This window comes from Pseudomonas sp. F01002 (assembly GCF_004402115.1).
GTDB classification, from domain to species: Bacteria; Pseudomonadota; Gammaproteobacteria; order Pseudomonadales; family Pseudomonadaceae; genus Aquipseudomonas; species Aquipseudomonas frigoris.
This window is the reverse complement of record NZ_SOPU01000018.1, coordinates 515,388-556,412: the sequence shown is the minus strand read 5'-3', so window position 1 is coordinate 556,412 and position 41,025 is coordinate 515,388. Positions and strand designations below refer to the sequence as shown.

The following is a 41,025-nucleotide window of genomic DNA, read 5'->3' as shown; positions in this document are numbered from 1 at the left end:
CATGTGGCAGCGGCGGAACCATTCAGGGTCCGCCGTTCTCTCATGGCAGGATGCAGAAGACTGACTAGGCTTCTGCATAGCCATTCAATCAGAGGGAAATGCCATGGGAATTATCGGAACCATCTTTATCGGCTTGATCGTCGGCCTGCTGGCGCGGTTCCTGAAACCGGGCGATGACAGCATGGGCTGGATCATGACCATCCTGCTCGGTATCGGCGGTTCGCTGGCGGCCACTTACGGCGGCCAGGCTCTGGGCATCTACCACGCGGGCGAAGGCGCTGGCTTCATCGGTGCGCTGGTCGGCGCGGTGGTGTTGCTGGTGATCTTCGGCTTGATCAGAAAGAACTGACTCAAAGCGACAAAGCCCCCTCTGCGCCGCACGCAGAGAGGGCTAGAATGCTCGGCGTTGCACCGTCCTCTCCTTTGCCGAGCACCTCCATGCGCCGTCTTTTACTGACTTTCCTTTTATTGGGCTCGGGCCTCGCCCATGCCGGCGAGCTGCCGGAAACCGACTGGCTCGAACTGATGCCCAAGTCGGACCAGAAAGCCCTCGAGGCCATGCCCGAAATCGACCACAACTCCCCCGAAGCCAATGGCACCTTTACCCAAAAGGGTGGCATGAGGCAGAGCAAGGGCTTGCCGGCGGTGATGTATTCGACCAAAACCGTGCCGTCGATGAACGACAAGAACATCCGCATCGGTGGTTATCCGGTGCCGCTGGAATCCGACGCCCAGGGCCGCAGCACGCTGTTCTTCCTCGTGCCGTATCCGGGCGCCTGCATCCACGTGCCGCCACCACCACCTAATCAATTGGTGTTGGTGCGTTATCCGAAAGGTTTGAAGCTGAATGACATCTATACACCGCTGTGGGTGACCGGCACGCTGAAGGTCGAGAAGGTCAACAACGACCTGGCTGACGCAGCGTATGCGCTGGACGCGGCGAAGGTGCGGGTGGTGAAGGAATCAGACTTGTAGAGATTCAAATGTGGGAGCGGGCTTGCTCGCGAAGGCGGCGTGTCAGGCAACATTGATGTCGACTGACACATCGCATTCGCGAGCAAGCCCGCTCCCACATTGGTTTTGTGGTGCTAGAGGGATTTGCTGCCGATGCTGACGCCGAGGGTATGACTGGCACCCGGCGCCAGCGTCACCACATCATCCATCACATTCGCCGTTTCAATGCACAGCATGCGCTGCCAGCCATCATCGGCCATGTCACTAAACGCCGCAGCGCGATCAATCCACGGATTCCAGATCACCGCCGAGCGTGAGCCGCTGCTGGTCAGCTCGATGCGCCGTTCCCAGGCCGGATCGACAATGCTCAGCTTCGCCGGGGTATTGAGATAGATACGATCGGTCTCGCCGACAAAACGCAGATCGCCGGTCTGAGTGACGGTTTTCCAGTCGTCCAGGGTTTCGATGTAACTCAAGCCATCCAGCCCTTCGACATGCACTTCGCGTACATCGCTGACCGCGAAATAGCTGTGCAGTGCCTGGCTGATGGTGACTTTGTCAGCGCCCTGGTTATGGCTGGTCAGGCTGATGTGCAGTTGTTCATCCAGACGAATGCTCAGCTTCAAGTCCACTTGATGCGGCCAGCCTGGCAAGCCGCCTTCAGGGTAAGGCAGAACAAACTCCACCTTCAGGCTTTCGCCCTCGGTTTCAATGCCGCCCAGTTCCCAGTCCATCGCCCTTACCAGCCCGTGGGCGGTCGGCGCTTCGTTGCTGACGCGCATGGCCTGAACGCTCTGCGGGTTGCGCGGCAGATTGCCGAACCAGGGCCAGCACACCGGAACCCCGGCGCGGATGCTCTTGCCAGTCTTGAACACTGCCTCGTCGTTGAGCCAGATCAGCGGCGGTTGCCCGGCCACCTGATAACTGAGGATGTGCGCGCCCTGCTGGGCAACCAGCAGTTCGGCCTGACCGTGGCGGATGCGCCAGCAGTTCAGTTCATCCAGTTTCACGGCTTCAACGTTGGGCGTGCTCATGGGGCAACTCTCGATCAGGGACAATGACTGCAATGGACCGCAGAAAGGTCGCAGTGTTTAACGAGCTCTAGGCGGAACCGAACGGGTGCGACCGCTGCCGTCGATGGCGACGAACACAAACACGGCTTCAGTCACTTTACGCCACTCGCTGGACAGCGGATCGTCGCTCCAGACTTCGACCATCATTCGGATCGAACTGCGGCCGATTTCCAGCGCCTGGGTATAGAAGGAGAGCTGAGCGCCCACCGCTACCGGAACCAGAAATGCCATACGGTCGATCGCCACCGTCGCCACGCGGCCACCCGCGACCTTGCTGGCCATTGCGGTGCCGGCCAAATCCATCTGCGACACCAGCCAACCGCCGAAAATATCGCCAAAGCCGTTGGTTTCGCGGGGAAGCGCGGTAATTTGCAGGGCAAGGTCGCCTTGCGGGATTGGATCTTCTTGTTCGAGCTCTATCATGCCGGGGGTGCCTCTGACCCGTGACTCTTCATAAGTACTTCAGGTGAATAGCCGTCTCAAGGAAAAACGATTCAGCCCCGAACATACTACGTTCGTCACGTTTTTCGTAAGGCGCCTAAAGGGAAACTCTGCGAAATCGGCTGACAGGTGCCAACGACGTTTTCGCACAGCAACCCCTTACAAGCAGGTGCAGGATTGCGAGTATATCGATCGGTAGACTCCGAGACGACCGTCCGGTTCTCATTTCGACCGTCAAATACGCACCTCTATGTGCTTTTTCGAACAATTTGCTATCGTGCCGGACCTGCCCAAGCCTCCGCCAGCGTTGTTGGGGTTGCAGATCCGACTATAAGAGAAGCCTTGCCATGACCACAGCGCCTTCGAGCATCGCGCAGCCAACCCAGTCCGCACGTCCGCTGACTCGCAACGACTACAAGACGTTATCGCTGTCTGCCTTGGGCGGCGCGCTGGAGTTTTACGATTTCATCATCTTCGTGTTCTTCGCCACGGTGGTCGGCAAACTGTTCTTCCCGGCCGACATGCCCGAGTGGCTGCGCTTGATGCAGACCTTCGGGATCTTTGCCGCCGGCTATCTGGCGCGGCCACTGGGCGGCATTGTCATGGCGCACTTCGGCGACCTGCTGGGACGCAAGAAGATGTTCACCCTGAGCATTTTCATGATGGCGGTGCCAACCCTGATCATGGGTTTGCTGCCGACCTATGCGCAGATCGGTATGTGGGCGCCGATCCTGTTGCTGCTGATGCGGGTGATTCAAGGCGCTGCGATTGGCGGTGAAGTGCCGGGCGCGTGGGTATTCGTTTCCGAACACGTGCCGCAGCGGCACATCGGCTACGCCTGCGGCACCCTGACCTGCGGCCTGACGGCCGGTATCCTGCTGGGCTCTCTGGTCGCCACCGCGATCAACAGCATTTACACCCCGGTCGAAGTTTCGGATTACGCCTGGCGGATTCCGTTCCTGCTGGGTGGCGTGTTCGGCCTGTTCTCGGTTTACCTGCGCCGCTGGCTGCACGAGACCCCGGTATTCGCCGAGCTGCAACTGCGCAAGGCCCTGGCTGAAGAAGTGCCGCTGCGCGCCGTGTTGCGCGACCATCGCGGGGCGATCCTGATTTCCATGCTGCTGACCTGGCTACTGTCCGCTGGCATCATCGTCGTCATCCTGATGACCCCGACCGTGCTACAGACCGTCTACCACTTCTCGCCCACCACCGCATTGCAGGCCAACAGCCTGGCGATCGTGTTTCTGAGCCTGGGCTGCGTCGCCTCCGGTGCACTGGCTGACCGCTTCGGCGCCGGTCGTGTCTTCGTGTTCGGCAGTGCTGCGTTGCTGATCAGTTCGTGGACCTTCTACCACAGCCTGTTCAACCACCCGGACTGGCTGTTCCCGATGTACGCCGTGACCGGCTTGCTGGTCGGCACCATCGGTGCAGTGCCGTATGTGATGGTCAAAGCCTTCCCGGCGGTGGTGCGTTTTAGCGGGCTGTCGTTCTCCTACAACCTGGCCTACGCCATCTTCGGCGGCCTGACCCCGATGGTCGTTACGCTGCTGCTGAAGGAAAGCCCGCTGGGGCCTGCCTATTACGTGGCGATCATTTGCGGTGTCGGGATTCTGGTGGGTGCGTACCTCTGGAAGAAAGGTCGCTAAGCTCCCTTTGCATTGACTGCATTGACTGCATTGACTGCATTGACTGCACTGACGCCTTCGCGAGCAAGCCCGCTCCCACAGTTGACCGCGTTCTCACTGAGAAACTCGGTTAAATGTGGGAGCGGGCTTGCTCGCGAAGAACGATGACGCGATCTCCCTGCAAAAGATCGAATGCTGGCCTTTCATCTAATTGTCATATTTCAGCCATAGAGTGTTCACACGGCCTGCTGATACTTGGCCCCGACTTAACACACCTATCTGCTAGGAGTAAGGCATGAAACTGAAGCGTTTGATGGCGGCAATGACTTTTGTCGCTGCTGGCGTTGCGACTGCCAACGCGGTTGCCGCTGTTGACCCTGCTATCCCGAGCTACACCAAAACCACTGGTGTGTCGGGCAACCTGTCCAGCGTCGGCTCCGATACCCTGGCCAACCTCATGACCCTGTGGGCTGAGAACTATAAAAAAGAATACCCGAACGTAAATATCCAGATTCAGGCCGCTGGCTCCGCCACTGCGCCACCTGCGCTGACTGAAGGCACCGCCAACCTGGGCCCGATGAGCCGCAAGATGAAGGACACCGAACTGGCTGCCTTCGAGCAGAAGTACGGCTACAAGCCAACCGCTATCCCGGTTGCAGTAGACGCCCTGGCGATCTTTGTACACAAAGACAACCCGATCCAGCACCTGACCATGGAACAGGTTGACGCAGTTTTCTCGTCCACTCGTCTGTGCGGCGCTAAAACCGAAGTCAAAACCTGGGGCGACCTGGGTGTGACCGGCGACCTGGCCAACAAGCCAGTTCAACTGTTCGGTCGTAACTCGGTATCCGGCACTTATGGCTACTTCAAAGAAGAAGCCCTGTGCAAAGGCGACTACAAGCCAAACGTCAACGAACAACCAGGCTCGGCTTCGGTCGTGCAGTCGATCAGCTCCTCGCTGAACGGCATCGGTTACTCGGGCATCGGCTACAAAACCGCTAGCGTGAAGACTGTGGCCCTGGCCAAAAAAGGCACCACTGAATTCATCGAAGACACCGAAGAAAACGCCCTGAACGGCAAGTACCCGCTGTCGCGTTTCCTCTACGTTTACGTCAACAAAGCCCCGAACAAGCCTCTGGCCCCGCTGGAAGCCGAGTTCGTGAAACTGGTTCTGTCCAAACAGGGCCAGGAAGTTGTAGTGAAAGACGGCTACATCCCACTGCCAGCCAAGGTTGCTGCAAAAGCACTGGCTGACCTGGGTCTGGCGGAAGGCGGCGCTGAAGTCGCAAAAAAGTAAAACCCTGAACCCGGGGTAATCCCCGGGTTCAATGTGGGAGCGGGCTTGCTCGCGAAAGCGGTGGATCATTCGACATTGACGTTGAAAGTGACGGCCCCTTCGCGAGCAAGCCCGCTCCCACATACCCCCAAATTTCCGGTCCGCTGCCAGTTCCCACAGGCGGCGGATTTGTTGTGTCACTGCATTGTCATCTTTCTGTCATACAGGATCGCTAGGGTGTGCGAATGAATGATCTGGCCAATTCCACCATGACGACTAATCCCCCCAAGCGAATTGACTTCAATACGCCTGAGCTGCAACGCAAGCGCCGCATCCGCGCGCTCAAAGATCGCCTGACCCGCTGGTACGTCCTCGTTGGCGGCCTCGCCGTTCTCGGCGCGATCACGCTGATCTTTTTCTTCCTCGCTTATGTTGTCGCGCCCCTGTTTCAGGGCGCCGACCTGACCGCCAAGGACGCCATCACGCCCGCCTGGATGCAAGACGCCGGCAAGCCGTTGATGATCTCCCTGGAAGAGCAGAACCAGGTCGCCATGCGGGTTTCCGACAAGGGCCAGGCGTTGTTTTTCGATATCGACAGTGGCGCTGAACTCAAGCGCGTCGATCTGCCGATTCCGGCTGGCACCACAGTGACCTCCATCGGCGAAGACCAACCAGGCCACCCATTGGTGGCGGTGGGCTTGTCCAACGGCCAGGTGCTGGTGTTCCGTCACACTTATAAAGTCAGCTACCCGGACGGCAAGAAAACCATCTCGCCGGCCATCGAATACCCGTATGGCGAAACGCCGATTGCGCTGAACGAGGCGGGCGGAGCCCTGGAGCACGTCAGCCTCAACGCGACCGATACGACGCTGATGCTGGTCGGTTCCACCGGTTCGCAACTCAATGTTTTGTCGCTGACCAGCGAAGAAAACATGATGACCGGCGAAGTCACCAACGAGCAGAAGCGCATCGATCTGCCGCAGATGACCGAGCCGGTGAAGAACATCTTCGTCGACCCGCGTCAGCAGTGGCTGTACGTGATTAACGGTCGTGCCCAGGCCGACGTGTTCAGCCTGCGCGACAAGAGCCTCAACGGTCGCTACAAACTGCTGGATGATGGCGAAGCGCAGATCACTGCCAGTACTCAACTGGTGGGCGGCATTTCGTTGATTCTCGGCGATTCCAAGGGTGGTCTGGCCCAGTGGTTCATGGCCCGCGACCACGATGGCGAGCTGCGTCTGAAGCAGATTCGTAACTTCCAGATGGGCACTGCGCCGATCGTTGAAATCACCGCTGAAGAACGTCGCAAAGGCTTTATCGCCCTCGACGCCTCCGGCAAGCTCGGCGTGTTCCACAGCACCGCTCACCGCACTTTGTTGGTGGATCAGGTGGTCGATGGCCAAGGCATTTTCGGTCTGTCGCCACGGGCCAACCGTGTGATCGTGGAAGCGGGTGGCAAGATTCAACCGCTGCTGCTCGACAACCCGCACCCAGAGGTTTCCTGGAGCGCGTTGTGGAGCAAGGTCTGGTACGAGAACTACGACGAGCCTAAATACGTCTGGCAATCAACCGCCGCCAACACCGACTTCGAACCCAAGCTGAGCTTGTCTCCGCTGACCTTCGGTACCTTGAAAGCCGCGTTCTACGCCATGCTGCTGGCCGCACCTCTGGCCGTCGCCGCCGCCATCTACACCGCGTACTTCATGGCCCCGGGCATGCGTCGCAAGGTCAAACCGGTGATCGAGCTGATGGAAGCGATGCCGACGGTGATCCTCGGTTTCTTCGCCGGCCTGTTCCTCGCACCGTATGTGGAAGGGCATTTGCCGGGCATCTTCAGCCTGCTGATGCTCTTGCCGATCGGCATTCTGGTGGCCGGTTTCGTCTTCAGCCGCCTGCCTGAGTCCATCCGCCTGAAAGTGCCGGAAGGCTGGGAAAGCGCGATTCTGATTCCGGTCATTCTGTTCGTAGGCTGGCTCTCGCTGTACATGAGCCCGTACATGGAAACCTGGTTCTTCGGCGGCGACATGCGCATGTGGATCTCCCACGACCTGGGCATCACCTACGACCAGCGCAACGCTCTGGTGGTCGGTCTGGCCATGGGCTTCGCGGTCATCCCGAACATTTATTCCATCGCCGAAGACGCCGTGTTCAGCGTGCCGCGCGGTTTGACCCTCGGTTCCCTGGCCCTCGGTGCCACGCCATGGCAGACCATGACTCGCGTGGTGATCCTCACCGCCAGCCCGGGCATCTTCTCGGCGCTGATGATCGGCATGGGCCGTGCGGTCGGTGAAACCATGATCGTGCTGATGGCCACCGGTAACACCCCGGTCATGGAAATGAACCTGTTCGAAGGCCTGCGCACCCTGGCCGCCAACGTTGCGGTGGAAATGCCCGAATCGGAAGTCGGCGGCAGCCACTACCGCGTGCTGTTCCTCTCGGCGCTGGTGCTGCTGTTGTTCACCTTCGTCATGAACACCCTCGCGGAACTGATTCGTCAGCGTCTGCGCAAGAAATACTCGTCGCTTTAAGAAAGGTAGAAGTCTGTGAAACAGAACTCCCTGAAAGGATGGTTCAAGAGCGGCGCCCCCGGCGTCTGGATCAGCGGTGGCGCGGTGTCCATCGCGGTCATCATGACCATTGGCCTGCTGGCAGTGATTGCCGTGCGCGGTCTGGGCCATTTCTGGCCGGCCGACCTGGTGCACGCCAGTTACGACGTGCCGGGCCAGGCCAACCACCTCGTCATCGGCGAAGTGGTGCAGAAAGAAGAAGTGCCGCGCGAGCGCCTGAAAAGCGCTGGCCTGCCGGTGCCCGATCAGGGCCCGGAGTTCATGACCCGCGAGCTGATCAAGGTCGGCAACCGTGATCTGAACGGCAACGACTTCACCTGGATCGTCGGCGAGTGGCTGACTAACCAGAAGACCCCGCCTGAGTTGATGGCCATTGAGCGTCGCGAGTGGGGCAACTTCTACGGTTACCTGGTCAACGTCAAACAGGACGGCAAGGTCATCGCTGAAGGCGAGGCTGCGTGGCCTGAGTTGCAGGCCCGTGTCGAGCGCGTCAACAAACTCGCGGCACAGCTCAAGAGCCTGGAAAAATCCGACATCGGCGCGATCAACGCAGGTCTTGAACGCGTCCGTCTGCACGGCCGCAAACTGGAACTGGCTGGCCAACTCGATGCCACCGCACAAGCGGACATGGAATCCGAGCGCGCCGAGCTCAACGCTCGTTATCAAGACATCGAAGTCCGCCTGAACGACCTGCACGCCCAGTTCAATCGCGACAGCCTGACGGCCCGCGATGCGAACGGCAAAGAGATCGAAATCGGCATCGGTAAAGTGGTTCACGCTTATCAGCCGAACGCGATGGGCACCTTCACCAAGATCGGTTTCTACTTCAGCAAGATGTGGGAATTCCTCAGCGACGACCCGCGTGAAGCGAACACCGAAGGCGGGATTTTCCCGGCGATTTTCGGCACCGTGATGATGACCCTGATCATGGCGATGATCGTGACGCCGTTCGGCGTGCTGGCGGCGGTTTACCTGCGTGAATATGCCAAGCAGAACGTGCTGACCCGGATTATCCGCATCGCGGTGAACAACCTGGCCGGTGTTCCGGCCATTGTTTACGGCGTGTTTGGCCTGGGCTTCTTCGTCTATGTATTGGGCGGTTCGGTTGACCGGTTGTTCTTCCCTGAAGCATTGCCGGCGCCGACCTTCGGTACGCCGGGTCTGCTCTGGGCGTCCCTGACCCTGGCGCTGCTGGCGGTGCCGGTGGTAATCGTGGCCACCGAAGAAGGCCTGGCGCGGATTCCTCGCACCGTGCGCGAAGGCTCGTTGGCCCTCGGCGCAACCAAGGCTGAAACCTTGTGGAAGATCGTGCTGCCGATGGCCAGTCCGGCAATGATGACCGGCATGATCCTCGCCGTGGCTCGCGCCGCGGGTGAAGTGGCGCCGCTGATGCTGGTGGGTGTGGTGAAACTGGCGCCGTCGCTGCCGGTGGACGGCAACTACCCATACCTTCACCTGGATCAGAAGATCATGCACTTGGGCTTCCACATCTATGACGTCGGCTTCCAGAGCCCGAACGTCGAGGCCGCGCGGCCGCTGGTGTACGCCACGGCGCTGCTGCTGGTGCTGGTGATCGCCACGCTCAACCTGTCGGCCGTCTATATCCGTAACCACCTGCGCGAAAAATACAAAGCGCTGGATAGTTGATTTCCATGTGGGAGCGGGCTTGCTCGCGAAAGCGGTGGGTCAGGCAACATTGATGCTGAATGTGCTGACCTCTTCGCGAGCAAGCCCGCTCCCACACTAGACCGCGTCCAACCGAACATTTATTGGGCATGCCGCGAAGCGGTGTTCCGAACCGAATTTGTTAGCACAGGGAGCCTCCCATGCAGCACGAAGCACATACCCACGGCATCAACATGTCTGCCCTGGGCCGCGACAAACAGAGCTTGAGCCTTGAGCAGGAAACCGTGGCCATCGAAGTGCCGGGCCTGAGCCTGTTCTACGGCGACAAACAAGCGCTGTTCGACGTCAGCATGAACATCCCGAAACAGCGCGTGACGGCCTTCATCGGCCCGTCCGGCTGCGGCAAGTCCACGCTGCTGCGTACGTTCAACCGCATGAACGACCTGGTGGATGGCTGCCGTGTAGAAGGCGAGATCAACCTCTACGGCAACAACATCTACCGTAAGGGCGAAGATGTGGCCGAGTTGCGTCGTCGCGTGGGCATGGTGTTCCAGAAGCCCAACCCGTTCCCGAAAACCATTTATGAAAACGTGGTTTACGGCCTGCGCATCCAGGGCATCAACAAGAAGCGCATCCTCGACGAAGCCGTCGAGTGGGCTTTGAAGGGCGCGGCACTGTGGGACGAAGTCAAAGACCGTCTGCACGAGTCGGCACTAGGCCTGTCCGGTGGTCAGCAACAACGTCTGGTGATCGCTCGCACCATCGCTGTGGAACCGGAAGTGCTGCTGCTCGACGAACCGTGCTCGGCACTCGACCCGATCTCCACGCTGAAAGTCGAAGAGCTGATCTACGAGCTGAAATCGAAGTTCACCATCGTCATCGTGACCCACAACATGCAACAGGCCGCGCGGGTTTCCGACTACACGGCGTTCATGTACATGGGCAAACTGGTGGAATTCGGCGACACCGATACCCTGTTCACCAATCCGGCGAAGAAGCAGACCGAAGACTACATCACGGGTCGCTACGGCTAGGAAGCTGTTGTTGCTCACTGAACTGACGCTGCGGTCCACCGCACCTTACCGGACGCTCCAAGGACGCCAACATGATTAGTAAAGAAGGCCTTACCCATCACATCTCTGCGCAGTTCAACGCTGAGCTCGAGGAAGTGCGCAGCCACCTCCTGGCCATGGGCGGGCTGGTGGAAAAGCAGGTCAACGACGCGGTCACCGCGCTGATCGAGGCCGACACCGGCCTGGCCCAGCAGGTTCGCGAGATCGACGACCAGATCAACCAGATGGAACGCAACATCGACGAAGAATGCCTGCGCATTCTGGCCCGCCGTCAGCCGGCAGCGTCGGACTTGCGTTTGATCATCAGCATCTCCAAGTCGGTCATCGACCTGGAGCGTATCGGTGACGAAGCGACCAAGATCGCCCGTCGCGCCATCCAGTTGTGCGAAGAAGGTGAAGCCCCGCGGGGTTACGTCGAGGTTCGCCACATCGGCGACCAGGTCCGCAACATGGTTCGCGATGCGCTGGACGCCTTTGCCCGCTTCGACGCCGACCTGGCGTTGTCGGTGGCCCAGTACGACAAGATCATCGACCGTGAATACAAGACCGCCCTACGTGAACTTGCCACCTACATGATGGAAGACCCGCGCTCTATCTCGCGGGTCTTGAGCATCATTTGGGTGCTGCGTTCTCTGGAACGGATCGGCGACCACGCGCGCAATATCTCGGAGCTGGTGATTTACCTGGTGCGCGGCACCGACGTGCGGCATCTGGGCCTCAAGCGCATGAAAGAAGAAGTTGAAGGCACAAGTGGCGAAACCGCTAATGTTCCGGGCAAAGCTGACGATAAGTAAGATTGCCTGAGAAAAGCGCCCGGCCTTTTGGCCGGGCGTTTTTGTTTGTGGTCGATGAATTCGAAAGCAGCACCCGCGAACGAAAAGTCCCGGCGTGACTGAAGGTTTTTGGCAATGTGCCATCAGCAAAGCGGTATGCTTGCCGGGATTTTTTAAAGGGGTGATGGATGAGTAAGGTCAGTGTGTTGGTCGTGGACGATGCGTCGTTCATTCGTGACCTGGTGAAGAAGTGCTTGCGCAATTACTTCCCGGGGATCCGGATCGAAGACGCGGTCAACGGCAAAAAGGCTCAGGCCTTGCTGGCACGGGAAGCGTTCGACCTGGTCCTGTGCGATTGGGAAATGCCGGAAATGTCCGGCCTGGAGCTGCTGACCTGGTGCCGTGAGCAGGACAACCTCAAGACCATGCCGTTCGTGATGGTGACCAGCCGTGGCGATAAAGAGAACGTGGTCCAGGCGATCCAGGCCGGGGTTTCCGGCTACGTCAGCAAGCCGTTCACCAACGAGCAACTGCTGACCAAGGTCAAGCAGGCCCTGAACAAGGTGGGCAAGCTCGACACCTTGATGAACAGCGCACCGACCAAAATGAACTCGGCATTCGGCAACGATTCCCTGAGCGCATTGACCGGCGGCAAGGCTGCTTTGGTCGCGCCCGCAGCGGCGCCGGTCAACCCGTTCGCCAAACCTGTTGCCGCCGCGCCAGCCCCGGCGGCTGCTCCGTCTCGCGGTCTGCTCAACAGCCCGCCGATCAAGCCTCCAGCGTCCTCCGCAGCGCCAACGGGCGGACGTGGCCAGGGCCAACTGCGCCTGCCGAACGGTATTCAGCAATGTGTGATCAAGGCCTTGAGTCTCAAGGAAGCACTGCTGGTGGTGAAACGCACCGACACCCTGCCGCAAGTGCTCGACAGCGCCGTGCTCGACCTGGAGCAGGGCGATAACGCCGAAACCGCCCGCCTGAACGGCTACCTGCACGCCATCGTCGCCCACGAGCCAAAGCCCGACAGCGACTGGCTGCAACTGACCTTCCGCTTTGTCGACCAGGATGCGCAGAAGCTCGACTACATCTCGCGGTTGATAGCACGTGGTACGGCGCAGAAGCATTTCGTACCCGGCGCTTAAGATCGGCATCGTCTGTTAGGCCGCCATCGCGAGCAAGCTCGCTCCCACATTGGAATGCGTTCCCTTGTGGGAGCTTGCTCGCGAAGGGGCCATCAGATTCACCGCACATCCGCTGAACGGCCCATTTTGAAACATCTGCCGACTACCCGGGTCCATTGCAGCTGCTAGGCTCCTACCCAGGCCTTACTCGACAGAACCTTGCCCATGCTCGCGCGCCTGCTGTTTTTCTGCGGTCTTTTCATGGCCTCCACCTCGGCGATGGCCATGACGATCTACAAGTCCACCGACGCCAATGGCGTGGTCTCCTACAGCGACCGCCCCACGACGGGCTCCAAGGTGTTCGTTTTTCGTGATCGCATGGTCGAGAATCTTGAGCGCCAGGTGTACCTCGTCATCACGAAGAAGAAGGGCGTGGACAGCGTTTACGTGCGCAACGACCTGTATGCGCCGGTAGAAATCGAGTTGAGCTTCGGCGGGCTGAAGAACGTCAGTGGTGCGCCGAGCCGACCGATTCGCCGGGTGATGCCGGCGCGCAGCAGTATTCGTCTGGCGCTGCTCACGGCCACGCAGTCCGAAAGGCCGCTCGCGTATACCCCAAAATTTGAATACTCCCTGGGCGACCCCTCAGGGGCCGCCCAGGCCTATCGGTACCCGCTGCCGTGGCGCGGCGGACCGTTTCGGCTGAGTCAGGGCGCCAACGGTCAATACAGCCACTTCGGTCCCAAGAACCGTTACGCCATGGACATCGCCATGCCCGAAGGCACGCCGATCATCGCGGCGCGTGGCGGTGTGGTGGTGAAAACCGAGAATGCCCAGACCGGGCGCGGCACCGATCCGTCGGGTAATTTCGTGCGGGTGCTGCACGATGACGGGACGATGGGCGTGTACCTGCACCTCAAGCAAGGTTCGGTGAGCGTTCGCGAGGGGCAACGGGTGTCGGTGGGGAGTCCGCTGGCCTTGTCGGGCAATACCGGCAACAGCAGCGGGCCGCACCTGCATTTCGTGGTGCAGCGCAATACCGGGTTGGGGCTGGTGTCGATCCCGTACCAGTTCAATCAACCGGTAGGCAGCCTGCCGAACTTTGCGCTCGGCAAACAGTGAGGTGTTGCCTGTTCTGACGCCTTCGCGAGCAAGCCCGCACACACATTGGATCTGCGTCGAGCCATTTATATGTGATCGACACAAAACTAATGTGGGAGCGGGCTTGCTCGCGAAGGGATCGACGCGGTTTAGGCCAGGGGCGACTTAATCGAGCATCAACACCTTGGCCAGAATGATCTTCGGCCCCTTCATCTTCTTGATGATGATCCGCAAGCCTTCGACTTCCAGCACTTCTTCCTCTTCCGGCACCCGTTTCAGTGTTTCGTAGACCAGCCCGGCGAGGGTTTCGGCTTCGATGTGGTCCAGATCGATGCCCAGCAGGCGCTCGACCTTAAACAATGGCGTGTCGCCGCGCACCAGCAGCTTGCCCGGCTGGTACGCGAGGATCCCGCGCTCAGCCTTGCGGTGTTCGTCCTGAATATCGCCGACCAGTACTTCCAGCACGTCTTCCATGGTCAGGTAGCCGATGATGTTGCCATCGGCTTCTTCGACCAGGGCGAAGTGCGAGCCGCCTTTGCGAAACTGTTCCAGCAGTTGCGACAGCGGCATGTGACGGGATACGCGCTCCAGCGGCCGAGTCAGTTCGGCGAGGTTGAACGACTCGGGAATGTGGTCCAGGGCTGCCAGTTCCAGCAGCAAATCCTTGATGTGCAGCAGGCCGACGAACTCCTGATGATCGCTGTCGTACACCGGATAGCGGCTGAACTTGTGGCGACGGAACATCGCCAGGATTTCCTTCAGCGGCGCGTTGAACTCCAGGGTCACCAGGTCTTCCCGGGAATTGGCCCAGTCGACCACTTCCAGCTCGCCCATTTCCACCGCCGAGGCCAAAACGCGCATGCCTTGGTCGCTCGGGTCCTGGCCACGGCTGGAGTGCAGGATCAGTTTCAGTTCTTCACGGCTGTAATGGTGCTCGTGATGAGGGCCGGGTTCACCCTGGCCGGCGATCCGCAGGATCGTGTTGGCGCTGGCGTTGAGCAGGTAAATGGCCGGGTACATCGCCCAGTAGAACAGGTACAGCGGCACGGCGGTCCAGAGCGACAGCAGCTCGGGTTTGCGGATGGCCCAGGATTTCGGGGCCAGCTCACCGACCACGATGTGCAGGTACGAGATGACGAAGAACGCGGCGAAGAACGATACGCCTTTGACCACTTCGGCCGACTGCACGCCGACGGCTTCAAGGATCGGTTCGAGGATGTGCGCGAACGCCGGCTCACCGACCCAGCCAAGGCCGAGGGAGGCGAGGGTGATACCCAATTGGCACGCCGAGAGGTACGCATCGAGCTGACTGTGAACGGTGCGCAGGATGTGTCCGCGCCAGCCGTTTTTTTCAGCGATGGCTTCGACCCGGGTCGAGCGCAATTTGACCATGGCAAATTCCGCCGCAACGAAAAAGCCGTTGAGCAAAACCAGGATCAGAGCAAAAAGAATCATGCCGAAATCGGCGAAGAGTGTCGCGAGGGTCAAGCCAGGGGAAGGGTCCATGATGGAGTTTTGCGGGTTCCGTGTATTCGAAAGGAAAGAAAAAAGTGCGCCTGAAGGGCAGGCACAAGTCAGCCAATGTAGCGGCTGACCAAGTGATTGACTAGGGGGCGTTCTCAATTAGTTTCCCCACCGCGCCGGGTCTGCTGTTGTGCAGGGCAAGGCGCGAGAAGCGTAGTTTGGTCATTCCAAATAAGCTTCGAGCAACGCAGCCCTGCGCAACAGCAGGCCCGGCCCTTCGGGTTGTGCCTTAAAGCGGGCCAGGCTGCGTTGCAGGCCTTGGAAAGGGAACAACCATTCCCAGCGGCCTGCGCCTTGCCCGCTTTAAGGCGACAACGCGGTGGGGAAACTAATTGAGAACGCCCCCTAGCGCGTGCCGGCCGGTATCAGTCGGCGGCGCTGATGACCCGGGATTTGGTGACCTGGGCCGGCGCAAAATGGCAGGTAAAGGTGCTGCCATGGCCCGGCACACTGCTGATTTCCATCCGCGCGCGGTGGCGCAGCAGCACGTGTTTGACGATCGCCAGGCCGAGCCCCGTGCCGCCGGTGTTGGAGTTGCGGCTGGAATCGACGCGATAGAAGCGTTCGGTCAGGCGCGGCAGGTGTTTGCTGTCGATGCCGATGCCGGAATCCTGCACGCTCAAGTGTGCGCCTTGCTCATCACCCCACCAGCGAATGCGGATGTTGCCTTCGGCCGGGGTGTATTTCACCGCGTTGAACACCAGATTGGAAAACGCGCTGCGCAACTCGGCTTCGCTGCCCTTGAGCAGAATCGTCGGGTCGGCTTCCAGGGTGATCTTCTGATTGCGCTGAGCAGACAACTGCTGAGCGTCGCTCTTGATCGATTGCAGCAAGCCGTCAATGGCCACCGGCTGGTTGTCAGACGGGTAATCGGTGGCTTCCAGTTTGGCCAACAGCAGCAAGTCGTTGAGCAGCGTCTGCATGCGTCCGCCTTGCTGCTGCATCTGCTGCAAGGCACGGGACCAGCGCGGGTTCACGTCCTCGACGTTGTCGAGCAGGGTTTCCAGATAGCCGCAGATCACCGTCAGCGGCGTGCGCAGTTCATGGGAGACGTTGGCGATGAAGTCTTTGCGCATCTGTTCCAGTTGATGGATGCGCGTTACGTCGCGCACCAGCATCAAGTGTTCGTTGTTGCCGTAGCGGGTGATGTACAGCTGAATGCGCAGGCGATCATTGATCGGTGACGGAATTTCCAGCGGCTCGGCGTAGCTGTCCTGCTCGAAGTATTCCTTGAAGCGCGGATGGCGGACGAGGTTGGTGACCGGTTGGCCGCTGTCTTGCGGGGTCTTGAGGCCGAGCAGGGTTTCGGCAGCGCGGTTCCACCATTCGAGGTTACCGTCGCTGTCGAGCATGATCACCGCGTCTTTCAGCGCGGCAGTCGATTCCTGGACCCGGTCGATCACCGCTTGCAGGCGCCCGCGCACTCGTTGGTCGCGGCGTTGCAGGTGGTAGATGCTGTCGAACACTTCGCCCCACAGGCCATAGCCATCGGGCGGTGCCTCATCGGATTTGTGCAGACGCAGCCATTCGTGCAGTCGCAGCAGTTGCTTGAGGGTCCAGGCCAGGTAAAGGCCCAGGCCCGCGGCGAGGCTCCAGCCGTAGTAGCCGGTAATCAGGCCGATCACCAGGCAACCGGTCACCAGCAAAAGCATGTGGCGGATCAGGGTGCCATGCCAGTTTTGGTTCAATTGAACGCGCGTCCTTGTCAGCTTGTCGGGCGGGAAAGGTCCGGATCAGGCCTTGGTGGAAAAGCGGTAGCCGGTGCCGCGCACGGTTTGTACCAGATTTTCGTACGCATCACCGAGGGCTTTGCGCAGGCGACGGATGTGCACGTCGACGGTGCGCTCTTCAACATAGACGTTGCCGCCCCAGACCTGATCCAGCAACTGGCCGCGGGTGTAGGCACGTTCCTGGTGGGTCATGAAGAATTGCAGGAGGCGGTATTCGGTCGGGCCCATCTCGGCGGGTTTGCCGTCGATGGTCACGCGGTGGCTGATCGGGTCCAGCAGCAGGCCGCCGACTTCGATCGGCGTTTCGCCATCGGTAGGGCCGGCACGGCGCAGCACGGCCTTCAGGCGCGCCACCAGCTCGCGTGGGGAAAAAGGCTTGGTGATGTAGTCATCGGCGCCGACTTCCAGGCCCTGGATCTTGTTGTCCTCTTCGCCCTTGGCGGTGAGCATGATGATCGGGATGTCCCCGGTCAGCTCATCGCGCTTGAGGCGTCGTGCCAGCTCGATGCCGGACGTGCCGGGCAGCATCCAGTCGAGCAGGATCAGGTCCGGCTTGCGGTCGACGATGATGGCGTGGGCCTGTTGCGAGTTCTCAGCCTCTATGCAGTCATAGCCGGCCATTTCCAACGCAACGGCGATCATTTCGCGAATGGGCGCTTCGTCGTCGACGATCAGAATGCTCCTGCCAACCATGCCTTTAATCCTCTTGTCATTTAACTGTCTTGCGCCGCATTAGATAACGGAATTATTGCAGTCGTGTGACAGTATTTTAGTCGCCCTGCGATTGTTGTGATCCTGAACTAAGCTCTAATTTCGAATCCTGACAACCACAAAAGGAAGGTTTCCATGAAGCAATACTCGCAATCCTTCAAAGCTTTGATGCTGACTGCGGTCATGGCGTTGCCATCGATGGCCTTCGCGGCTGAGCCAGCAATGATGAAAGACGGGATGATGGTCGATCATAAGGGTATGACGGTGTACACGTTCGACAAGGATGCTGGCGGCAAGTCAATGTGCAACGGTGAGTGTGCCAAGAACTGGCCGCCGATGATGGCTCCGGCGGGTGCCAAGGCCGAAGGCAAATGGAGCGTCATCAAGCGTGATGACGGCATGATGCAATACGCTTACGACGGCAAGCCGCTGTACACCTTTATGAAGGACGAAAAGCCTGGAGAAATGAAGGGTGACGGCATGAAGGACGTCTGGCACGTCATGCACGAGTCGCAGAAGTAATCGATCAAAGCCTATAGCCGCTGCCGAAACATGTGTTCGGCAGCGGTTGGGGTGTGATCAGCGAGTTGCGTAATCCAACACAATCCCGACAAAAATCGCCAACCCGGCCCAGTGGTTGTGCAGAAACGCCTGGAAGCAGCGCATCCGGTCCTTGCCGCGGGTGTACCAGAACTCCCACGCAAAACAACCCGCCGCCGCCAACAATCCCAAGTGGAACCAGCCACCGAGCTCGAATTTTGATCCGGCCAGCAGCAAGCAACCCAACGCCAACCCTTGCAGGGTCAGAATGATCACCCGGTCCGCATCGCCAAACAGAATCGCTGTAGATTTCACGCCGATCTTCAAGTCGTCGTCGCGGTCGGTCATGGCGTAATAGGTGTCGTAGCCCACCGTCCACAGAAGGTTCGCGATCCACAGCAACCACGCCGCCGGCGGCAGTTCACCGGTTTCGGCGGTGAACGCCATCGGCATCCCCCAAGAGAACGCCGCGCCCAGCACCACTTGCGGGTAATAGGTGTAGCGCTTCATGAACGGGTAAGTGAAGGCCAGCGCCAAACCACCGAACGACAGCCAGACCGTTGCCGCATTAGTGCAGAGCACCAGCAGAAAACTCACGCCCATCAGCAGCGCGAAGAACACCAGTGCTTCTTTGGAACTGATCTTGCCGCTCACCAGTGGCCGTTGTTCGGTGCGTTTCACGTGGCCATCGACCTTGCGGTCCGCCCAGTCGTTAATTACGCAGCCGCCGGCGCGGGTCAGTACCACACCGAGGACGAAAATCATGACGTTGGCCAATGACGGTGAACCTTTGCCGGCAATCCACAGCGCCCACAGCGTCGGCCACAGCAGCAGATAAATGCCGATCGGTTTGTCCATACGGGTCAGCTGAATGAAATCCCAGGCCCGTGGATTCAAGCGATTCAGGGACTTGAGCAGGCTCTGGTACATCAGCAATTCTCCGGATGGGCGCGGGTAGCGTTCCACAGGGTCGGCAAGAAAATTTCGGCCACCAGCACGCTCAAGGCGCCGCGGTCGAAACGCGAACGGCGGCCCCACAGCTCAGGTGCCCGGGACTCCATCGGCAGCCACTCCTGAGGATAGTGACAAACCTCGATAGCGCGCCGTTGAAATGCCTGATCGCAAAACAGCAATTCGCCCAGGGAGCGGCTGCCCAATTCGTCCATGTGCAGACCGTCGCCCTGCAACGCACTACGCGCCGCCACGCTGCGGGCAAACACCCAGGCTTCGCCGTGGCCGCGCAGATACACCTCGCGAACCCAACCCTCGCTGCCTTCGGCCAGATCCAGCGCGGCACATTCGTCGACGCGCAAGGGCTGCCAACCTTCGAAGAGAGGCGTGACGCTGAAGCCGTCATTCGACAAACGGATCAGCCGTCGGGTCAAAGAGCCTTCGTCGAACAACCAGTCGAGGGTAGACGTGTCGGGGAGGGGCGTCAGTTGGCTTCGAGGGAGCCAAAGCGGGGGCACGGCGGGGGATTTTGAGTGCGGCACAGTGAGTCATTATTGGCAGCAAATGAGGCGGCGAGCTTACCATGTCAGTCTGCGATTTTGATTGATCCGACCGGCCATTGCGTCGAACAGGCTTGCATCTGCCGGGCCCGATCAGTACAAAACGCGCTGAGCCGGACGGTAGCGCTCCAACCATCGACCATTCGCGCCGGTAAAAGACTGAACCCTGAGGAAGTACCTGAATGAAAAAGTGGCAATGTGTGGTCTGCGGCCTGATCTATAACGAAGCCGACGGCTGGCCGGATGACGGCATTGCGCCGGGCACCCGCTGGGAAGACGTACCGGCAGACTGGCTGTGCCCGGACTGCGGTGTGGGCAAGTTGGATTTTGAAATGATCGAAATCGCCGCTTAAATAACTGAGGAGTAAGGAATGAACGCACCTGTCGTGATCGTCGGCACCGGGCTGGCTGGCTACAACCTGGCCCGGGAGTTTCGCAAACTCGATGGCGAAACCCCGCTGCTGCTGATTACTGCAGATGACGGACGCTCCTACTCCAAGCCGATGCTCTCCACCGGCTTTGGCAAAAACAAAGACGCCGACGGCCTGAGCATGGCCGAGCCAGGCACCATGGCCGAGCAATTGAAGGCCGAAGTGCGTACGCACACGCGCATCAGCGGCATCGACCCTGGTCATAAGCGCTTGTGGATCGGTGAGGAAGCGGTGTTTTACCGTGACTTGATCCTGGCGTGGGGTGCGGAAACCGTGCGAGTGCCGATCGAAGGCGACGCAGCGGACGCCGTTTTCCCGATCAACGATCTGGAAGACTACGCGCGCTTTCGCGCAGCGGCGGCCGGCAAACGTCGGGTGTTGTTGCTCGGCGCCGGCCTGATTGGTTGCGAGTTCGCCAACGACCTGATCCTTGGCGGCTACGAGGTGCAACTGGTTGCACCGTGCGAGCAGGTCATGCCGACCCTGTTGCACCCGGCGGCGGCCGCTGCGGTCCAGGCCGGGCTGGAAAGCCTGGGCGCACGCTTCCACCTCGGGCCGGTGCTCAATCGCTTGCAGCGCGTTACTGACGGACTGGAAGCGCATCTGTCCGATGGCCAGGTGATCCCTTGCGATGTGGTGGTGTCGGCCATTGGTCTGCGTCCGCGCATCGACCTGGCGGCGGCGGCCGGTGTGCAGGTCAATCGCGGTGTGGTGGTCGATCGCCACCTGAAAACCTCCCACGCCAATATCTATGCCTTGGGCGACTGCGCCGAAGTCGATGGGCTGAATCTGTTGTACGTCATGCCCCTCATGAGCTGTGCGAGAGCGCTGGCCCAGACCCTCGCCGGAAACCCGACGCCGGTAAGTTATGGCCCGATGCCCATCACCGTAAAAACGCCAGTCTGCCCATTGGTGGTTTCACCGCCGCCACGGGGTTTGGAGGGCGTCTGGACGGTCGAAGGGCAGGGCGCGGACATCAAGGTATTGTGCCGCGATGCCAGCGGCAAACTGTTGGGTTATGCCCTGACAGGCGCGGCGGTGATGGAAAAACTGGCCCTGAACAAAGAGCTTCCGGCATTGCTGGCGTAAATACCGGTCGTTCTGTCGGAATCACCCCTCTTTTGCCCCTACAAAGGTCGCGCCGAGACTGGCGCGGCTCTTCGCTGCGTGCCATCCTCACTCCCGTCTGCCGCAGAGTAGAGCACCTGCGGCGCTTTGGGCGCTGTTCCAACGAGAACAGCACGGACATAACAACAAAAAACCGTCAAAGGGGCTTCACTAATGCGTAAACCAGAACTCGCCGCTGCAATTGCTGAAAAAGCAGACCTCACCAAAGAGCAGGCCAACCGCGTTCTCAACGCCGTTCTCGAAGAAATCACCGGCGCTCTGCACCGCAAGGACAGCGTCACGCTGGTGGGCTTCGGTACCTTCCTGCAACGCCACCGCGGTGCCCGCACCGGCAAAAACCCGCAAACCGGTGAGCCCGTCAAAATCAAGGCCAGCAACACTGTTGCGTTCAAGCCAGGCAAGTCATTGAAAGACAGCGTTAATCCATAATTGCGGCGAACTCCCTGAATAACGGGGAGAACCGTATTGAAAAATGGGCATGCCGATTGAATCGGGTGCCCATTTTTTGTGGGCGTTGGTTTGTTCTATATACACAGTATTTTTGGACTGATTAATACACTCTGGATACAAAGTGATTGGTTTGAGTTGCCGGAGGCTTGTCGTTCAATATCAGTGATATATAAGGTGCCATCATTGCGATGGCACTTTTTTAGTTCCCTGTTGTCATCGTTGTCTTGTTCAAAGATGACCGGAAGATTTCGGAATACTCCTACATTTATCATTTCTTATTTTTGCCATGATTCAAGCCTGGCTCAAGGGGCGAATCGGCACTCATTCCTCGAAGGATTGACGCACGGCTCTAGCTCAATGGTTTCGTGGCGGTTGGCCGATGGCATGAACATTAAACTCACATCAGGGTATCCCTTGCTACTTATAGGGAGATCTCCTACGAGCAATAGAGACACTTCGTCTTGTTGTTTAATCAGATGCTTGCTAGTGGCCATCATCGTGAGTACGATGCGCGCACTTGAAAGAGCACGAACTCAATTGGATGAGACTCATCGCAGCTCTTTGATTCTGTCCCCGCGTCATTGGAACTCCAATGGGCGTATGACTGTAATCCTAATTAAAGGCCATGGATGTCCTACTCAAGCAAACTTTCCGCTCATTACCTCGAACTCGCAAAAGCCTCTGTTTCCAAAGAGAATTTCGCGGGCGAGGACGTTCGCTTTTCGAGCGAATATGAGGCATTGGAAAGCGAGTTGGGCAAAGCCCAATCCATGCACGAAAGCGGTCAGATCGACTGGCTGAAAATCCGCGAAAACAGTGAAAACCTGCTGCGCACCCAGTCCAAGGACTTGCGGGTTGGCGCCTGGCTGACCTGGGCCCTGTACCAGCGCGAATCTTTTCAAGGGCTGCTGGCCGGCCTCGGACTTCTGCACCATCTGTGCGAGAACCACTGGGCTGAGGTTCATCCCAATAAGGCCCGCACCCGCTCCGCTGCCATCAGTTGGTTGGTACCGCGTCTTGAGCAGGTGCTGACCGAAAACGTCGCGATCAAAGAGCAGTTGCCGATGTTCCGGCGGCTGGTCGAACACCTTGAAGGTCTCGATGCTGCTTGCACCGAGCATTTGGGGGATGACGCTCCGCTGCTGCTGCCGATTTCCCGCCGCCTGAAGAACATGGTCCAGCGTGCCGCCGACAATCAGCCGGAACCTGGCGTCGTCGGCGCGGCGGTGGCTCAGGTCAAACAAGCCGCCACGCAACTGTTCACCCCCGGCGCACCGATCGATAACGAAAAAGAAGCCCACAAGGCGCTGCGTGCCCAGCAGGAAAGCGCGCGGCCGTTGTGTGCCTGGTGGCTCAAGCAGAAAGCCACCGACCTGCGCGCCTTGCGCCTTAATCGCACACTGTTGTGGTTGCCCATCGACGCGGTGCCCGAGCGCAACGCCGAGCAGATCACCGTTCTGCGCGGTTTGCCAGCCGACAAGCTCAAGGCTTACCAGGACCGTTACGACCAGGCCAAATATGCCGATCTGCTGGTGGAACTGGAGGCGAGCCTGGCGAAGGCGCCGTTCTGGTTCGATGGCCAGCGAATGGTTTGGGAGTGCCTCCAGGGACTCAACGCCGAGATGGCTATGCGCGAAGTGGAAATCCACTTCGCGCTTTTGATTCAGCGCCTGCCCGGCATCATCGAATTGCGATTTCATGACGGCGCCCCGTTTGCCGATCCTGCCACTCGCGCCTGGGTCAGCGCCCATGTCATGCCGCATCTGCAAAGCGCCAGTGCGCCGCGCAAGGTCGAAGTCGCCGACACCCAGCCTGCCTGGGAACTGGCCCTGGAAGAAGTCTTGCCGATCCTGCGCAAGGACGGCCTCAAGGCCGCGGTGCAGATCCTCAAGCAAGGCCTGCAAAGCGCCCAGGGCGGGCGCGCCCGGTTCTTCTGGCAGTTCGCCCTCGCGCGGCTGTGCTTCATGGCCAAGAAATACGAACTGGCCAGGACCCAACTCGAAACCCTAGACCAAACATTACAGGACTCAGGCCTGAACGCCTGGGAGCCCGATCTTGCGCTGGAAGTGCTGCATTTACTGCATAGCTGCTGCGAGTTGTTGCCGCAGAACCATGCCGTACGTGAACGCAAGGAAGAGATTTATCGCAGGCTGTGCCACCTCGATCTCGAAGTGGTACTCGAATAGGCCCCAGGGCCACAACCGCAAGGAGAATAGCCATGGCCAAAGAAGGCTCGGTAGCCCCCAAGGAACGCATCAACGTCACTTTCAAACCTGCCACCGGTGGTGCTCAGGAAGAGATTGAACTGCCGTTGAAACTACTGGCAATCGGTGACTACACCCACCGCAAGGACGAACGTAAAGTCGAAGATCGCAAGCCGATCAGCATCGACAAGATGACCTTCGACGAAGTGCTGGCCAAGCAAGAGCTGACCCTGACGTTGAACGTGCCGAACCGCCTTCAGGAAGAGGGCAGCACTGAAGAGCTGGGCGTGCAACTGCGCGTCAACTCGATGAAGGACTTCAACCCGGCCAGCCTGGTCGAGCAAGTGCCTGAGCTGAAAAAACTGATGGAACTGCGCGACGCGCTGGTGGCCCTCAAAGGCCCGCTGGGTAACGCGCCTGCGTTCCGCAAAGCCATCGAAGGCGTTCTCGCCGACGACGAATCCCGCGGTCGCGTACTGGGTGAGCTGGGCTTGAACGCCGCAGCCCAGGACGCCTGAGTCTCCATCAGCCAAGGAAGCCAACACCATGAGCACTAGCGCAGCACAGCAAAAGAGCAAAGAGAACGGCGAATACAGCATTCTCGACAGCATCATCGCCGAAACCCGCCTGACGCCGGACGACGAAGCCTACGACATCGCCAAACGCGGTGTGTCGGCCTTCATCGAAGAGCTGCTCAAGCCGCAGAACAACGGTGAGCCAGTCAAGAAGGCCATGGTTGACCGCATGATCGCCGAGATCGATGCCAAGCTCAGCCGCCAGATGGACGAGATCCTGCACCACCCGTCTTTCCAGTCCCTGGAATCGTCGTGGCGTGGTCTGCAGTTGCTGGTCGACCGCACCAACTTCCGCGAAAACATCAAGATCGAAATCCTCAACGTCTCCAAAGACGATCTGCTGGACGATTTCGAAGATTCGCCGGAAGTGATGCAGTCGGGCCTGTACAAGCACATCTACACCGCTGAATACGGTCAGTTCGGTGGTCAGCCGGTCGGCGCGATCATCGCCAACTACTTCATGTCCCCAAGCTCGCCGGACGTGAAACTGATGCAGTACGTGTCCAGCGTTGCCTGCATGTCGCACGCACCGTTCATTGCTGCCGCCGGCCCGAAATTCTTCGGCCTGGAAAGCTTCACCGGTCTGCCGGACCTGAAGGATCTGAAAGATCACTTCGAAGGCCCGCAATTCGCCAAATGGCAGAGCTTCCGCCAGTCGGAAGACTCCCGTTACGTTGGCCTGACCGTGCCGCGTTTCCTGCTGCGTAACCCGTACGACCCGGAAGAAAACCCGGTCAAATCGTTCGTGTACAAAGAAACCGTCGCCAACAGCCACGAGCACTACCTGTGGGGCAACACCGCCTACGCGTTCGGCACCAAGCTGACCGACAGCTTCGCCAAATTCCGCTGGTGCCCGAACATCATCGGCCCGCAGAGCGGTGGCGCGGTTGAAGACCTGCCGTTGCACCACTTCGAAAGCATGGGCGAAATCGAAACCAAGATTCCTACCGAGGTTCTGGTTAGCGACCGTCGTGAATACGAACTGGCCGAGGAAGGCTTCATCTCCCTGACCATGCGTAAAGGCTCCGACAACGCGGCGTTCTTCTCCGCCAGCTCGGTGCAGAAGCCGAAGTTTTTCGGCATCAGCGCAGAAGGCAAGGCAGCAGAGCTGAACTACAAGCTCGGCACCCAACTGCCGTACATGATGATCGTCAACCGCCTGGCTCACTACTTGAAAGTGCTGCAGCGCGAGCAACTCGGTTCGTGGAAAGAACGTACCGACCTCGAACTGGAACTCAACAAGTGGATCCGCCAGTACGTGGCCGACCAGGAAAACCCAAGCGCCGAAGTGCGTGGCCGTCGTCCACTGCGCGCTGCCCAGATCATCGTCAGCGATGTTGAAGGCGAGCCTGGCTGGTACCGCGTCAGCCTGAACGTGCGCCCGCACTTCAAGTACATGGGTGCCGATTTCACCCTGTCGCTGGTTGGCAAGCTGGACAAAGAGTAAGCGGAGCTAACTCATGACTGGATACGGCAGCCTTTTCGAACGCCTGGGTGGCGACGCGGACAAACGCGTCGGCTGGAGCCGCGAGGTCTCCGCCATGGCGTCCGTTGCTGCCCATCTGGCCAAGATGCTCAGCACCCGTGCGGGCAGCGTGCAAACGCTGTCCGACTACGGGCTACCCGATCTCAATGACATGCGTCTGAGCCTGCACGACTCCCTGAGTCAGGCCCGTCTGGCCATCGAAAATTTCATCGAAGCCTACGAGCCACGCCTGAGCAATGTGTGTGTCATTTCCCTGCCGCGTGACCACGATCAGCTTCGCCTGTCCTTCAGCATCGAAGGCTTGCTGGAAGTTGATGGTTTCAAGCGTCAGGTCAGTTTCGCCGCGCGCCTGGATGGCAGCGGTCAAGTCAAGGTCAACTAAGGAGATTCGTATGTCCGGCAAACCCGCAGCCCGCGTATCCGACCCTACCGCTTGCCCGCTCCCCGGTCACGGCACCAACCCGATTACTGCCGGTTCCGGCGACGTGTTTTTCGACGGCCTCGCGGCCGCCCGCCAAGGCGATGCCTCGGCGTGTGGTGGTGCGATGTCGGGCGGGTTGGCGACGACGGTTTTGATTAACGGGAAACCGGCTGCGACGGTGGATTCCGTCGGGACTCATGGCAACAAGGTTACCGCCGGGTCCGGGACGGTGATTATCGGGAATTCGCATTCGCCGGTGCCATTTGTGGCGCCGGTACCTCTGAACATTTTTGGGTTCGACGTTCGAGTTCAATTGATGGATCAAGCATCTGGAACGCCGCTTAAGAATGTCTCGTACATCGCGACGCTTGAAGATGGCACAGAGGTTCACGGTAAGACCGATGCGGCTGGATTTTCGAAAGCACTAGGCAAAAAAGCTCAATCACAAAACGTCCAGTTCTCGGTTAAACCGAACTGGCTGCTAAAAGGGGAGTGAGATGCCGCAAGCCGTTCAGGTGGCAACTGTTGCCACCACACCTGCCGCCGATGTTTCACCTATTCAGGTTTACTTGGCTGCGGATAACGACTTTCTCATTCCTTTGGTTTTCCCCCAATTCCAAATCCATGTATTGGATGACTATAAAGACACTTGGTTTGGTCAAAAAATCAAAATCGAGTTTCCAAAAGCTCCCTTGCTTGGTCATGCAGGTGTTTTGCTAATTAATGGCAAGACGGGTGAATCCAAATACTATGAGTACGGTCGATATAAAGGACCCGGTCCGGCTGGGCGAGTACAAAAAGGTAGTATCCCCAACGTAAAAATTGTGGCCGGGCATATTACTGAATCATCATTGAAAAAAACACTTAGGCAGATCTCCATAGGTCACGGCCAATCAGGAAATATTAAAGGTGTCGTGCTGAGAGGAGCCGTTTATGCGAACGCTCTAGTATGGCTAGACGGAAAGTTCGCTGAAAACAGTGACAAGACTCGGAAAGCGTACGATCTAGGAAATCATAATTGCGTAACTTTCGCCGCGGAGTTGGCGGAGAGCGTGGGGTTTTCTGCTCCTTTTCGTTCTCGAACAGTGGCGCCAACTCTATACATGACACAGTTTCAATTGTCTGAAATTGACCTCGAATACAGTTTCGCTGATGACAAATTGGAAATAGACGAATGAAGACTTTGAAGAGACTGGCCATTTCACTCGCTATTATTTTTTTTCTGCTCGTAGTGGCGGTGTTTGCTCTGCTGGAGCGCGATGACGGAAAGGGGCCTGTATTGAAAGATCATCCAAATGCTTTTTGGAGCGGGGCGGAAGACGGTGGCTCTTTCTTCGAGATTACAAAATCGAGTCCACCAAACTACTACGTTGAAATACGCCATGAAAGCGGAGATATCTGGTCCAAAGGCTGGGTGACTCATGTGATGAAGGATGGAGGAGAGCTTTCTAACGAAGATTTCATGGGTTACGACGGAGGTGATGAAGTTTACTTGCAAGACGAAACTGCATTGAAGTTGAACCCGGTGTTGGTGAAGTAACATGACAGCATGTGCTTTCCTTAACCTAACGAAAAATGGGACTGTCCCTGATATTTTTAGAGCTGGCAAAGTTTCTCTATGCACAGGGCTTGCGTTGATGGGTAGCGCAAAAACAGTCAGAGCAATGATCATCATCGCAAACGCTTTGATCGCACCGTTTGCATTGTTCGAAATTTATGCGGTTATCCGGTTTGGGTTTGCGGAGCCTTATAGTTATTTGCTTTTCGTTCCGTTGGGAATTATCTCGTTCTTGCTGTTGCAGTTCGCTATTGGCTATGGAGTGGTTAAAGGGTGGATGGCCTGCAGAATGCCCGGTAACTATTATTTGCTCGTGCTTTGGATAATCAGTTTGCTGGTGTTGTTCGTGCTTCCGAAGTTTTTTTCAGATGGGCCGATGTCGTGATTAGTTATGAAACTAACCCCATTCCAAAGATTGCGCTTGAGCTGCTGCATTCGAAAGATTTGGTTGTGTCGAAAATTCTTAAAATGATCAACTATTTTTATTTTTTGACCTTCGCGGTTTTTCTGCTGATATCGTGCACTGATCCGAAAACTAAATGGTCAATAGCAGGGGTTGATGTCTACGGAAGCTTATTTGTTTTTTGTATGGTTCTTTATATTCCGATGATGGCGTTTTCTTTTTATTATTTTGTAAGGGCATTAACGAGGCTCTGGAAATGTAAAAGCTCGCGCGATGGTTTTTTATTTTTGGCTTCCTCTGTTGTAGGCGTTATTGCTCTTTACAGTTTTAATCACTGGGTGTTCAGTGAAATTTACTAACGATCCGTCGCAGAGCATTCAAAAAAATGAATGCTGTCCTAATCCAAATTTTTTCAGGGCAGCGCTCTGGTCTCCGCTCTTGGTGATGTTGGCTTTGACCCTGTTCGAGCAGGGCAACGGATACGCGGCGGTTCTGGACCTGCAACAAATGCTGTTGATCTACGTTCTCTCATTCGGAATCCCGGCCTACATCGCCTTTGCCCTGTGGGCGACGCGAGCACTGAACGGAAAAACCGAACAGCAGATTTTGAAAAGCGTGTGGCGCGCACCACTGACCTTCATCCCTTTTTACGCTGTCCCGTGGGTGATTTATGGGTTGGCCCATGTGCTTTTGGGGAGCCTCGCTGGGTTCTCGATGATGGTGGGTTGGCTGGCTTTTTTACCGTACCTGCTCATTGCGGGCTACGTGGTTTCCGGTCTGACAGTCGCGCTCTACAGGACAGTTTTTTCATGAGATTCAATACCAGGCAGGTAACCCGTGTCCTTTAACCACTACTACCAAAGCGAACTCACCGCACTTCGCCAGTTAGGTCGTCGATTCGCCGAGCGTAGCCCGGCGTTGGCGCCTTTTCTCGGTCAGGCCGGGCGGGATCCGGACGTGGAGCGGTTGCTGGAAGGCTTTGCATTCCTGACCGGTCGCCTGCGTCAGAAGCTCGACGACGAGCTTCCGGAACTCAGCCATTCCCTGATGCACCTGCTCTGGCCCAACTACATGCGGCCGCTGCCGGCGTTCAGTATTTTGCAGTTCGACCCGTTGAAGCGTTCGGGTCCTGCGTTGATGGTCGAGCGCGATACGCCGGTGGAAAGCGTACCGATCGATGACGTGCGTTGCCGTTTCCGCACCTGCTACCCGACGGAAGTCTTGCCGCTGGATCTGGCCGCGCTGAATTACTCGGTGAAGGGCGACGGTTCGCTGTTGAGCCTGCGTCTGGAGATGAGTGCCGACGGCCATCTCGGTGAGCTGGAGCTGAGCCGTCTGCGTCTGCACTTTGCCGGCGAGCGTTACATCAGCCAGATGCTCTACCTGAGTCTGTTGCGCAACCTGGAAGGCATCGAGCTGATCCCGCTGGATGGCGCCGGCAAGCCCATCAACGGCGTCAACGGCACGCCGATGGCCTTCAAGATGCCCGGCGACCGGGTGCAGCCAGTGGGTTTTGCCGAAGAAGAGGCGTTGATCCCGTATCCGCTGAATACCTTCCGCGGCTATCGCTACCTGCAGGAATACTTCGCCTTCCAGGACAAATTCCTGTTCGTCGATATCAACGGACTGGACCTGCTCAAGGCCCTGCCGGAAGACACGCTCAAGCAGATGCGCGGCCTGGAATTGCGCTTCGATATTCGCAAGAGCGGCATCCAGCGCCTGCGCCCGACGCTGGACAACGTGAAGCTCTATTGCACGCCGATCGTCAACCTGTTCAAGCACGATGCGCTGCCGATCCGCCTCGACGGCAAGCAGGACGAATACCTGCTGCTGCCAGCCGAATACGACCTGGAGAACTGCGGTGTGTTTTCGGTGGAAACCGTAACCGGCTGGAAACCCGGCGGCCTCGGTTATCAGGAGTACGTGCCGTTCGAATCGTTTGAGCACGACCCGAGTTTCGACGTGCCTAACAGCCGTCCGCACTACAGCATTCGCCAGCGTTCGTCCTCGTTGCACGACGGCCTCGACACTTACCTGAGCTTCGGCATCCGTCACACCGAAGCCCATGAAACCCTGTCGATCGAGCTGATGTGCACCAACCAGAACCTGCCGCGCAAGCTCAAGCTCGGCGACATCTGCATGGCTTGCGAAGAGACGCCGGAGTTCCTCAGTTTCCGCAATATCACCCCGGCCACGCCCAGTTATGCGCCGCCGCTGAACCGTGACTTCCTCTGGAAGCTGATCAGCAACATGTCGCTTAACTATCTGTCGCTGGCCGACGTCAACGCGTTGAAGGTGATTCTCGAAACCTACGACCTGCCGCGCTACTACGACCAACACGCTGAAAAAGTCAGCAAGCGTCTGCTGGGCGGGCTCAAGTCGATCAAACACCAACACGTCGACCGCTTGCACCGAGGGTTGCCGGTACGCGGGTTGCGCACTGAGCTGACCATCGACCCGGAAGGGTATATCGGCGAGGGCGACCTGTTCGTTTTCGCTTCGGTTCTTAACGAGTTTTTCGCGCTCTACGCCAGTCTCAATTCGTACCACGAGCTGCGGGTAAAAAGCACACAGGGAGAGGTGTACCAATGGACACCACGTATGGGTCTGCAACCCCTGCTTTAAGCGGGCTGACCCGGGTAATACGCGAGTACTCGCTGTTTCAGGCCGTGCTGCTGGTGGTTGACCGGCTGCGCGAGGCGCACCCGTACCTGAGCGAAGACGATCTGTATGACCAGCTGGAATTTCAGGCCAACCCGAGCCTGGGTTTCCCCGGCAGTGACGTCGATCGCGTGGAGTTTTTCGAAGAGCACGGGCAGATGCGCGCGCGTCTGCGTTTCAACCTGATCGGCCTGGTCGGTTCTGGTTCGCCACTGCCGGCGTTCTACGGCGAACAGGCCCTGGGCGATAGCGAAGACGGCAACCCGACCCGCAATTTCCTCGACCTGTTTCACCATCGCCTGCAACGGCTGATGCTGCCGATCTGGAAAAAGTACCGCTACCGCGCAAGCTTCCAGAGCGGCGCCCTCGACCCGTTTTCGTCGCAGCTGTTTGCGTTGATCGGCCTCGGCGGCGAAGAGATCCGCAGGGCCCAGGAACTGAACTGGAAACGCCTGCTGCCGTATCTCGGCTTGCTCAGCTTGCGGGCGCACTCGGCGGCGCTGATCGAAGCGGTGCTGCGTTACTACTTCAAACACGCCGAACTGACCATCGAGCAGTGCATCGAGCGCCGCGTCGAAATCCTCGACGAGCAGCGCAATCGCTTGGGCCGCGCCAACAGCCTGCTCGGCGAAGACCTGGTTCTGGGCGAACACGTGCGCGACCGCAGCGGCAAATTCCGCATCCACATCCGCGAGCTCGACTGGCAACGCTTCCACGAGTTCCTGCCGATCGGTTTCGGCTACCAGCCGCTCTGCGCGCTGGTGCGGTTCACCCTGCGTGACCCGCTCGATTACGACATTCGCCTGGTGCTGCGCCAGGAAGAAATCCGCGAACTGCGCATCGGTGAGCAGAACGCCTGTCGCCTGGGATGGACCAGTTGGCTCGGCCGCGAAAAAGCGGACGGCGTGGTGACCCTGGGCAGCAAAACTCATTAAGGACAGATGACCAATGATCAACGTAGACCTGCAACAACTTATCCAGGCGCTGGACGCCGAAACCCGTCGTGACCTGGAAAGTTCGGCCGAACGCTGCGTCGCCCGTGGCGGCAGCAAGATCCTCGTCGAAGACTTGCTGCTGGGCTTGCTGGAGCGCCCGCAAGGCTTGCTCGCACGCGCGCTGCAAGACGCCGAAGTCGATGCCGGCGAGCTGAGCGCAGCCTTGCAATCGCGGGTCGAGCACAGCGCTTCGCGCAACCCGGTGTTCGCCCCGGAACTGGTGCAGTGGCTGCAAGACGCGTTGCTGGTGGCCAACCTTGAACTGGGCCAAAGCCAGGTCGAACAAGCCGCGTTGATCCTCGCGCTGTTGCGCAACCCGATGCGCTACGCCGGCAGCCGCTACCAGTCATTGCTGGCCAAGCTGAACATCGAGCGCCTGAAAGAATTCGCCCTGTCGCAGAAGGAACAACCGGCCACGGGCAAACCCGCTGTACCCGGCGAATCGCTGCTGCAGCGCTTCACCCACAACCTGACCCAACAAGCCCGCGACGGCAAACTCGACCCGGTTTTGTGCCGCGATGGCGCGATCCGGCAGATGGTCGACATCCTCGCCCGTCGTCGCAAAAACAACCCGATTGTGGTCGGTGAAGCCGGCGTCGGGAAAACCGCCATTGTCGAAGGCCTGGCCTCGCGCATCGCGGCAGGTGAAGTGCCGCAAGTCTTGAAAGGCGTCGAGCTGCTGTCGCTGGACATGGGCCTGTTGCAGGCGGGCGCCAGCGTCAAAGGTGAATTCGAACGTCGCCTCAAAGGCGTGATCGACGAAGTCAAAGCCTCGCCGAAACCGATCATCATCTTCATCGACGAAGCCCACACGCTGATCGGCGCAGGCGGTAATGCCGGCGGTTCCGACGCGGCCAACCTGCTCAAGCCAGCCCTGGCCCGTGGCGAGTTGCGCACCATCGCCGCCACCACCTGGGCGGAGTACAAGAAGTACTTCGAAAAAGACCCGGCCCTGGCCCGTCGTTTCCAACCAGTGCAACTGCACGAACCGACCGTCAGCGAAGCGGTGACCATCCTGCGTGGCCTGGCTCAGGTCTACGAGAAGAGCCACGGCATCTACCTGCGCGATGACGCAGTGGTGGCGGCGGCCGAGTTGTCCGCTCGTTACCTCGCGGGCCGACAGCTGCCGGACAAAGCCGTCGACGTGCTCGACACCGCGTGCGCCCGCGTGCGCATCAGCCTCGCCGCCGCGCCGGAAAGCCTTGAACGCCTGCGTGGTGAACTGGCTGAAGGTGGCCGTCAGCGTCAGGCCCTGCGCCGTGATGCCGAGGCCGGTCTGCTGATCGATCACGAAGCGCTGGACGCTTTGGAAGATCGCCTGGCCGAAGCCGAAGATGAAAGGGTCGCCCTCGAAACCCTTTGGACCGAGCAGAAAGAACTGGCAGAGCGCCTGCTGGACCTGCGTCAGCAATTGGCCAAGGCTCGTGAGGTCGCTGCTGTCGAGCCAACCGTAACGGTTGAAGAGGACGCCGAAGGCACCGTTATCGAAACCCTTGAAGTCCCAGTCGACGAAGCCCAAACCGTTGAAGCGCTGGAAGCCGCGCTCAACGAAACGCACAAAACCCTGACTGAACTGCAAGTCAAAGAGCGTCTGGTGAGTTTTGAAGTCTGCCCGCGCTTGGTGGCTGAGGTGATCAGCGCCTGGACCGGTGTGCCATTGGCGCAACTGGCCCGCGAGCACAACGCCAAGGTCGCGAGCTTCGCCACCGACTTGCGCACCCGCATCCGTGGTCAGGAACAAGCCGTTCACGCACTGGACCGCTCGATGCGTGCCACCGCTGCCGGCCTGAACAAACCTGATGCACCGGTCGGCGTGTTCCTGCTGGTCGGCCCGAGCGGCGTCGGCAAAACCGAAACTGCACTGGCCCTGGCGGACTTGCTGTACGGCGGTGATCGTTTCATCACCACCATCAACATGTCCGAGTTCCAGGAGAAACACACCGTCTCGCGCCTGATCGGCGCGCCGCCGGGCTACGTCGGTTATGGCGAGGGTGGCATGCTCACCGAAGCCGTGCGCCAGAAACCGTACTCGGTGGTGCTGCTCGATGAAGTCGAGAAAGCCGACCCGGACGTGCTCAACCTGTTCTATCAAATCTTCGACAAAGGTGTGGCCAACGACGGCGAAGGGCGCGAGATCGATTTCCGCAACACGCTGATCCTGATGACTTCGAACCTGGGCAGCGACCGCATCGCCGAGCTCTGTGAAAACGGTGCGCGACCGTCGGCCGAAGTACTCGAAGAAACCATTCGCCCGGTGCTGAGCAAACACTTCAAACCGGCGCTGCTGGCGCGCATGCGTGTGGTGCCTTACTACCCGGTGGGTGGCCCGGTGCTGCGCGAGCTGATCGAAATCAAACTCGGCCGTTTGGGCGAACGCCTGAACCGTCGTCAGCTGGATTTCACGTACTCCCAGGACCTCGTCGATCACTTGGCCGAACGCTGCACCCAAAGCGACAGCGGCGCACGCCTGATCGACCATTTGCTCGACCTGCACGTGCTGCCGCTGGTGGCCGACCGCTTGCTCGATGCGATGGCCACCGGCGAAAGCCTCAAGCGCGTTCACGCGACGCTCGACGGCAACGCCAGCGTGACGTGCGAGTTCGCCTGAGGTGGGTGTGATGTTCACTCAAGTGCCGCAACCGCTGGTCTATGCCGAAGCCTTGCTGGCGCAGTTCGCCAGCTTGTCGCGCGCGGCGGACGGTGCTGCGCTGCTGGGTGACTTCGTGCGCGGCTTGGCCGAGCTCAGCGGTTGCGAGTTGACGCAGTTGTACCTGCTGGACGCGACTCACACGTGCCTGGGGATGAACGCCGAGTGCCTCAACGGCATCCTGCAACCCCGGGAAGCGGCGAGCCTGCCGGCGGATTACAACGGTGAACAACTGCTGCAATTCGCCCTGTGCCAGAACCGCGTGGTGAGCCTGAGCGAACTGAGCGGCAGCCTGCACGAAACCAGTTTCCTGCCGCCCCAGGCCACGCCTTGGCAGTCGCTGTTGTGCGTGCCGCTGGTCAATCAGCAGAAAGCCGTCGAAGGCTTGCTGCTGTGCGCCAGTCGCCGACACATCGACCTGCAAGGCTTTGCCGATTCCCTCGGGCAACTCGGTTCGTTCGTGCTTGGCCAACTGCATTTGCTGCAACGTTTGCGTCAGCCGACCGGTGATACACGGCTGCCGGCGAAAATCAGCGTCCCGAGCGCCAGCGGTTACGGTTTGATCGGCAAGAGTTCGGCCATGCGCCAGACCTATTCGCTGATCAGCAAAGTCCTGCACAGCCCGTATACCGTGTTGCTGCGCGGCGAAACCGGCACCGGCAAGGAAGTGGTGGCGCGGGCGATTCACGATTGCGGCCCGCGCCGTTCCCAGGCGTTCATCGTGCAGAACTGCGCGGCGTTCCCCGAGAACCTGCTGGAAAGTGAACTGTTCGGCTACCGCAAAGGTGCCTTCACCGGTGCAGATCGCGACCGTGCCGGGCTGTTCGACGCGGCCAACGGCGGCACCTTGCTGCTCGATGAAATCGGCGACATGCCGTTGTCCCTGCAAGCCAAGCTGTTGCGGGTGTTGCAGGAAGGCGAGATTCGTCCGCTGGGTTCCAACGACACCCACAAGATCGACGTGCGCATCATCGCCGCGACTCACCGGGATTTGTCGGTGTTGGTCAGCGAAGGAAAATTCCGCGAGGACTTGTACTACCGCCTCGCGCAATTTCCGATCGAGTTGCCGGCCCTGCGTCAGCGCGAAGGCGACATCCTCGACCTGGCCCGGCACTTCGCCGACAAGGCGTGCTCGTTCTTGCAGCGCGATGCGGTGTGCTGGTCCGATGCGGCGCTGGATCACCTATCCGGTTACGCCTTCCCCGGCAACGTGCGTGAACTCAAAGGCCTGGTCGAACGCGCGGTGCTGCTGTGCGAGGGAGGCGAGTTACTGGCCGAGCATTTCTCTCTGCGCATGGAAGCCATGCCGGAAGACAGCAGCGGTCTGAACCTGCGCGAACGCCTGGAGCAAGTCGAACGCAGTCTGTTGCTCGATTGCCTGCGCAAAAACGACGGCAACCAGACCCTCGCCGCCCGCGAGCTCGGGCTGCCACGCCGCACGCTGCTGTACCGCCTCGGGCGCCTGAATATCAACCTCGGTGACTTCGATGGATAGGCAAACGACCGTCGACTTCACCTCATCCGCTTCTAACAGCGCCGCCCAAACGGGTCGGCGCTTTGTACTTTGTCTACCCCTGGAGACCCTCTGATGCCTGTTCGTCACTGGCAAGCCGTCCTGCTGACCCTCGTCGTTCTATGCGGCCTCGGCGGCTGTAGCGGCAATTACAAATACAACGACAACACCTATCGCCCATTGGGTGATCCGCAGGCGGTCAATCGCGGCAAGTGACCGCAAGGAGTATCACCATGGAACTGGTTTTCGAAATGCTCAACACCAAGCAGTTCGTGCCCACGGATTTGTGCCAGAAGACCTTCAAACAGGCCGGTGGCGTGATCGGTCGGGGCGAGGATTGCGACTGGATCATCCCGGACCGCAAGCGTCACCTGTCCAACCACCACGCGTTGATCAGCTACCGCGAAGGTACGTTTTTCCTGACCGATACCAGCAGCAACGGTATCCAGGACAGCGAAAGCGGCGCGCGCCTGCGCAAGGGCGAAGCGATGCGCATCGAGCACGGCAGTGTCTACGTGCTGGGTGACTTCGAGATCCGTGCGCGGCTGGTGCGCGACCCGGCAACCTTCGACGTCGAAGTCGGCCGTCCGCAAGCGGCAGGCAGCATCATTCCTGATGACGCGTTTCTCGATCTCGACCCGCTCAATGCCCTCGATCAGCAAGAACGCGTGTATTCGGAAATCGACGAACTGATCTCGCCGAGCACGACCCTCTCAGACACCCGTCAGCGCGCCGACTATGCGCGCATCGACATGGAAAGCCTGATGGTGCCGGAGCTGATCAACGCCCCGGCAGAGCCAGCACCCGCGCCACCGCCCAAAGCGGTCGAGCGTCAGAGTGAAGGTTTCTGGGAGCACTTCGGTGCGGCGCTGGGCGTGGACCTCAAAGGCCTCGACCACGACGCCCGCGAAGCGCTAGCGCTGAACGCTGCACGCCTGCTCAAGCAAAGCGTCGGCGGTTTGCAGCAGAGCCTGCGCACACGCAGCGAACTGAAAAACGAACTGCGTCTGGCCCAGACCACCGTGCAAGGCACCCAAAAGAACCCGCTCAAATTTGCCGTCGATGCCGGCGAAGCGTTGGGCATTTTGTTGCAGCCGAACAAGCCGGGCCAATTGCCGGCCGAGCAGGCGATCTCCCGTGCGTTCCGCGATTTGCAGGCGCATCAGGTGGCCTTGCTGACCGCCAGTCGCGCTGCCGTTCGCGGCACGCTGGAGCACTTTTCACCACAGCAGTTGACCCTGCGTTTCGAGCGCGACAACAAGCCGCTGCTCGCCACGTCCGGCAGTCGCTGGAGAGCTTACGGTCGTTATCACCAGGCCCTGCGTCAGGACGATGACTGGAGCGAGCGCCTGCTGGCCCGCGACTTCGCTCAGGCCTACGAAGAACAGATCCGCCTGATTTCCACCCTTCACACCGACCACCAAGGATGATGCGCATGTCTCGCTGCTCGACCGCTTTTTTCAAGACGCTGACGGCGTTCGCGGCCCTGGTGCTGCTGGCCGGCTGCTCGTCGCTGTCGCCGTATTCCCACGTCACCAAGCTCAACCTGAAACTGACCGCCAGCGATCAGTTGAACCCGGACCTCAACGGGCGTCCCTCGCCGATCGTTGTGCGTCTGTTCGAGCTCAAGCATCCGGTGACGTTCGAGAACGCTGACTTCTTCAGCCTGTACGAGCGCGCCAAGGAATCCCTGGCCCCGGACCTGGTGGCCAGCGAAGAAATTGAACTGCGCCCCGGTGAAACCGTGGAGATGAAACTCAGCGTGGAGGAGGGCAGTCGTTACGTCGGCATCCTCGCCGCCTATCGCGATCTGCCGGAAACCAAATGGCGCTACACGGTGCAAGTCACCCCGGTGGAAGTCACCGACGCTGATCTGACCCTCGACCAGGCTGGTATTCGCAACAGCAACGAAACGCTCGCCAAGGCGGATGACTGATCATGAATTCCCATAAAGTGATTTGGCAGGAAGGCATGCTGCTGCGCCCGCAGCACTTCCAGCACAACGATCGCTACTACGACCACCAGATGAAGACCCGCACGCAGTTGCTGGGCAGCTACACTTGGGGCTTCCTGAACCTGGACATCGACTTGCAGTTCCTCAACATGGGCAAACTGGTGATCAGCCAGGCCTCGGGGATTCTGCCGGACGGCAGCCTGTTCGAACTCGGCGGCAACACCGAGCCGCTGGCCCTCGACGTGCCGCCGAACACCGGTCATACGCCGATCTACCTGGCGCTGCCACTGGTCACCGGTAACCACATCGAGTCGCGTCGTCCGGAGCAATCCGACGTGCTGGCGCGCTATACCGCGTACGAAGCGGAAGTGGCCGACTCCAACGCCGGCGACGACTCCGCCAGCCAGGTCAGCTGTGGTCGCCCGGACTTCAAACTGTTGCTCGGCGAGCAGCAGAGCGACCAGGCCTACGTGAAACTGAAGATCTGCGAAGTGCTCGACACCACGCCCGACGGCGTGATCAGCCTCGACCCGGACTTCGTGCCTACCTACATTCAGGCGCATTCGTCCAGCTACCTGCTGTCGTGCTTGAAAGAAGTGATCAGCATGCTCGGCCACCGGGGCGACACCATCGCCGAGCGCATCCGCTCGAACGGCAAAGTCGGTGGCGCGGAAGTCGGTGACTTCATGATGCTGCAACTGATCAACCGCACCGAACTGCTGCTGCGCCACTACCTCGGCCTGGAGCAGGTTCACCCGGAAGAGTTGTACCGCACGCTGCTGACCATGCTCGGCGACTTGGCTACGTTTTCCAGCGACAGCAAACGCCCGCGTCTGGACAGCCGTTATCAGCACAGCGACCAGGGTGCGAGTTTCCGCAAACTGATGGAAGCGATTCGTCAGGTGCTGTCGATGGTGCTCGAACAGCACGCCATCGAACTGGTCCTGCAAGCGCGCCAGTACGGGATCATCGTCTCGCCGTTGCACGACCACAAACTGCTGGGCTCGGCCTCGTTCGTGCTCGCCGCCAGTGCCAACTGCGACTCCGAAGAACTGCGCCATCGCTTGCCGGCGCACCTCAAGGTCGGCCCGGTGGAGCGCATCCGCCAACTGGTCAACCTGCATCTGCCGGGCATCAAGGTCAAACCGTTGCCGGTGGCCCCGCGGCAGATCGCGTTCCACTCCAACAAAACCTATTTCATTCTCGAACTCAGTTCCGAAGACCTGGCACAACTTGAGCGCTCCGGCGGCTTCGCGTTCCACGTGTCCGGCGAATTTGCCGAGCTTGAACTGAAATTCTGGGCCATCAGGAACTGACTGACATGATCAAGGACATGGAACACAACCAGGACGATAAAACCGTCCTGCTCGACCGTCAGGGCCACGGCCCGGCGCAGAGTCCGCTGACCGATTTCGCCGCACCGCCGCGTTTTGAACAGCTCGAAGAACGGATGATCTACGCCGCGCGTTTGCGCCCGGCCGAAGCGTTCAACATCAGCCTCAATTCGCTGGTCGCCGCCGCCTCCGACTTGTTGTCGGAAGTGGTGCGACTCAAGCACAGCGGCACCCGCGAAGACATGTACGCGCTCAATGAGCGACTGACCGCCGGGCTGAAACTGTTTGAAGTGCGTGCCCTGCACAACGGTGCCGAAAGCAGCCAGGTGATGGCTGCGCGTTACGTGCTCTGCACCGTGGTCGACGAAGCCGTCGTGACCACGCCGTGGGGCAACGAAAGCGAGTGGTCGCAGATGAGCCTGCTCAGCAGCTTCCACAACGAAACTTTCGGCGGCGAGAAGTTTTTCCAGCTGCTGGATCGCCTGTCGAAAAACCCGGTCAAGCACCTGCCGATGCTGGAGCTGATGTACCTGTGCCTGTCGCTGGGCTTCGAAGGCAAGTACCGCGTGCAAGCCCGCGGCATGCTCGAGCTCGAAGGCATCCGCGACGCCTTGTATCGCCAGATTCGCCAACTGCGCGGCGACGTACCTCGCGAACTGTCGCCCCATTGGGAAGGCTTGAACGATCAGCGCCGCAGCCTGGTGCGCATCGTGCCGGCGTGGATGGTGGTGCTGTTCACCGTGGTTTGCCTGGTGGTGATGTATTCGGGCTTTGCCTGGGTATTGGGCGAGCAACGCGAAACCGTTCTGCAACCTTATCAGCAGCTAGATCCGGCCGCGGTCCAGCCGCAGTCGCAGCCGTAAACAGGGACGTGTGATGAAAAAGTTTTTCAAGAAAGTCGGCGCATTCTTGCGTCAGACCTGGGTCTGGACCTTGCTGCTGGTGCTGTTCGTCGCGCTGCTGGTGTGGTTCGTCGGGCCGCTGCTGGCAGTCGATGACTACAAATTCTGGGAAGGTTCGACCTCCCGCCTGCTGACCATCAGTGTGCTGTTCCTGATCTGGGGTCTGACCATGGTCTTCGTCAGCTGGCGCGCTGGCGTACGCAAGAAAGCCATCGAAGACACCGAAGATGGCCAGGACCGTATCCGCCGTGAAGAGTTGATCGACGAAGAGCAGAAAGAGCTTCGCGTACGCTTCAAGGACGCGTTGAAAACCCTGAAGACCTCGAGCCTCTATCGCGGTCGCAGCGAGCGCTGGCGCAGCGATTTGCCGTGGTACTTGCTGATCGGTCCGCAGGGCAGCGGCAAGACCAGCCTGCTGGACTTCTCGGGCCTTGAGTTTCCGATCAACAAACTCGACCGCAAACTGACCCGCGACACCCTCGGCACCCGTCATTGCGACTGGTACTTCGCCGACCACGGTGTGCTGATCGACACCGCTGGCCGTTACTTGGCCCAGGGTGAAGACGGCGTCGATGGCAGCGCCTGGAACACCTTGCTCGACCTGCTGCGCAAGCGTCGCCGCAACCGTCCGTTGAACGGCGTGCTGGTGACCATTCCGGTGGAAACACTGGTGGGCGGCAGCGAGCAAGAGCTCGACACCCTGGCCCGCCAGGTGCGTGC

The 41,025-nt window shown here is 59.3% G+C and carries 40 protein-coding genes (1 of these 40 cut by a window edge); 33 read left to right on the top strand and 7 right to left on the bottom strand.

Translation table 11 applies throughout. The annotated features are described in order from the left end of the window. Positions 1–103: 103 nt before the first annotated feature. Positions 104–349, top strand: a complete 246-nt coding sequence (locus tag E3W21_RS16465; RefSeq protein WP_129439888.1) for a GlsB/YeaQ/YmgE family stress response membrane protein — start codon at positions 104–106, stop codon at positions 347–349. 89 nt (positions 350–438) lie between these two features. Beyond that, on the top strand, positions 439–975 hold the full coding sequence (locus E3W21_RS16460; protein ID WP_129439890.1) for a DUF3299 domain-containing protein: 537 nt from the start codon (positions 439–441) through the stop codon (positions 973–975). A gap of 113 nt (positions 976–1,088) precedes the next feature. On the opposite strand, the gene E3W21_RS16455 is transcribed toward E3W21_RS16460, so the two are convergent. Then, on the bottom strand, positions 1,089–1,988 hold the full coding sequence (locus E3W21_RS16455; protein ID WP_134420992.1) for a D-hexose-6-phosphate mutarotase: 900 nt from the start codon (positions 1,986–1,988) through the stop codon (positions 1,089–1,091). A 57-nt stretch (positions 1,989–2,045) separates the two neighbouring features. Further along, the gene (locus E3W21_RS16450; protein ID WP_134420990.1) at positions 2,046–2,450 is read right to left on the bottom strand and encodes an acyl-CoA thioesterase; all 405 of its coding nucleotides are present in this window, start codon (positions 2,448–2,450) and stop codon (positions 2,046–2,048) included. 365 nt (positions 2,451–2,815) lie between these two features. Here E3W21_RS16450 and E3W21_RS16445 point away from each other — a divergent pair, with 365 nt between their 5' ends. The 8 genes from E3W21_RS16445 to E3W21_RS16405 all read left to right on the top strand — a co-directional run bounded on the left by E3W21_RS16445 (position 2,816) and on the right by E3W21_RS16405 (position 13,648). After that, complete coding sequence (locus tag E3W21_RS16445; protein WP_056738607.1) at positions 2,816–4,114, top strand: MFS transporter; 1,299 nt, start codon at positions 2,816–2,818, stop codon at positions 4,112–4,114. Between the two features lie 274 nt (positions 4,115–4,388). After that, positions 4,389–5,390: a phosphate ABC transporter substrate-binding protein PstS family protein gene (locus E3W21_RS16440; protein ID WP_057398950.1), complete on the top strand. Its 1,002-nt coding sequence runs from the start codon at positions 4,389–4,391 to the stop codon at positions 5,388–5,390. Positions 5,391–5,863: 473 nt separating this feature from the next. Continuing rightward, a complete protein-coding gene (locus E3W21_RS16435) occupies positions 5,864–7,897 on the top strand; it encodes an ABC transporter permease subunit (protein WP_178084142.1) in 2,034 nt (677 codons plus the stop codon). A gap of 15 nt (positions 7,898–7,912) precedes the next feature. Beyond that, complete coding sequence (pstA, locus tag E3W21_RS16430; RefSeq protein ID WP_134420986.1) at positions 7,913–9,583, top strand: phosphate ABC transporter permease PstA; 1,671 nt, start codon at positions 7,913–7,915, stop codon at positions 9,581–9,583. 179 nt (positions 9,584–9,762) lie between these two features. Continuing rightward, complete coding sequence (gene pstB / locus E3W21_RS16420; RefSeq protein ID WP_129439902.1) at positions 9,763–10,596, top strand: phosphate ABC transporter ATP-binding protein PstB; 834 nt, start codon at positions 9,763–9,765, stop codon at positions 10,594–10,596. Between the two features lie 71 nt (positions 10,597–10,667). Then, positions 10,668–11,429 carry a phosphate signaling complex protein PhoU gene (gene phoU / locus E3W21_RS16415; RefSeq protein ID WP_129439904.1) on the top strand — a complete coding sequence of 254 codons (762 nt, stop codon included), beginning with the start codon at positions 10,668–10,670 and terminating at the stop codon, positions 11,427–11,429. Positions 11,430–11,596: 167 nt separating this feature from the next. After that, complete coding sequence (locus E3W21_RS16410) at positions 11,597–12,547, top strand: response regulator (protein WP_134420982.1); 951 nt, start codon at positions 11,597–11,599, stop codon at positions 12,545–12,547. Positions 12,548–12,751: 204 nt separating this feature from the next. Beyond that, a complete protein-coding gene (locus tag E3W21_RS16405) occupies positions 12,752–13,648 on the top strand; it encodes a peptidoglycan DD-metalloendopeptidase family protein (RefSeq protein WP_134420980.1) in 897 nt (298 codons plus the stop codon). A gap of 144 nt (positions 13,649–13,792) precedes the next feature. Here the strand turns inward: E3W21_RS16405 and E3W21_RS16400 are convergent, their stop codons facing one another. From E3W21_RS16400 to phoB, 3 genes are all read right to left on the bottom strand, one after another. Continuing rightward, positions 13,793–15,133 carry a hemolysin family protein gene (locus E3W21_RS16400; protein ID WP_134420978.1) on the bottom strand — a complete coding sequence of 447 codons (1,341 nt, stop codon included), beginning with the start codon at positions 15,131–15,133 and terminating at the stop codon, positions 13,793–13,795. Between the two features lie 383 nt (positions 15,134–15,516). After that, on the bottom strand, positions 15,517–16,803 hold the full coding sequence (phoR, locus tag E3W21_RS16395) for a phosphate regulon sensor histidine kinase PhoR (protein WP_256661577.1): 1,287 nt from the start codon (positions 16,801–16,803) through the stop codon (positions 15,517–15,519). Between the two features lie 81 nt (positions 16,804–16,884). Further along, the gene (gene phoB, locus E3W21_RS16390; protein WP_129439913.1) at positions 16,885–17,574 is read right to left on the bottom strand and encodes a phosphate regulon transcriptional regulator PhoB; all 690 of its coding nucleotides are present in this window, start codon (positions 17,572–17,574) and stop codon (positions 16,885–16,887) included. A 153-nt stretch (positions 17,575–17,727) separates the two neighbouring features. Between phoB and E3W21_RS16385 the strand changes: the two genes are divergently transcribed. After that, positions 17,728–18,114 (top strand): hypothetical protein, encoded by a 387-nt coding sequence (locus tag E3W21_RS16385; protein WP_134420974.1) that lies wholly within the window; start codon positions 17,728–17,730, stop codon positions 18,112–18,114. 57 nt (positions 18,115–18,171) lie between these two features. On the opposite strand, the gene ubiA is transcribed toward E3W21_RS16385, so the two are convergent. Next, positions 18,172–19,062, bottom strand: a complete 891-nt coding sequence (ubiA, locus tag E3W21_RS16380) for a 4-hydroxybenzoate octaprenyltransferase (protein WP_134420972.1) — start codon at positions 19,060–19,062, stop codon at positions 18,172–18,174. After that, positions 19,062–19,625 (bottom strand): chorismate lyase, encoded by a 564-nt coding sequence (locus E3W21_RS16375; protein ID WP_134420970.1) that lies wholly within the window; start codon positions 19,623–19,625, stop codon positions 19,062–19,064. The genes ubiA and E3W21_RS16375 overlap by 1 nt, the downstream gene beginning before the upstream one ends. Before the next feature lie 200 nt (positions 19,626–19,825). Between E3W21_RS16375 and E3W21_RS16370 the strand changes: the two genes are divergently transcribed. From E3W21_RS16370 to tssM, 22 genes are all read left to right on the top strand, one after another. After that, positions 19,826–19,996, top strand: a complete 171-nt coding sequence (locus E3W21_RS16370; protein ID WP_033059298.1) for a rubredoxin — start codon at positions 19,826–19,828, stop codon at positions 19,994–19,996. A gap of 18 nt (positions 19,997–20,014) precedes the next feature. Continuing rightward, positions 20,015–21,163 (top strand): NAD(P)/FAD-dependent oxidoreductase, encoded by a 1,149-nt coding sequence (locus E3W21_RS16365; protein ID WP_134420969.1) that lies wholly within the window; start codon positions 20,015–20,017, stop codon positions 21,161–21,163. 192 nt (positions 21,164–21,355) lie between these two features. Next, on the top strand, positions 21,356–21,631 hold the full coding sequence (locus E3W21_RS16360) for an HU family DNA-binding protein (RefSeq protein ID WP_003213368.1): 276 nt from the start codon (positions 21,356–21,358) through the stop codon (positions 21,629–21,631). 650 nt (positions 21,632–22,281) lie between these two features. Continuing rightward, positions 22,282–23,838, top strand: a complete 1,557-nt coding sequence (gene tssA, locus E3W21_RS16355) for a type VI secretion system protein TssA (RefSeq protein ID WP_134420967.1) — start codon at positions 22,282–22,284, stop codon at positions 23,836–23,838. Between the two features lie 32 nt (positions 23,839–23,870). Continuing rightward, positions 23,871–24,374, top strand: a complete 504-nt coding sequence (gene tssB, locus E3W21_RS16350; protein ID WP_008150078.1) for a type VI secretion system contractile sheath small subunit — start codon at positions 23,871–23,873, stop codon at positions 24,372–24,374. A gap of 28 nt (positions 24,375–24,402) precedes the next feature. After that, entirely contained in the window at positions 24,403–25,878 is a 1,476-nt protein-coding gene (tssC, locus tag E3W21_RS16345) for a type VI secretion system contractile sheath large subunit (RefSeq protein WP_123367531.1), read from the top strand. Between the two features lie 13 nt (positions 25,879–25,891). Beyond that, positions 25,892–26,299, top strand: a complete 408-nt coding sequence (gene tssE / locus E3W21_RS16340; protein WP_134420965.1) for a type VI secretion system baseplate subunit TssE — start codon at positions 25,892–25,894, stop codon at positions 26,297–26,299. 10 nt (positions 26,300–26,309) lie between these two features. Beyond that, positions 26,310–26,834: a PAAR domain-containing protein gene (locus tag E3W21_RS16335; protein ID WP_134420963.1), complete on the top strand. Its 525-nt coding sequence runs from the start codon at positions 26,310–26,312 to the stop codon at positions 26,832–26,834. Between the two features lies 1 nt (position 26,835). Next, complete coding sequence (locus E3W21_RS16330; RefSeq protein WP_134420961.1) at positions 26,836–27,516, top strand: DUF6695 family protein; 681 nt, start codon at positions 26,836–26,838, stop codon at positions 27,514–27,516. Continuing rightward, positions 27,513–27,878: a hypothetical protein gene (locus E3W21_RS16325; RefSeq protein ID WP_134420959.1), complete on the top strand. Its 366-nt coding sequence runs from the start codon at positions 27,513–27,515 to the stop codon at positions 27,876–27,878. The genes E3W21_RS16330 and E3W21_RS16325 overlap by 4 nt, the downstream gene beginning before the upstream one ends. Position 27,879: 1 nt before the next feature. Beyond that, positions 27,880–28,281: a hypothetical protein gene (locus E3W21_RS16320; protein WP_256661572.1), complete on the top strand. Its 402-nt coding sequence runs from the start codon at positions 27,880–27,882 to the stop codon at positions 28,279–28,281. A gap of 363 nt (positions 28,282–28,644) precedes the next feature. After that, positions 28,645–29,112 (top strand): hypothetical protein, encoded by a 468-nt coding sequence (locus E3W21_RS16315; protein ID WP_256661571.1) that lies wholly within the window; start codon positions 28,645–28,647, stop codon positions 29,110–29,112. Between the two features lie 24 nt (positions 29,113–29,136). Next, complete coding sequence (tssF, locus tag E3W21_RS16310) at positions 29,137–30,924, top strand: type VI secretion system baseplate subunit TssF (protein ID WP_129439942.1); 1,788 nt, start codon at positions 29,137–29,139, stop codon at positions 30,922–30,924. After that, a complete protein-coding gene (gene tssG, locus E3W21_RS16305) occupies positions 30,888–31,895 on the top strand; it encodes a type VI secretion system baseplate subunit TssG (RefSeq protein ID WP_134420957.1) in 1,008 nt (335 codons plus the stop codon). Before tssF ends, tssG begins: the two co-directional genes overlap by 37 nt. A 13-nt stretch (positions 31,896–31,908) precedes the next feature. Further along, positions 31,909–34,563 (top strand): type VI secretion system ATPase TssH, encoded by a 2,655-nt coding sequence (gene tssH / locus E3W21_RS16300; RefSeq protein WP_134420955.1) that lies wholly within the window; start codon positions 31,909–31,911, stop codon positions 34,561–34,563. Positions 34,564–34,573: 10 nt separating this feature from the next. Beyond that, positions 34,574–36,097 (top strand): sigma-54-dependent Fis family transcriptional regulator, encoded by a 1,524-nt coding sequence (locus E3W21_RS16295; protein WP_134420953.1) that lies wholly within the window; start codon positions 34,574–34,576, stop codon positions 36,095–36,097. A gap of 93 nt (positions 36,098–36,190) precedes the next feature. Then, positions 36,191–36,331 carry a hypothetical protein gene (locus E3W21_RS16290; protein WP_007894589.1) on the top strand — a complete coding sequence of 47 codons (141 nt, stop codon included), beginning with the start codon at positions 36,191–36,193 and terminating at the stop codon, positions 36,329–36,331. 17 nt (positions 36,332–36,348) lie between these two features. Continuing rightward, positions 36,349–37,545: a type VI secretion system-associated FHA domain protein TagH gene (tagH, locus tag E3W21_RS16285; protein ID WP_008150088.1), complete on the top strand. Its 1,197-nt coding sequence runs from the start codon at positions 36,349–36,351 to the stop codon at positions 37,543–37,545. Positions 37,546–37,550: 5 nt separating this feature from the next. Beyond that, positions 37,551–38,051, top strand: coding sequence for a type VI secretion system lipoprotein TssJ (gene tssJ, locus E3W21_RS16280; protein ID WP_008150089.1), 501 nt, complete (start codon positions 37,551–37,553; stop codon positions 38,049–38,051). Between the two features lie 2 nt (positions 38,052–38,053). Next, entirely contained in the window at positions 38,054–39,385 is a 1,332-nt protein-coding gene (gene tssK, locus E3W21_RS16275; protein WP_046053871.1) for a type VI secretion system baseplate subunit TssK, read from the top strand. Positions 39,386–39,390: 5 nt separating this feature from the next. Then, positions 39,391–40,266, top strand: coding sequence for a type IVB secretion system protein IcmH/DotU (gene icmH, locus E3W21_RS16270; RefSeq protein WP_134420951.1), 876 nt, complete (start codon positions 39,391–39,393; stop codon positions 40,264–40,266). A gap of 13 nt (positions 40,267–40,279) precedes the next feature. Next, positions 40,280–41,025: the beginning of a type VI secretion system membrane subunit TssM gene (gene tssM, locus E3W21_RS16265; protein WP_134420949.1), read on the top strand. Its footprint extends 2,779 nt past the window's final position; 746 of the gene's 3,525 nt are visible here — the first part of the coding sequence; the start codon lies at positions 40,280–40,282; the stop codon falls past the right edge of the window.

What these genes read in the sequence shown, in the direction of transcription:
- E3W21_RS16465 (WP_129439888.1), top strand. Translation starts at nt 104, where the DNA reads ATGGGAATTATCGGAACCATCTTTATCGGCTTGATCGTCGGCCTGCTG.
- E3W21_RS16460 (WP_129439890.1), top strand. Translation starts at nt 439, where the DNA reads ATGCGCCGTCTTTTACTGACTTTCCTTTTATTGGGCTCGGGCCTCGCC.
- E3W21_RS16455 (WP_134420992.1), bottom strand. Translation starts at nt 1,988, where the DNA reads ATGAGCACGCCCAACGTTGAAGCCGTGAAACTGGATGAACTGAACTGC.
- E3W21_RS16450 (WP_134420990.1), bottom strand. Translation starts at nt 2,450, where the DNA reads ATGATAGAGCTCGAACAAGAAGATCCAATCCCGCAAGGCGACCTTGCC.
- E3W21_RS16445 (WP_056738607.1), top strand. Translation starts at nt 2,816, where the DNA reads ATGACCACAGCGCCTTCGAGCATCGCGCAGCCAACCCAGTCCGCACGT.
- E3W21_RS16440 (WP_057398950.1), top strand. Translation starts at nt 4,389, where the DNA reads ATGAAACTGAAGCGTTTGATGGCGGCAATGACTTTTGTCGCTGCTGGC.
- E3W21_RS16435 (WP_178084142.1), top strand. Translation starts at nt 5,864, where the DNA reads ATGCAAGACGCCGGCAAGCCGTTGATGATCTCCCTGGAAGAGCAGAAC.
- pstB (WP_129439902.1), top strand. Translation starts at nt 9,763, where the DNA reads ATGCAGCACGAAGCACATACCCACGGCATCAACATGTCTGCCCTGGGC.
- phoU (WP_129439904.1), top strand. Translation starts at nt 10,668, where the DNA reads ATGATTAGTAAAGAAGGCCTTACCCATCACATCTCTGCGCAGTTCAAC.
- E3W21_RS16410 (WP_134420982.1), top strand. Translation starts at nt 11,597, where the DNA reads ATGAGTAAGGTCAGTGTGTTGGTCGTGGACGATGCGTCGTTCATTCGT.
- E3W21_RS16405 (WP_134420980.1), top strand. Translation starts at nt 12,752, where the DNA reads ATGCTCGCGCGCCTGCTGTTTTTCTGCGGTCTTTTCATGGCCTCCACC.
- E3W21_RS16400 (WP_134420978.1), bottom strand. Translation starts at nt 15,133, where the DNA reads ATGGACCCTTCCCCTGGCTTGACCCTCGCGACACTCTTCGCCGATTTC.
- phoR (WP_256661577.1), bottom strand. Translation starts at nt 16,803, where the DNA reads ATGCTTTTGCTGGTGACCGGTTGCCTGGTGATCGGCCTGATTACCGGC.
- phoB (WP_129439913.1), bottom strand. Translation starts at nt 17,574, where the DNA reads ATGGTTGGCAGGAGCATTCTGATCGTCGACGACGAAGCGCCCATTCGC.
- E3W21_RS16385 (WP_134420974.1), top strand. Translation starts at nt 17,728, where the DNA reads ATGAAGCAATACTCGCAATCCTTCAAAGCTTTGATGCTGACTGCGGTC.
- ubiA (WP_134420972.1), bottom strand. Translation starts at nt 19,062, where the DNA reads ATGTACCAGAGCCTGCTCAAGTCCCTGAATCGCTTGAATCCACGGGCC.
- E3W21_RS16370 (WP_033059298.1), top strand. Translation starts at nt 19,826, where the DNA reads ATGAAAAAGTGGCAATGTGTGGTCTGCGGCCTGATCTATAACGAAGCC.
- E3W21_RS16365 (WP_134420969.1), top strand. Translation starts at nt 20,015, where the DNA reads ATGAACGCACCTGTCGTGATCGTCGGCACCGGGCTGGCTGGCTACAAC.
- E3W21_RS16360 (WP_003213368.1), top strand. Translation starts at nt 21,356, where the DNA reads ATGCGTAAACCAGAACTCGCCGCTGCAATTGCTGAAAAAGCAGACCTC.
- tssA (WP_134420967.1), top strand. Translation starts at nt 22,282, where the DNA reads ATGTCCTACTCAAGCAAACTTTCCGCTCATTACCTCGAACTCGCAAAA.
- tssB (WP_008150078.1), top strand. Translation starts at nt 23,871, where the DNA reads ATGGCCAAAGAAGGCTCGGTAGCCCCCAAGGAACGCATCAACGTCACT.
- tssC (WP_123367531.1), top strand. Translation starts at nt 24,403, where the DNA reads ATGAGCACTAGCGCAGCACAGCAAAAGAGCAAAGAGAACGGCGAATAC.
- tssE (WP_134420965.1), top strand. Translation starts at nt 25,892, where the DNA reads ATGACTGGATACGGCAGCCTTTTCGAACGCCTGGGTGGCGACGCGGAC.
- E3W21_RS16335 (WP_134420963.1), top strand. Translation starts at nt 26,310, where the DNA reads ATGTCCGGCAAACCCGCAGCCCGCGTATCCGACCCTACCGCTTGCCCG.
- E3W21_RS16330 (WP_134420961.1), top strand. Translation starts at nt 26,836, where the DNA reads ATGCCGCAAGCCGTTCAGGTGGCAACTGTTGCCACCACACCTGCCGCC.
- E3W21_RS16325 (WP_134420959.1), top strand. Translation starts at nt 27,513, where the DNA reads ATGAAGACTTTGAAGAGACTGGCCATTTCACTCGCTATTATTTTTTTT.
- E3W21_RS16320 (WP_256661572.1), top strand. Translation starts at nt 27,880, where the DNA reads ATGACAGCATGTGCTTTCCTTAACCTAACGAAAAATGGGACTGTCCCT.
- tssG (WP_134420957.1), top strand. Translation starts at nt 30,888, where the DNA reads ATGGACACCACGTATGGGTCTGCAACCCCTGCTTTAAGCGGGCTGACC.
- tssH (WP_134420955.1), top strand. Translation starts at nt 31,909, where the DNA reads ATGATCAACGTAGACCTGCAACAACTTATCCAGGCGCTGGACGCCGAA.
- E3W21_RS16295 (WP_134420953.1), top strand. Translation starts at nt 34,574, where the DNA reads ATGTTCACTCAAGTGCCGCAACCGCTGGTCTATGCCGAAGCCTTGCTG.
- E3W21_RS16290 (WP_007894589.1), top strand. Translation starts at nt 36,191, where the DNA reads ATGCCTGTTCGTCACTGGCAAGCCGTCCTGCTGACCCTCGTCGTTCTA.
- tagH (WP_008150088.1), top strand. Translation starts at nt 36,349, where the DNA reads ATGGAACTGGTTTTCGAAATGCTCAACACCAAGCAGTTCGTGCCCACG.
- tssJ (WP_008150089.1), top strand. Translation starts at nt 37,551, where the DNA reads ATGTCTCGCTGCTCGACCGCTTTTTTCAAGACGCTGACGGCGTTCGCG.
- tssK (WP_046053871.1), top strand. Translation starts at nt 38,054, where the DNA reads ATGAATTCCCATAAAGTGATTTGGCAGGAAGGCATGCTGCTGCGCCCG.
- icmH (WP_134420951.1), top strand. Translation starts at nt 39,391, where the DNA reads ATGATCAAGGACATGGAACACAACCAGGACGATAAAACCGTCCTGCTC.